The organism is Streptococcus sp. HMSC072D03 (assembly GCF_001812855.1).
Classification (GTDB): Bacteria; Bacillota; Bacilli; order Lactobacillales; family Streptococcaceae; genus Streptococcus; species Streptococcus salivarius_D.
On record NZ_KV810616.1, the window covers coordinates 1 to 57,671 of the forward strand.

The window sequence follows — 57,671 nt, forward strand, 5'->3', positions numbered from 1 at the left end:
TTTATTGTGCACTTATATTGTATATTCAAGAGTAAAAAAAACACCAATAGCTGTGTAATTGGCGTTTTCAGTAGTCTTCTAAATATTTTTAAAAGGGGTATCGAGTTATGTGGAACTTATTCAGAACTTCCTGATGATGGCTCGGTAGTAGCATGATAGTTATTTGCCTGGTCAATCATATCTTGCACATAAACACCCAAGAGTGTGTTATAACCATTTTCATCAATATTACTATGAAATTCAGGATTTACCCTTGTTTCTTTCGATGATTCGGGAACTCCAGCATCTTGTTGTTGTGCAGGTGTTGTAGGGGTACTTCCAGCTACCGTATTGCTGTTACTCTGAGCTGATTCACTAACAGTAGCTTGAGTAGAGCTTGAACTAGACGATGATGGTTTCGTAGAGGATGAGGTTTCTGTTTTTGAGGTGTTTTTGTTTGTGCTATCATCTTTAATCTCGATTAACTTCTCATATATTTTTTGCGTCAAAGCATTTTGTTGTGAGGCCGTTAATGATGCTGCGACACGAATAACAACTGTTCCGTATACATAGTGTGAACCAGGGTTGATGACAGTTGGCAGGCCATCGAAAGCACTTAAATAGTCATTTCGTTTTTTGGCATCTTCAGCCGTTTTATAGACCTCAACACATCCACCTGCATCTGTACCTTTTGCAACTAAATCAGCTCCAGCAACTGGATTAGTCACTTCATTGTCAGAGAAATAAACTGCTGCCGTATAACTTCCTTGCTTGTTTAAACCTTGGTTTGGATCATTATCTTCTGTGGCTGACTGAACTTCTGAAATCGTATCAATTTCCTTAAGACGACTTTCCACAAATGTATTGGAAGGATTGGTAATTTGTTTTAACTGCTTAACACTTGTTGAATACTTCTGGTTTTTATCATTAAGATGTTTTATTTCTGTCGAGTAGTTAATTGGTTTTTTTAGTGATTTAACTTGTTTATTGATGTCGCTTGTTTTCTTTTTGATTTTAGGAATTACTTGCTTCTTCTTTTCAGCGGTTGAGACTTCGTTTTTTAGTTCAACCGTCAGATTTTCGTCTAAGGGCTTATCTTTACTACTAAGTAGTTTCTTAGACACTTTAATTGTTTCCTCTAAGCTACTGTTTTCTTTTTGAATTTTAGCTGTCACTTCATTAAATGACTGTACCGCTCTTTGATGTGGTGAAATTGCAAGTACATAGTACCCTATACCAAAACATAATAGTACGATAAGAGAAATTATGACACTTTTCTTTGTATCAATTTTTTTCATAAAATCAAATTTCATTTTCAATCTCCAAAATCAAGTCTTCAGGATCCCAAATAGCTATCAGGGATTTACTATTAATTATTCTGTTTTATTATACTTAAATATTCTAACATTTTAAAGTAGTCTTTTGATTATTATTCAAGAAAATTACTGGAGTTTAGAAGTTTGGGATCCTGTTTATCAACGATACTAAATAAATATTTCCTTTTTTTGAAGTTAAGAGTATGAGGTAATTCAATGTGTTAAGAAATAATTCATTCTGACTGAGATGAAATAGGGGTTCACTACACGTCAATAGATGTGAGAAACCTTGATTTTAAGCGATTTTTGAAATTCTAAATTTCACTACATTGCAACATAAATCAACCGAATCACTACCTTTTTCACTACCTTTTTTGAAATAAGAATAATGATTCGGATATATAAAAGAAGAGGAACTTTAGTATGAAGCTCCTCTTTTTTATTTGTTCTTTTACTTACAAATTGTGAGACCTGGTTGGAAACACTTTTATTTGAATAAGTTTCAATATCCGCTTAAAATCAATGTTTTCCCACATTTACAGAAAACAGAATTTCATCTAATTTGAATCAATTTCAGTTGAATGGTATGAATTTTACCCTAAAAATACACAAATTGAGCTAGATTTTACCAAAAAGTTCCCACCATTTAAATTGTTATAACTTTATACATTTTATAATAGATACAAATTCATAATGAAATTAAACGATAAATTTCTATAACAATTGTTTCAAAGTAAAAATTTCAGTGAATAGTCATTCTAAATTATCACGTTTGAGTAATTCTTCAAAAATGATTTGAAACACATCTTTCTCAATAAAACTCTTTAATAATCTTATATTTTCAAAAGAACCCACATGTTTCATATACGTTTCTTTCAAACCATAATTATCTATAATTTCCTTATCTGCTTCTGATAATTGAGAGATCACATCATCAAAAATATTATCAACTACTCTAAGCAGTTCAATTTCTGTTAAATTTTGAAATTCTATCTTTAAATCAATCCTAGAAAAGATAGGAAGGCCAAGTTTTTCAGCAATTTCTTGATCATTACTAAAATTTGTTGTCAAAATAAATATACAATTAGAAACATCTACCAAGTAATTTATATCTTCCAACTCTCCCTCATCAAACATTTGATAAAAAACATTGTATAAAGCGCTATTTACCTTATCAAATTCATCAATTAATACAACATTGGTTTCTCTGGATAATAAATCTTTAGCTAATGAATTTTTACCGTGAGTATCTCCGAATATATATTTGTATGCTTCCTCAGTTTGCATCATCGAAAATTGTATTCGAGTCAATTTTCCGTTAAAATATTCGCTCATTGTTTTAGCTAATTCAGTTTTACCAACTCCTGAATTTCCGTAAAATAACATGACAAGAGGAGACTTATTTGTTAGGGTACTTTTCTTTAGTAGACCAATTGAAATATCTTTTTTAGCTTGCTGTTGGCCTACAACATTAGAAGAAATCATATGATTATAGAAATCAATAATTTCCTCATTATCTATTCCCCGATAGTTTGAATAGTATTCTTCTATAATATTATCAAACTGAACTCTCAAGGAAGTCTCTACTCTCTTGGGAGGATTTTGTATATAAAGATGTTGAATGTCATGTCCTAGAAGTACAATATTATTAAAATTTGATATCACGTGATCCGTTACAGAGGCATAATCATCAGCAAAAATAACAACATTTTCAATCTGTTTTTCGCCAAATCCATCTGGAGCATATTGTGAGGCATTTATATCATTGGCTCTCACAGTAATATTATATTGTCGAATAAGCTCCATAAATGGAGTGAAGTCTTCAACGGCTCTCTCTTTTAATAATTTATTAAAATCTCTCTTAGAACCTTTAAAAAGTATAATACTATCCATTTAGTTCACTCCTGCAAGTATTACATCATAAACTGGATATTTCTGTTCTGGGCAAATCCTATCATTTTCTAAAATTCCGGTAAAAGATAGATTTTTCTGTTGTAAATTAAACTGTGTCTCAAAATTTAAGTCACTAATAGTCGTTGCACCGACTTTTATTGAATAAAGTTTAAGAGTCATTTTTGTTAAATCATGAATTCGATAATTATTTTTAAAAGAATTGATATTAAAACGGAAAATTCTCTCAATTTCGTGTGCTTTATTATATCCTATAAGTTCAAAATAACCTTTAATCTCTCTAATCCCAGAATTAAGTTTAGAAAATGACATTGATACATTTTCCATCCCATCTATACTCTGGGAACCTTCCATCATTTCTGAAATTGGTGCAATCATAGCAAAATAAGACATCGAATCCTCACTTATTTCTAAAGTATAATTTTCTGTAATATCAACAAGAAAATTCTTCTTGCGTAACTCTACAGTATCTAAAAAATCATACAATAGAGAATTTTCAAGTATTGTCTTTGCTATTTTATTTCCTTGAATTCCACCTGAACTAGTAGCAGAAAGAGTAACTGAACCACTTAGTCCTGTCATTTTTTCAAAAATTGTTTTTAAAGCACTATTTTTACCAATTGTTCCTTCAGCATCAACTTCCACACCCGTTTCACCTTGTAATGTTGTCATAAGTTCAGTTGTTTTCGTTAATTTTCCCTTGGATTCAATCTGTAAAAAATCCATTGCTGATGATTCATCGAAATAAATTACTTTTTTTAATGTACTCATAAATTAACCCTTCGTCACTTATCAATTTCCTCCAGCTCTCTCAACCGTTCCTGTCCCAACTTCAACATCTCTTCCTCCACTTTACTCCATTTTCCGAAGAGGCATTCTTGTAGAACTTCTGCTGCTGAGGTTTGATCTACTTGCGAATCATAAACGCACGATTGATCTCTTTGATAAATTTGAATTTGTCTAAAAAGCTGATCCTTTTCCAACTCCCGTAAATTCTCAACCAAATGTTCTACAATTCTATCATGGTGTGCTTTAGGAGTTGCTCTAGCTTGACTAGGATTTATAGCATAGAGCTCTTCATAACGTATCAAGGTGCTGAGATAGGACAATTCCGGCTTGGTCGTAATCAGTGCAAGTGAGACTTGGTAACCTCTAATTGCCAATAATTGTGCCGTTTTTCTAGGAACTTCTGTTGTTCTCAAGGTGCCCTCGATTAACAAATGATAACCTTGTTTACTCAATTCATCTACGAGATATTCAACCATTTTTCCCGCAAACACTTTGGTATAATCCACACTATCTTTGCCATACTTTTCCTGTAGGCTAAGGTAGTTCGGATGAAAAGAGCGATAACTATCTCCATCAATGATAATGATATTACCTTGAAATTCCCTTTGTTTAATACGATGAATCGTTGTTTTCCCAGCACCACTCTGTCCACCTAGCAAGATAGCCTTGGGCTGAGACGAAGTTGTTTTACCACGAGTTAAAGAACGAACGAGTCGTCTGGATGCTCGTTCAAAATCATCTTGACTAAATTCTTCTAGTTTCATTAAGCCACCACCAGATGAGTTGCTTGTTCTAGCATCCGTTCAATGCCATCCAAATAGCCATTATATCGCTCTACTTCATCAACAGTCCCCACAAGATAAATCTTCGTGTTCAGCAAATCAGACAAATCATCGCTCATTAGAACCCAAGGATTAGAAGTATCATCAAATGCAATTCCTTGTACATCTTGAAAACGATAAAGTTGCGCTAAGATATTCACCCCTCGTTCTTTAATTACTTCAATTTTTAGAGTGAGCTGGTAATCTTCTACTGGCGTGAGCATCTTTTCCTCTCCTACAATATCTATATAGGAAACATTAAATTTCTGACAAATACGATCTATTAATTCTGTTGAAACTGAACTTGTCCCATTTTCATAACGACTCAGACTATTTCGAGAGATACCAATAATCTTTGCGAACTCAGGTTGCGTTAAATTCTGTGTTTTACGTAACGTTTTTATATTTTCTCCAATCATGTAACTCCTCCTTTTATTTATTTCTATTATAGCACAAAATTTAGAAACGCACCAAAAATGGTGCATTGTTATAGCTGAGAGATAAAATGTCACACATTCAATTATTGAAGAAAAAATCACTATAAGGCTGTTCAAAAGTCTTTGAGGGTATAAAAAATAAGAAAACTACAATTGAAAACATATTAGAGATAGGAATCTATGGTATACTAGTGATAATAAATAGTTATCGTAGGAGAAATCTAGCGTGAATAAAAAAAATAAGAGTTTTTTTGAGTAGACTTAATCCGTTTACTAAAGAACAACAGTACTTTATAGAAAAATTAAAAAGCACCTTAGATAAGTACAATATCGAAAGTATAACATTGCAAGCAAAAGATTATTCACCATATGAATCTCTAACAGTTTTGAATGAATTATATTAAATAATAACAAAACGTTGATATTACAGCGTTTATAGCATGCTAAAATAACAATACCAAACCTTTACTGAGGTGAATAGGAATTCACTACGAATCAATACAAAAGAAAAACGCTGATTTCAAGCGTTTTTCTTTTTGATAAATACAGTAAATTGCACTCACTGTATTTCAATTCAAACTCTACTTTTTTCGTAAGATCTGGTTGCATAGCTCATAGCCCTAGATAATTTCAAAACATTGTATTTATCACACTTTTCCAAATACTCAACAATTACATTAGTTTACTGAAATTGCTTCGGCTTACTCATTAACTCACTTTTGAAGTTTTCGTAAGAGTCCGGTCCGCCATACTTTTCTTTTATATCTTCGTATTTGGCGAAATATCTATCAAAATCTCTATCAAATGTTCTTTGTGACTCAATAATGTATAGAATTAACTTACTTATTTCGTCGAAAGATTTTCTCAATCGAATCACTTTCATTAAATCTAAAGTTCTAATTATCTCTGTGGTATCCTCATTGAAGTTTTGTCTAGTGTTATCAAATGCATATAAAACTTCCCCATGGGCAAATTTATTTCTCAACGAGTATAGTTCGTCTAAATCACTAGAAATATAGTTTTTTATTTCAGTGTATCTAAGATATGCAGTTTTATAGTTCCTTTCCAAATTTTCATAGGACACTTCATAAGTTTTTTCAATACAATAGTCTATCAATTTCTGCCATTTGTCAATAAATGTAGTTGCTGCAAATACTGAATTCCTTAAACTATCGTCTGCATGTTATGAATATATAATTTTATATAAGTAACATTCTGCTACTACTGTAGATGCAATCGTTAAAGGACGCAACAATAATTTTTCTTGAAGCTCTTTATTTGATCTAATACAATCCTTTATTAAACGAAAAATCAAATCATACTCTTTTTTGCATTCTCTTAAATTTTTAGTTTCATATATAAATTTAGTCACTTGATTCATAAGCACTCCTATTCAACTCGACATGCCTAAACATACAATACTTTTATATGCTTGGGCACGTCGGGAATCGAACCCGAATAAAGATTTATGAAATAATTCTTTATGTAAGACCACTTGACCACACCACATTAATATATGATAATTGAAAAGTACACTTGACTTTTGATGTACTTTTCTTAAATCAATAGTTTAAGTTTATTCTTCACTTTATTTTAGGTTCTTCAATTTTTGTAAGTTTTTCATAGAAGAACAGTAAGCCGACAATACGATAGTGGTCATCATCAATAGGTGTTCTTGCTTCATCTTTTTTGCTTGATACAGCATTCAAGAATACTGATTATGCTTGGGAGAAAGAAATGAATAATACTACAATAATTATAGATGGTACATTTGATTCTGAAAAAGTTATCAAAGTTTCTGGTAAGGATGCAGAGATACTTAGTGCATATTTAAATGTCATTGATAAACTGCACACTATCGAAAACTTTATAGGAATCCACGTTTTAAATTTCAATCAAATTTTTTACCATTTTGATTTAGATCGAGCTGGAACTGCCCGGAAGGTAAGAGGAATAGTTTCTGATGAATTTGTTTTAATAAATTCTTTAACCATAAACTTTATTACAAGTGGAAAAACCCTTATTGATGTAATTGAACAGTTTGATAAAAAATCAACCAAACAAATTAGTAAATTCATTAGTTCGATATACGATAATAACTTTTCATATAAATTAGCTACAACTTTACGTAATTTTGCTTTGCATGGGCATGTTCCTATATATTATAATCATGGAAAATATAGTTTTAACTTACAATATATTCTCCGTGAAGGGTCAAAATTCAAGTTTAGCAAGTCATTTATAAATTCATTAATTGATATTGCAACAAAAATACAAAAAGAACACGGAGATATTGCAAATATAGCTTATACTTCGACTATTGCTAACTACCAATATGGTGTTTTCCAAATAATTCAAGTTTTTTTACAGAACAATAAAAAGTTTTGCAATGACCTCTTTTACCAAGCAGAGAAGATAATTAGTGACCAACTAGAAGAAAATACTAATATACTATATTTTGAGGTCTTTGATGAAGTTCATTCTATTAATGTTTCCGATATGAGTGTATGGTACGACAAGTTAATTACCCATATTTCCAACGAACAAGACAACTTTGAAAAGATTTTTTCTGAATTAATTTTAAAAAAATAACTATATATACTTAGCAGGCTTTAATGTCTGCTTTTTTAGAAGGTAATTTCATTCAAGTTATTTTACTAGATGAACAAACACAAGAAATTCAAATCATGATTAGTAATTTTATCAAATCAGAAATTCAACACACCAGAGAATTGCTTGGAACTGACTCGCCCTTTCTTAACAAGAAGCAAACCTGCGAGTATTTGAAAATTTGCTACTTTCTTTACCCATTTATATTCTTAAATCTTCTTTTTAATTGACTTTCTCTTACTTAAAAATAAAGATAGTGTACCTGTCCATCCTTGGTATTTTCTTTATTGAGTTTAAAGATTTTTTTTGATTCCGGTGCTTAGTCATTCTAAATTTGCCTTTCTTTATGCTTCCGTTTCAGAAAGCCTTTCGCTATCCCACATATAGGCGAAGGGTTTTCCTTCTTGTAAACGAGCCACACTCTTAGATGTCTTATTATTCTGATTTCATCCCTTCTACTTTGATCGAGTAATTCTGATAATTTTTGACTAGTCACAAATCTGTTTGTTTCATTTCCTTTATTAATCTTGTTAACAGAAGTGGCTGATACTAATTGAATTCTGTAATCAAAGTTTCTTTTCGTTTAATAAAAAAGTTTTGGAATATCTACTTTGAAAATTACTAGAGAAAAGAAGTGAAGTGTTGCGCGTGGTATAAGAGTCAATACTAAAAGGATAGCATCATTACATGCTATCCTTAGGTCGTCCTATGATTATTGTGCAGGTCTCAAGGTTGCTGCTACTGTTCTAATAGAACTTTGTGTAAGTTCATCTTTTCTTTCTTCATCTGTGATTACACGAGGTTTTGGAAAGTTCTCGATAGGCTTTTCATGTTCTTTGGCTTGCTTTTTGGCTTGTTCAAGTCGTTGGTGTTGAGCTTCTGGACCCCAGTCTTTTTCTGCAGCAATCTCAGAGACCATAAAGGCACTATATCGATATGCCTCTGGAACAATCGTCTGGATTTGTTCTTTAGTGAAGTGGTCCCCCTCACTATAATCGACGACATCCCAAATTAGTCCGCCATTACTATCTTCTCGTGCTGCAAGGAAGTGTTCGCATCCAATAGGATTTGAGAGATTGATCATAAAGAGTTCTTCAGACCATTCTCCAGTCATTACAGCATCAATGAATGTTTTATATTCATCGTCCGAGGCAAAATTTAGATGCCCTTCTTTTTCAGCTTTTTGAGCTTCACATAATACCTCAAATCGTTCCTGGTATAGTGAGAAATTGTACTGCTTCAAAAAACTTGCTTGTTCTGTTGTTAAAATATTTTTCTTCATCGTGATTACCTCTTATTCTAAGTTAAATGTCAGTGTTACTTTAGTCAATGGGATGTGTTTAAGTCCCCAAAAGCCAGATTTTAGCAGCACTTTGAACATACCAGCTACATTTCCTTCTGTATCTTGTCTAAACTTTTCATCTCTGATTTCCGTAAGACCTTTAAATTCATGAGAAATACTACTAGCAATAGATAAACGCATCGACTCTTTGATATTGTCTACGGTGTCAAATCGTCCTCTGATATTTGCATTGTGTCTATCATCAAAAATGATTTTATTGATCTGACCTTTGCTGAAGTTTCTTAAGGCAATAGCTACAACATAAGGAAGTGCAATTCCCAATGTAACTAGTGGGTGTGTCAGAATATCAAAGACAATACCTTTTAAAGTGGTGATAAGTACGATATAAGCCAATGCACCTATCAATTTAAAGTAATTAACTGACATCGTAAATTTATTTTTTCGATTAGCTAATAACAAACCAATACATACATAAACTACTAGTAATACCAGGGCGACAATATGAATCGTCTTTGTTGAAACATTGAGAATATTGTTTGCTAATAACAGGACTGAAGTGGCTGTTATAAATATGATTTCAAGGAAATAAATACTTTCAGCAAACCATTTCATCAGTAACATGAACATTAATTTATTATTTTTCAAAAAGACACCTTCTTTCTACTTATATGGTCTTGATTTCATAAGTCCATAATTATATAAATTATCAGTCCTCATATAAGCAACAACTTCCTTCCTAGTTCGTTTTAAAGTACTTTCTAATTATAGAAAAACAAATATCTATTTGTAACCTAGTGACACCCCCAAGAAAAAAACACAACTCTTGTGAGCTGTGTTTTTAGGGAATTATGAATTTAGAATAGGGAAAAGGAATTTTAAGAAGTGGGTGCTATCTTAGTACTCTTTACTACGTTTAGAGAAACCAAGCATGCCAAGTGCAGTAGTCAAAATAACTGCACCTGCAGTAGCAATAGCTGAAGTTGATTTTTCACCAGTATTAGGAAGAACCTTAATAGCTTGTTGTTGGACAGGCACTTCTTCTACTGGAGTTACTGGGGTAGAAGTAGGTCCGCCAGACTCTCCTACTGGTGCTGCTGGTGGTGTATCGAATGAAACAAGATTTGATTTATAGGCATTACCAAAATCAATCTGATAGAAATCATTTTCTACAGTAGTACCTGCAGGGACTTGCAATGTAGCAGGGAGATTAACTGTTACATTATTATTTTTTAAAATGTAGTCTTGGTAATAATCTACTGGATTTTTGGCTACCCAGAGATAGAATTCACCAGTTGGGTTAAGACCAGATTCATTTAGGATCTTGTTGATGGCATCAGTACGTCCTTCATCCGAAAGTACGTGATACATATCAAAGAGGTCTCTGACATCTTTGTTTTGACTATCGATAATAGTAATAGCATCTTCATCTACAGTGAAAGCACCATCTTGGACATCATCGAGGAGTGCAAATTTAAGTGCTTGTTTAGATGTAGCCATATCTTTGTATGGGCTATAGTCAGTCGTCAAATGGAAGGTTACTTTATCATCGTCAGTAGTTTTGCCGTCGATGTCATTTCCACTTGAATCTGTAACAGACTTATGTGGCTTAGGTGCCGTTGGTGTCTTGTTAGTGACAGTATTAGAGAAGGTTTCATACCCATTGCGACCAGATTTATAAGTATTATCATAGAAGCCGTTGTCATCAGAGGCTACAAACTTGATAGTAGGTGCTTCAAGAGTTTTACCTTCATATTTAGCCGTAAATGTGTAGGTCTTAGAAGAATCATCATAGTCAACGTTCCAACCTTTAGCCTCATTTTCAGCTTTGTTGGCTTCGATGTTAGGAACTTCTCCAAATTCAAGAGGATCACGTGTGGTCACGGTATCGCCAACTTTTGCATTCGCAAAGATGTTTCCATTATTCAAAACGTAGGTATGTTCATCATTTTTAGGAATCATCTTACCATTAACATTTTCGCCGTCGCTGTTGAGGACAGTTTTAGTTACAGTTGGTTGGTAGTCCATCTTGTAATCATGATAGCTTACAGATGGAATTTCTGGTTTAACAGGCTCACTAACCTTTTTAACTGTAGCTGATGGAACCACGTTTGGATTAGTGAAATCAAGACTCAACTGACCATGAGTATTGATAATCCAGTTATCATCAATGTTAAGAATTGGGATAATACCAGTAGTTTCGCCTGGTTTCAAGACATAGGACTTGTTAAGTGCAATACTACGATTGATATCTTCCGCAAAGCTTGAGTTCCCGTCGTGGTTTACTGAGTAAATCTCTTCCCCGTCAGTGTAAACGTGGTAGTTAAGATTTTGGTTGACACCAGTATTCGGACGGTTACTTGTATAAGAGTAGTTCCACAAATCGAGACTATTAAGTGTTACAGTTGTCGAACCGTCTCCGTTAGCAGCAGACGTGAAATTAACCTTACCATTAAGGGTACCTGTACCCAAAACACCCAAGCTATCATTAGATGAGTCATTCATATCATGCGTGAATGAGAAGGTTCCGTCAGGATTAACACTACCATTTTGAACAGAGTTCCCGTAAGTCAATTGATCAACATTTTGTGTTGTCACACGTCCATCAACATTAACGTTAGCATTATCCTTCATAGCAGCATAATCTTTGTTAAATTTGTCGATGGTTTCTTTGTTCGAAGCAATCTGCTTGTTAACCTGTTCAGTATAGGTGTTGTAATCACCTACATTATTACCATCCCCACTTGAGATTTCAGTAGCTTCAGCTTTAATAAGTCCATTACTATCTTTAACCGCTTTGTCTACTTGGGTTTCAAGTGTATCGTGTGCTTTGTCAGCTGCATCATAGGCTGATTGGCGTCCAGATGCGTCCTGGGTAGCTTGTTTGATTGTAGCTACTTGTTCATTTTGGTCGGTCTTGATTTCAGCTTGCTTTGTTGCAAGATCTTCAGTTGTGGTTGGTGTCCCTTTGTCTTGCGTAGCATCTTGTGTCACTTTAACCCCACTATCTTTAGCGGTAGCAACTGCATCTGTGACAGCTGTGTTGTCGATAGTTACCTTTTCAGCTTCAGTAGATGTATTAGCCTTTTCAGCGTAAGCATTATTATCATTAGTACTTACTGGCTGTGTAGTAGCTACTTCTGCTACTGTTTCAGTAGGTTGTGAATCAGTAGTGTTTGTTGCAGTCGCTGTGTTTGTTGGAGTAGAGACATCTGAAGTCGCAGCAGCTGTAGCTTGTGACATAAGACTGTCTGCGTTTGCTTGAGAGGTCGCCACTGGTTCTGAATTTACAGGAGCTTCAGTTACTTCATCTGCGGATGCTTGAGAAGTTCCTCCAACGATTGCTGCAGCACCGAGTGCAAGTACACCTACTGCTCCATAGACCTTATTTTTACGAATAGAGCCATGTCCTTTCGTGTTATTTGAGTCTTTAAACATTTTAAATAATCACCTTTCTTAGTTTGAGTACCATTTATCTTGTTTCACAGCTGTTCGTTGAAGACCAAGTGCTGCCAAAATCAAGAATCCAAAGGTAACGAGTTTTGTTCCAGCTTCCCCTGTTTCAGGAAGTGTTACCATTTCTCCTGCCTCGGTCTTAACAGAGACAGTTCCATCCTCATTCACTGCTCCTCCTGCCTGTGAAGCTGGAACTGAGGCTACAGAACCATCGAAGTTTTGTACGACAAGATCACTATTGTTTGTTGAGACAACTTTATAACCAGTATTTGTAACGACTGGTTGACTAGGAGTCACATTAAGTACAACTTGTTTTGTTGAAGGAGAAACGTCCCCTGGTTTAGGTGCTTCTTGAACATTTGTGTCGCTAACTTTAGGAGTTTCTTCAGATTTAGGTGACTCAACCACTTTGTTTGAAGTAGTTGTTGAAGTTGAAGCTACTTCTGTACGACTATCTGATTTATGTTCAGTAGGCGTAGAAACTCCAGTTCCAATAGTCCCGTCAAGAATGTGAGGTGTACTTGTAGCTGTTTCAGACAGTTCTGGAGAAGTTGATGATTTCTCAGAAGATGTTGTTCCTTCGCTACTTGGCAAACTTACACCTGTTCCAGATGTTCCATCAGATACTTTTGGTGTTTCTGAACTTGTTGAAGAAGATTCAGCTGAAGTTGATGAGCCACTAGGTGCTTCAGAACTTGAAGCGTTATTCCCTTCAGTTGGTGATGGAGCTGGTGTGGCAACAGTTGACCCTTTATCATTAACAGTATTTGTTGAACTTTCACTGCTACTGCTAGTGTTATTTTCACTATTATGGTTAGTATTAGCAGTATCCGTAGCGTTAGGCTTAGTAGGAGTTTCAGTTACTGTGTGCTCTGAAGGGGTAGGTGTTTCTGATGCAGTTGAAGTTGTATCAGAAGTAGAGTTTCCTTCACCTCCTTCAGAGGTAGCTGTAGACGTTTCAGCAGTTGTACTTGCATTTTCAGAAGTCGTAGGTGTAGCCTCAGAAGTTTCTGATGTCTTCCCTTCGTCCTGACTTGGCGTAGTAACACTTGGTGTTGTAGGTGTGGCTACACCTGTACCAGTAGAACCGTCAGTTACTTTAGGTGCCTCAGTTGTTACACCTTCATTTTTAGGAGTGTCAACTTTAGGTGCTTCAGCAGTTGGGACATCTGTGGTATTGGTACCGGGTGTCGATGGTGTTGATGAAGCGGGAGGAAGAAGTGTATCGGAGTTTCCAGTCGCAACAGTAGCATTATCTGTTGGTCCAGTTGGTGCGGCAGTTTCGTCTGCTGATACCCCATTATTAACCAAACCTGTTGCTACAAGGGCTGTTAAAAAAGCTCCAGATTTTAGGATCATTGAACGTTTGTTTTTATCCATGAATAAGCAATTTCCTTTCTTAAAAAATTACAATTAGATGATAGCAAAAGTCATCCCTTACTCAAACCCAGTGACACCCTATGAATACACAAAAAAAGAGCAGTATGCTCTTTTGTAATCTATTCATGAAATTTATTGTTGTCTAATTAATTAAGACCTTTTTGTTTCTAGTACGAAACGCTCAAGCTCCCCCTCAAACTTATCGAGTAATACAGTATAGGACAGAATAGATACGACAATCCCAAAATCATTAGCGAGTAACTTATTGAAAGTCGCATTTAAATGTACCAGTTGTTCGTCCGTTAAAGAGGATGCCTCATCAATAACCAAATATATAGATGTATCTTTGACTTCTACGTTTAACAAAAAATCTATGAAGCTATCAAAGTCGCTAAACGATAGGTCACAATTTACTTCTTTTTTATTATTGCCATTAAAATAGACGATAAGATTATTGGTGTTTTCACTTAAATATTCAATATAATTTCTTGCGAGGTAGGTCTTTCCAGAACCAACCTTTCCAAAAATATTAGTTATCCTATTTCGTTTAGACATTATTTGGAAAATATCTAATAACGTTTCTGAGGGTTCGACTAACAATTTGCTATTATACCGCTTTATGCTAACTTTATTATTAATATCTTTCATGTTCTTTTACTCTCCTCCTCCCATTATAACACGTTTCTCAGTGACAAAATTGTAAAGCCAAGACCACCTATACTAGGTATTACTAATATTAGAGGAGCCTTCGTTATCATTAAGCAATAATTTGAAATAAAATGTTCAATGGATAAGTTGAATAAGTTAAGTGAGGAAAGATCAAAAAATAACCATGATAAAATAAGTGTCTGCATGAAGGTAAATGAAACAAAGCAAAAAATAATTGCTATAAACTTACTGAACGTTTTCATATTCTGTTCTCCTATCTATATAATACAAAGCCCTACCTTTTCAGCCAATTCATCATGGCTAAAATAATGGACAATGTATTTCAAATAACCTTTCATTACACCGCGTCCTTCATTACCGTAAATGTCAGTCCAAGTCCCCCAAAAATACACAGAACTAAAAGTGGAGGAATCTTTGTGATAATGTAGAAAACTCCTGAAAACATAAAATCAAAGGATAAGTTAAATGATGAATAATTTAAAAATAAGAAAGATAAGATAAGTAACTGAGCAAAGGTAAACCAAGCAAAGTAAAGAAAGAAAACTATACATCTACTAGAAGTTCTCATGTTATATTCTCCAATCTATATATCATAAAGGGAAGCTCTTGAAAAGCATATTAATTAAAAGCTCGTCTACGCATTGAGATCCCAATTTCTTGCCAAGATACCTCCATATCATCAGAGAGAGTGTCTCCTAATAGGAAAACGGACTTATTATGGAATAGAGCATCAAATCCAATGTCTTCATAAAAGAGTTCTTCGTCATCGTATTGAAAGCCAGAATCAATATCGAATTCATTATTAAATATAGCACGGCAAATAAAGTACGCACCTAGACCATAGTAAGTAATAGGTTCATTGGAACCTTTAGGTATGGTTTCAAAGCGATAGTACTTCTCTACTTCAATGGAGTCTTGAGCATTGACTTCAATAGGCTTAAGATAACAGTACCCACGACTAGCGAGAGCTTCATCTAATTGCTGATGTAGAGGGCTTTTTTTATGAGCAATGAGACCAGGGATGGCATCCGAATTACTATCGATAAAGTCACACGCATTCAGAAGAATTAAGCCTTCTTGAAAAAAGTTGGGACTAGTCTGTCTGTCTAGCCACTCACCTAAAAATCGGTTAATACGAGGTGTATTCATAATTTTCTCCTTTCATAGATTTTTAATCGTCTTTTCTTAAACTAAAATTAGTGTAGCACAGAGGAAATTACAAGAGCAAGCGCAGAGAGCCCTAAATTTTTAAAAGTCATATAAAATGAACTATTTTTTAGACGTTGCTTTATCAACTTCAAGGTTTACTTGATAAATTCCTTTTTCTTCGTTGAAGGAAAGATAAGCGTAAGCATCAAATGGGCCATATTTACCTTCGATGTTCTTGATAAGGTTTGTTCGTCCTTTATCAGATAAAAGGTCACTGATTTGTTTCTTGGTGAGTGTTTTTTTCTTGTCTTTAATAAAACCTACAGTGATCCAGAAGTTAAAGCTACAAACAGGTGTTGCACCTACTTCTCTTTCTTCTTTTGATAAGATATTATCTTCACACTGAGCCACTTTTGATTTTCCTAGGACTTTGACGGCCTTTCCACATAAAGGACAGTTACCTAGTTTACCATCAGCTTTTGCTACTGCTTGCTCGATAAAGTCTTGGAAAGGAGTGTAATCAGTTCTATCTACAGCATTAATCAGATTTTCGATGAGGTTGTTGTGAGGATTCTCAATACCTAGATACCTATAGATATTTTTCAGGAATTTCTCTTGTGTATTGGTCCCTTCAGCTATTTTACTGAGTGATTGCTCCCATATTGCTGTTGTTTCTGGTTGAGATAAGACACGTTCATCTTTAAGTGTCTCACAGATCAACCAACCAAGTTCAGATAAATAGATTTTTCCTTGCTTGACTATCACCCATTTATTAACGACGATTTCATCCAGTATTACTCCCCTAGTTGCTGCAGTACCTAAACCTTTGATTTGTTTCATGATAGCGATAAGCTCTTCATCATCTAGGTCCCGGCCAGCAGTTCTCATTGCTCGAAGCCAGGTACTATTCGTGTGGCGAGGCGGTTTTTTAACATGTCTTTCCGCTGGCACTAGGTGCGAAGTGACAGTATCGTTAGTTTGAACTTTAATAAGCTCCCTCGCCTCACTTTCTTCTATCACTCCATCAAGCAGGCTCGCACTATCTTGGAATAGAGCTTGCCAACCAGGGTTTTTAGGGACTTGTCCTACCGTTCTAAACCTTCCAGCTCCTACCTGAGTAATGATTGTCGTCTGTTCATACTGGTATTTCGGGAAAAACATGGTTAGTGTTCTTCTAATAACTGCTTTGTAGACAATCTTCAGTGTATCAGGAAGAGCTTCTACTTCTTCTTTAGTGGGAATTATTGTAGTTGGAACTACTGCTGAGTGGTTTGCAGCTTTCTTGTCATTTACAAAAAAGCCATCTGGACGCTCTGGAAATACTAAATCCTCTTCACTGAATCCAACCAATCGAGCTAATGCTGGTGCTTGTTGCTTCAATGTCTCATAACGTTCCCTAGAAATATAAAAAGACAAAGATCTTGGGTACGTGATTAGTTTCCTCACCTCATATAATTCTTGGCAAGGGCCTTCTAGAACTTCTTTTGCTGTCAATCCTAAGAGTTTACCTAATTCTTCTTGTATCGAGTCAAGGCAATAAAGCCTTGGTGGTCGTTTTTCTTTCAGTTCAACTTCATGTTCAACGATAACACCTTTGTTACTATCTCCAATAATTTTTGGATTCTGAATAAGCTTTTCCCAATCTTCTTTGGTAGGACAGTCTCCTTCCCAAGGTTCACCCTTCTTGTTACCTTTAGAGTACGGAATATCAATAGGAATATAATTACCCTTGTAGATGCCATTAGGATGTTCAAAGGTTGCTTCTAATTCCCAATAAGTTGTTGGGACGAAATCTCGGATGGCTAATTCTCTTAAATAGATCAAAAATAGAGCTACGGTTTTGATTCTACCAACTGCAATCTTACCGTCCTTACCTGACCTATCCAATTTCAATCCTATCTTATCTTCTAATAGGAGACTTAAAGCACGGGAAGCATTCATCCCAAGAAGCCAGTCAGCAATAGCTCGCGTTTGTGCTTCAATAGCTTGCAAGACTCGATAGTCTATTTCACGTAGTTTTTTCACTCCCTCTTGAATCTTTGTTGGTGTTAATTCATCTACCCAAAGGGACTTGATCATTTTCTTTGGACCTTCCTGGTCTAAAATACCAGTCATAAGGCTAATACTATAGGCAATATGACTACCTTCACGGTCTATATCGGTAGCCCAAACAATCATCCTAGATTTGTCAAAGAAATCCTTAACCTTCTTGAACTGCCATTCTTTCTGTGTCATAACCTTATATTCAAATTTTTCAGGAATAATAGGTAAGGTGTCCAAACGCCACTCTTTCCATTCGGCTTTATAGTCTTCTGGTTCTTTCAACTCTAGCATATGACCTTGAGCCCAGATAATCGTGATCAACTCTCCATTGTGGTAAGCAGCATTTTTAAATTGAATATAACCTTGTTTTTTATATTTTTCATCTAGTTGAGTTGCAGAAAGTGTATTATCTGCAGCAAGGGCCATATAGTAGGCTATTCCTTGGTCTCTTTTTTCTGCTAAATATGTAATCATAAGCGAATTCTAACATAAAGAAATTCCCTTTTATAACCCAGTGACATGGGATGATTTAGTGAAAAGACACCAAAAAAAACCGAAGCATAAGCTTCAGCTTTTATAGTCTCAAATCATCAGTCAATACGACATTGATAGGTTCTTCAGTATCTTTACGATACCTCTTCAAACATACTAGTGAAACAACTACCGAAAGTAAAATCAATAAGACACCACAGACAACCATTGCAAAGACCTGTTCAGGACGAGTGCCATAGTTCTCAGTATAGTTCAATAGTGATGCACTACTTTCCATTTTTTGAATAACATTGGGAACAAAGTTCCAGGAAACAATTGTAAAGACTGCTAAAAAGAGCAACATTCCAAACGCCCAACTTAGAACGTAACGTTGCTGACGAGTCATAAAGTCACGCTGATTGTACTCTTCAACACATAGTCCCTTATATTGTCCATCCTTAGTGAAGAAACGTGGTTCTTCTCCGTTTTTGATACGTCGAATATCACTTAGAATTTCAGCACTTAGATGTCTAGCCGGTAACTCTTGAGCTAGTTTACTTTGTTCTTCAATATTTAACCCAGAAACCTCATCTGTATATTTTAAAAGAAATTCCTTAGTCTGTCCGTCATATAATCTAACCAATTTTCTTAAAAGACGCTTTGTTTCTTTTTCCATATATCCTCATCTCCAATCATTCTTTAATCAAATTCTCTTACTATCACTAATTCTTTAATCCTTGTGCTATGGCACTATTATATCAAGGATTAAGCAGATATGCACTTACACAAGGACAAAAATTCCTATTAGAGTTAAATATATAAAGAAAAGCTCCATCTCATGATGAAGCTAAACAAGATATGTAAGACGTATTGACTACTTCTAGTCATGTCCATGTTCAGCATGGTCAGCTTCAGCTACTCCATGAACTGACGTTACTTCTATTTGAGTTGTTCCCATAACGTAATTCCCACAGAAATAGAGTTTCGCTCCGTCTGGGTTAGCAACCTCAAGGACAAACTGACGAACATTGTCTGCTTTGGCTTTAAATACTTGCGTTTTAGCATCAGAGTACTTATAACCTAGCATGAATTTCGCTACAAGCTCATACTGCATCTTAGTGCTAGTAATCGTTAAGTGATTTTGATAATTTGGCTTAACATCGGTTACGTTCTGAACAGTCTCAACATAAGAACACATTTCTTTCAGTGCATTCTTTACAGTTTGCGTATCAGCATCATCTGCAGGTGTTTGTGTTTCTAAGGTCGCAAGTGCCTCTTTACGCCATTGCTCATACTTATCTTCCTTTGGAATATCTTCCGAGGAGGAATCTTCAATCACCTGTTCGGTGCTAGGGGGTGTTGCTTTTTTCTTCGGTTCATTCTTCTTCATTAACGCAGAGACCAAAAACATGACTCCTAGTGCAAGGAAAATGACCACTAAAATAATAATGTATTTATAATCTTTTTTCATGGACTTAGTATAGCACCTTTCTATATATTAAAAAAGAGACTTAGGGGGTGTCACATCCCCCAAGTTATATCTAGTCACTTGACAGTTGGTTAATAGAGTTAAAACCCACTAAAATACAGTAGAAATATATGGTATAATGACACCGAGTCTATTTAGAAAGAATTAGTAGTAATGAACACTAGAGAACAGAAAAAGCAAGCCAAGGCTTTTATTAAGCGTTGGGAAAACCGTGGTAATGAAAGACAAGATAGCCAGTCTTTTTGGCTAGACCTACTGCAATCTGTTTATGGGATTGAAAACCCAACAGAATATATTACGTTTGAAGATAAAGTGATGTTGGATCACACCAGTTTTATTGACGGTTTTATCGATAAAACAAAGGTTTTGATTGAACAAAAAGGGTCAAACAAAGACCTCAATAAAGCTATTAGACAGTCTGATGGTACTTATCTTACGCCTTTCCAACAAGCGAAACGTTATTCAGCTAACGTCCCCTACTCTAGACGTCCTAGATGGATTATTACTTGTAATTTCAAAGAGTTCTATATCTATGATATGGAGCAACCTAATGGTGAACCCAAAGTTGTTCAATTAGCAGACCTTGATAAAGAAGCCTATCGACTAGAATTTCTCGTTGATAAAACCAACGAACACCTAGAACGTGAAATGAAAGTCTCAATGGAGGCTGGGGAAATCGTAGGTGAAATCTATGACGGATTGCTAAAACAATATGTCAATCCAGACAATCCAGATAGTCTACATGCGATTAACCAACTTGTCGTACGCCTTGTGTTTTGTTTGTATGCAGAGGATGCTGGTATCTTTGGACATAAAATGATGTTCCATGACTACCTAGCTCGTTTTGGAAGTCGTGACTTTCGCCGTGGGTTAATGGACCTCTTCTCTGTCTTAGATACACCGGTCGACACGCGCGATCCCTATCTTGATAGTGAATTAAACGCCTTCCCTTATGTAAACGGTGGAATGTTTGCAGAGAATAATCTAGAAATCCCTAATTTCACCGATGAACTTCGTGAGCTTATTCTTGAACACGCTTCTTCTGGCTTTGACTGGTCAGAAATTAGTCCGACAATCTTTGGTGCGGTATTTGAATCAACTCTTAACCCAGAAACACGTCGAAGTGGTGGGATGCATTATACTTCGATTGAAAACATCCATAAAGTTATTGATCCATTATTCTTGGATGAGCTAAAAGAAGAGTTGAACGAAATACGTCAATTTAAGCAGCCTAAGACGGTTGAACAAAAGGCAAAACAGTTTCAATCTAAGCTAGCAAGTCTTCTTTTCTTCGACCCAGCTTGTGGTTCTGGGAATTTCTTAACTGAAACATACGTCTCTCTTAGACGCTTAGAAAATGAAGCTATTAAGCTATATATGGGAGATACTGTTGCTTTGGATCTCGGTCAAGATTTAGTCAAAGTAAAGCTGAAGCAATTCTATGGTATTGAGATTAATGATTTTGCAGTTTCTGTAGCAAAAACAGCTCTCTGGATTGCAGAAAGTCAAATGCTGGAAGAAACTAAAGATATTGTATTTGCAAATATCGACTTCCTTCCACTTAAGTCATATACCAATATCGTTGAAGGAAATGCTCTAGAGATAGATTGGGAAAGTGTAGTTCCCAAAGATAAGCTAAACTATATCATTGGAAATCCACCGTTTGTCGGAGCTAATGGTGTCAGTAAATCCCAGAAACAAGAATTAATAAACTTGTTTGGCGAAAAAAGTAATGCAGGAATTTTAGATTACGTAGGAGGATGGTATGCTAAATCCGCAATATTAATTAACGATACAAATATTAGGTGTGCATTTGTATCAACTAATTCCATTTCTCAAGGTGAGCAAGTTTCTGTTTTATGGGACTTCCTATTAAAGAAAAATATTTCTATAGATTTTGCGTATAAAACTTTTGTATGGAATAGTGAGGCAAAAGAGAAAGCAAAAGTCCACTGTATTATTATTGGATTTAGCTCAGTGAAACAGAGTAAGTTAATCCTTTTTGATAAGGACAACAAAGAAATTGTCGAATCAATTAGTCCATATCTAATTGAAGGAAAAATGATCTATGTAAGGAGAAGAAACAAGCCTATATCCCAAAAGTTACAAATGTCTAGAGGTAATCAACCAACTGATGGCGGGCATTTAATAATTAAAGCAGAAGAGTATGATAGTTTTATCAAATCTGAACCAACAGCAAAAAAATATATAAAAAAATTAATAGGTTCTAGGGAGTTCATTAACAGTTTAGATAGATATTGTTTATGGCTTGTAGGAGTTTCTCCAAAAGAATTACGTTCCATGCCTAAAGTCTTAGAACGTGTAAATTTGGTTAAAGAAATGAGACTAAACAGTTCGGCTTTGGGTACTAGAAAATTAGCGGAGAGGTCTCATGAATTTAGAGAAACTAAAAATCCAAATACATATCTAATTATTCCAAGAGTTTCATCAGAGAGTAGACGGTACATTCCAATTGGTTTTTTAGACTCTGATACTATTCCTACAGATTCAGTAACAATTATTGAAGATGCTTCTCTTTACGACTTCGGTATTCTAACTTCAAATGTACATATGGCATGGATGCGTACAGTTGCTGGACGTCTTAAATCAGATTATCGCTACTCTGCCAAAATCGTATACAATAACTTTCCTTGGCCTGAAGTAACAGACGCCCAAAAAGAGAAAATATCTAGAACAGCTCAAGGTATTCTTGATGCACGTGCACTTTATCCAGATAGTTCATTAGCTGATTTATATGATGAACTTACTATGCCAGTCGAACTTCGACGAGCTCACCAAGCTAACGATAAAGCAGTTATGGAAGTCTATGGCTTAACTAAAATAGTTGATGGTAAAAAGACCTGGCTAACTGAGAGTGAGACAGTAGCACGACTATTTGAGTTGTACGAGCAACTTACAAACAGCAAACCATAGAACAAGAGACATTTCGTTATAAAATCCTCTCCTTACGAAAAAAACCATCCTAATAATAGGTTGGTCTTTTTGTTTCTTCTTATCTCCTTGCCTCTCTATACAAAATAGCAGCAAATGATTCTGTGACAATTTGTGGGAAATTTTTGTAAAATTCAAGATGCCCCAGGACAGCAAGGTCATAGGTTGTATTCTCATCAATAACATCTTGAGCCATGCCTCTAAAAATACTGGTCTTTCTGATCCACTCCTCGCCTCTCTTAGTCTTCACAATTAATATATACCGTTTCCCCTTCTTGGTTTCTCGCTCTTCAACTGATAACCTTACCTTACCATAAAAAAGGAACATATTGTCTTCATCTGCTTTATCAAACCACCCATTCATAGATTTTCTTCGGATTGCTCTTCGGTTAGACTGGTGGGGTCTTGCTCCTATATTTATTACTAATGGATTCTCTTTTTCATCATTAAATGCGTTTTTATTGTCCCTTATTGACCCAGGCAACAATTTATTTAACATTGCTTCAAGTCTATCATGTACTTGTTCGGGTGTTAATGTTGCTACAAATTGCTTAACTGCCCTATTTGAAGCTAGGTCATAATTATACGAACAACCTTCTTCATGGTTTGAGGTTGGAAAGGTTGATAAATACGCTCTTGTTCCAGATGTTTTATGTGTAAAACTTAATTTTGCTTTCTTGCATTCTGGACACAACATTTTATCTCGGTATTTTGAAATATCCCCTTTATTCTGTTCATATTCTTTTTGAACTTCATATAAACTATGGAACTGCTGGTCGTCAACATATAAAAAATATTCATAACTATGATTAGGCATATAAAAGGCCCTCCTTATTGAAAACAAATATGTGCTTTTTCAAATTCTATTATAACTTTTCTCATAGAAATTAACAAAGAGCCCTAGTTTTAGTTAAAATTTTTCTCGTGACCGAAATTTAAAACATCAAGCAAATAAAAAGGAGCCATCTTTTGACTCCTTTTTTGTATTTACATAATTATGTTTATGTATTATTTTGCCTTATTTTCACTAACAGTTAGGTCAATTAGGGATAGATAGCTTGGAGATAACCTACCATACTAAATTATTCTTTAGATGGTGCTCCACCTTTTTGAGTCTTAGGATCAATCACCATACCAACTTGAGGTTGGGTATCCCCCAAAATAATTGACGCTGGACTTAAGAAATCACCATACTGGAAGACTTTCGTTTTCCGACGTTCAAAGTGAATATGTGGTCCAGTAGCTGCACCCGTTTGTCCAACATATCCGATAAGTTGGCCTTTTTTGACCTTATCCCCTTTCTTAACAAGAGGAACATCACGCATATGACCATAATAAATTATAGTGCCATCTGGAAGAGTGTGCATCACGTGGTTACCGTCGATATTCATCGCCTCTTCATTGACCTCTACTACTTCACCGTCTGTTACGGCATAAATTGGAGAGCCTTCTGGTGCTGCAAGGTCTATTCCTGTGTGTCCTGAACCTGCATTTGGACCGCCAGCATTAGCTGATGCACCGAAAAGTTGGGTAATGGTATAAGGGACATCAAGGGGCTGGCCTGTATCTGTGCTAAGATTACTACTATCACTATCACCACACGTATCTGCATCTACTTCTTCCTTGTCATCATCCTTATCTTTCTTGTCTTTTGATTCTTTTGGACGATAGACATAGACTTTTCCGTAGTCCATAGTAATACGGTCTCGATATTGACCATAATTATTCTCAGCAATCCCGTCGGTTGATGGAGAACATTGGATAATATTCTCCCTATCCTCAACTAGCATGGTCTGTCCTTTATCTCCAGAACTACTACCTTTCGTACCCCAGATAATGACATCCCCTTTTTCACGGTTTTGAACATCATCTTTGGACGACCAGGCACCCTCATACACTAACTCATAACCATTGTCTTTCAACCAATCGTGTTCTGAATCGGTATCTACTGGAGAACCAGATTCTTTAGCACCACCGTCAACAAGGGCATAGTATAAAGCAGATGAATGGTCATAGCTATCTGGTCCAGTACGAGCATCACGAGAATACTTGACCTTCCCTAGCTTATCCTTATACCACTTGATAGCCTTATCAGTATCAATAGACTTTTTGTCTTTATCACTGTCTTTTTTGCTATCCTTGTTGCTAGAGTAACTTGATGAACTGCTTGAACTGCTATCGTTATCATTGTCTTCGTTGTCGCTATCTTCTTCATCGTCGTCACCGTCATCATCATCTGAACTTTGACTACTTGACGAGGAGTTATTGGAAGAAGTTCCACCACCACCAAACGCCTTTTGGAACTTGGCATCATCGTACTTATATTTACTTGCTTCGAAGGCTTCCGCAAACTTCCTTGCATCCGCCTTCTTTTGCTCTGGTCTGACATAAGCCATATTACCTCGTTCGTAGGCATTCCATGCCATAGCAGTTTCATCGATATTGGTTTGTTTAGCAAACTCCTGGAATGACCAGTTATGGCCAGATTCGTCATAGGCTGGGTTCCAGTCACCTTTCGAGATGGCATCAATAACAAAGGCAACCATCTTATCAGCATCTTCCCAGTCTGGACTATTTAAAGGTGCATATTTCGTGAAGGGGTCAAACTGGAAGATTCCACCACCACCAAGTGTGTTAGACGTACCACCTGTCGTTGGAACAGCTCCCTTAGAAATGGAGTCATTGATACCACCACCATAATGTCCTTGGGCACGTCCAATGATGTCATAGCCCCCTTCAGAGTTTGCCCAACCAACAGGACCTGCAGCAGATTCCCCAGACAGTCCGGCATTCACTAAGGCCATAAAGACTTTGTGGGCATTTTCATAGGCTTTTGTCCCCTTCGTAAAGGGATCAGAATCGCTTGCAGATGATGAGTCAGTTTTAGTAGAAGTCGATTGAGGCTTAGAGCCATCATCATCTTCTTCATCATCGTCTTCTTCATCGCCATCTTTTTGGTAGGTTACACATTGGGCGTTAGTCTTGCCACCTTTCCCACCGGAAGTACTAATCGTCCCCATTAAACCAGTGATAATTGCAATTAAGATAACCGCAAAAGTTAAAATAGTTCCTATAATAATGGTTGTCTTCACTCCAAAAATCGTCAGTAGAACTCGAGCAGCTTTATCACCTATTCGTTTCAAATATCTTAGTCACCCCCTTAATGAAGTAGTGCGGTTAGCCAGTACCAACCAAATACAAGTAATAGTCCTAGGGCAAGAAAGATACTTTGTTTAATGAATTTTCGATTTCGTTTTTGTTGTTGCTTACGCATCCAAAATGAATCTTCATCTGAGTAATAGTCTTTGTGACGTTCCACTTGCAAATTATAATAGTCTGTCACATCCTCCTTGACACTGGATAACCTTTCTTTCCCACGCGCAATGAGACCTTGTTTTTTCTCTTGTTCACGTGAGATACTGTCTTCACCAAAACCGTCATAGTAGGTATCGTAAAACGCTGAATAATCTACTTGCTCATCGAGGCTTTCCGGATAGACTTGATCTAGATAACCATTAAGAGAATCTAGTTCTAGTTCACGTTGAATATACTGACCATCTCGTTTAAAACGATAAGATACCATATATTAAAACCTCCTTAAGCCAATAATTGGCATTTTTTGTGGAGCAATATAGAGTTTATCTGTGACAGTTACCTTAGAAAAAGGTACACCTTTAATTCTGAAAGTACGGTGTAACTCTTTAACAACGAGACCAGCTTTATAATCTTTTTCTGTCACTTCTTCCTTAAAGAGTTCTTCGTAAGCTGACACCTGAATCAAGTCTAGAAGACGATAAGCAGATTGATAAGCATAATAGTTGCTTCGATTAGCCAATCTCTTTTCAAAAAGAGGTGAAAATTCCTTTGAGAAGAATGATACGATCTTAACAGCACGTTTTCTATGGTTATATTCTAGTTTGGCCATAACCCATGCAAGCCCCCAAGTCACTAGCGTGATAAAGCCCCAGGTGTTCATCAAACAGATTGGTAGAAGACTAAACATAAGGATACGCTTTGCTTTCTTGATACGTTCACGTCTCTTACCAGTAAGTAGCTGATAAATGGCTACAATCAAGGCACAAAACACATACGGTGTATAGGCAATAGCCATAAAATGAACACCGTAGGCAAATAAAAGTGTCTGATAGAGCATGAGATAGCTATAGAAACCAACCAAACCAAGAACTAAGCTAATAATGAAGGAAACTATCCTAAAGAAACGTAGTGTTTTAATGTCATAAGCAATATTGTTAACCCATAGTGACATTTGCATTAGTGTGGTCATTGATTAATTTTCCTCCTCTGGCTCTTCTTCTGTTTCAAATATTCTCGACTCAAATCGAGCTGGTTCTTGGTAGATAATCATGGCTGAGTACTCATCTACTTGCTGACTTCCAAATAAGCCACATAAACTACTTAAAAGATGTGTTTTTCGCATCTGATAAGTAATATCAACAACACGACAGGTCTTTTTGTAAGCCAAGATCTCTAGGTAATCATTTACAATTCTCTCCAAATCATGTGGATTATCCTCTGTCAAAATTTTAGTTTGCAGTTGGAATGCCTCACCAGAATATGGTTGCTGTAGGTTCATTGTATTTCCCCCTTTCACCATTTCTAAGGTAAGAATGCATAGCGAACATGTTCATCATACGGATACTTCCCATAGGACCTATTATCCGCTAGTTGATGGTTGAAGACTAAGTTCTTGACAGAAGCAATATTTAGGAAGAAATCACCATCTCTTAAATATTTAAGTGAGGAAAGCTCACTCTCGGTCATTTCCCCTTGTAAAGCATCCGCTAGACGAGGGATAGTCAAATCACCTAATTGAGAAAAGACACGATACGTCATCATAGAGAAAATCGCACGTGTCGCTAAAACGTAATCTACTGCGTCCGTAGAGTTTGCATTCAAGAGGATGTTATCTAACGAACTCATTTCCATAATAAATGCGGAATAGTTACTACTTACATTCTCAATCAAATCCTTTAGAAAGTTAAGAGACTCTGAATAACGATAATTGAAGAGCTTATGTGCTCCGTTAATGGTAATAATGCTATGAGGTCGCTGGCTCTTATCTCCCCCGATAATCCCTCTACGGAAATACTCAGATACCCTTCTTCCATTTGCTACAGCGTATGATGAAATGATAGATAACACTTGGTAAAGCTGAATATTAAGAAGTTCAGTATCTTGAATCCCAGAGAGGTCAAAGGTCACAACTTGTTCATTTGAGAAATCTTCAAACTGTGAGGTCGCATTTAAGAAGCGATAGTCCCCCAAGAGACCAGAGAAAGCATTATAGAGACGGTCATAACTTGCAGCATCAATTTCATTCCCCTCTGCGATTTTGTCCTCTTTAAGCTTGTTTAAGCGTTCTACCCAATGAGATAGAGTCGGATAATCTTCTGGAATAACATTCGTAATCGTTAAGTCTTCTTGGTCCATGACTTCTGCATTACGGTTCCACAGACTACGGTCTTCATAAAAGTCGTTTAAAGCAGATGACAAATTATTGAGGTCAGAATTCTTTAACCCTGGATCAAGAATTTGAGCCAAAGCACGTAGTTTATTACGGTGGGCATAGAAAGATTGGACCTGGTCCGTTGTTTCTCCATCTGCAGAGGAAGCCGTCGCAATAATTTGCATGAGGTTAATATGATTTCGATTATTAGTACCAGACATCTTAACATATCGACCACCTTGAAGTTCCGTAAGTTCTTTTAAGTTACCAGTAAGGTCAATGTTAAAAATGGTATGGCCTTTAGCAAAATAGGTATCAATCAAATTACCTAACAGTTTCATTTTCCCGTTTCCTGCTCCGGCAATCAGCATTGATGGAATTTTACGTTCCCTATCTTCATGCAAAAGGTCAAAGTTAACCACACCACCAGTACGTGTTTCTCCCAAGTAAACACCATAGGTATCCATTAAGTTCGTATGATTAAAAGGATAGCCAGCACCTAAATCCCAGACGGATGCTGCTTGCCCTTTTCGACGTAGTGGGGTGTCTTCCAAACGAGAAGCTGGGATAAAGGCTGTATGATATTCGACGTCTTGCATGCCATCTGAAGAAGAGATAGAATACTGATTCAACTGTTGCTTGAGGTCAGCTTCTCGTTCTACCAGTTGATCCAATGTGTTTGCAGCTAATAAAAAGCGAGTGTGAATTTTTTTAGAAGGAACATTATTACCAAGTTTTTCGCGATAGTCTAATAAAGAACTGATACGCATCTTATCATCGGCATCTTGTGCAGCCTTTGTATTTTGAGTGGCTAACATATTCGAAATAGCTTTTGAAGCTAGTTCGGACATTTCACTATTTGAAGCATGTTCTAAGGACATAAAACTGATTACATTATCAACGAGCATTAAATCACTCATCCAAAAGTCAGGTAAACCGTGTTCTGGGTATCGGTCATATGGAACATGAGCAATCTTATAATAACCGTTTGCTTGTCTCCAATATCTATCATCATATTTAAAATCTGGAATATCACTTTGAATCCTACTAATAAGATTGAGGTCATAACCCTCTCGAATATATTTCTTGATTTTTCGTGAACTTAAATCCATGTAAACTCCTTCTAATACTGGTTAGGCGAAACATTCAGTGAATCATTAAAGTTGTAATATTGAGTCAACAACTCTTCCTTCTTTTCGACAGATACAACTTTAGGGGCAAATCCGTGGCTCGAAGCAATAGTTAGTGTGGTACGTGTATTGGAATCAATTTCAGCCAAAGTATCTCCAAACACCCAAATAAAGAACTCGATATTTTGTTGATTGATCGCAATGACTTGTTGGACGAGATATTTTGTTTTCAAAATATCTTCTCTTTGTCTAAGTTGATAAACAAGTCTCTCTTTACGTGAAATTGTGTCAAGATCATCACCATCATTGATAATCAATTCTGGAGCGTTCTGTTCTTGTTTGACTTCATCTAGCAGACGTAGCAATTCGTTAGATTGACTTGAGACATCTGTTGGCAATTTTGTTGTCTGGATCATCATGTCAAAGGCAGTACCAGACAGAAAAAGAGTGAAGCCTACCTTAATGGCTGCTTGTTCTTCATTAGACATCGCTTGAATATCTTGCCCAAACACCTCAAAAATCTGCACATATCCTGAATAGCCATTAGCTAATCGTATCGGTTGATTAGGATAGCCATATAGGATAGACTTCACATCAGTTATCGCAACAGTGTCTAAGAAATCTCTACGTTTTTTCTTATTGAGTGGAACATACACAAATTCCTCTCCGGCACGTTCACCAAGGTCGATACTTTCATATTGTGTTTGTTTTTCCTTCTTCTTCGCTTGTTTTCTTTTCCGTGCCTCTTCTTTCTTTTGTTTTTTATGCTCTTTATTTCGTTTTCTATGTTCTTTTTTTGTCAATACTGGTTCTTCAATTAAACCTGGCATATGATTTCCTCCATAAACATTATTCTTCCCTATTCTACAAAACACTATAGGGTGTTCGTAACCCAGTGACACCTATTAGCTACTCATACTTCTCCATGATTTTGATTGATCACTTCTATTTAGTGCTCTCTGTCCTTGTCTAGCTACTTAAAAACTGTTACAATCAAATAAATACAATCGCAATAATCTTTTTTAGGAGGGTTTTAGGATGCTAGAGTTTTTACAAGATTTTTATTTTTCACTTTATATAAGCACTTGGACCTCGTTTAAATGGCTACTACTTTCGGTTCTTATTGCCATGGGCTGTTGCCTTGCCACTTTTTTGTTCGAATTCAAAGGCAAAACTGCACAACTGATTTGGTTGAAATTCTCGATGAGTTTAACCGCTATATTTGCCTTATTTTGTCTATTTATGACACTTCATGGCATCATTCGTTCTATAGGCCTCTTTTTAGGAGCTATCTCTAGTTTCTTTTATCCATTGTTTGGCTTATTGATTGTAGGTGGTATTATTCTATTCATCATCAGTCTTTTCAATCCATTGTTCTTATTCTTCATGGCAAAGAAATAATGAGAGGAAACCTATTCAGCCGATGCTATTATGTTAAGAAAATAAAAAAACAAACCACCTTTGAAAAAGTAGTTTGTCTATAATCTAAGAGAGGTAGTCCAAGGCTGCCTCTCTTTTTTATATTGGCCAGACTCCAAACGGCGAGGAAGAAAGTAGCTAGTCAAATAAAACTTTATATTAAATGTCCTATGTAACACATATATTTTTTTAAATCGTAACTGTCATTACTTTTTTTAAAAAGTTTATTGAAATTGATTCAAATTTTCATCATTAAAAGTAAATCTATGAAAATATATGTTAAAATTATACTATAAAATCCAAGGATATAAGATGTTATAGCCATTTCCTAATCAAACATAATTAGATTGTATTAATTATAGATAGAAAACTGAACATATTTAACCACTTATCAAGCGGTCTTGATTCCACTTTTGAAATAGTAAAAAATGAAAAAATACTATTATGATAGAAATAACAAATATAATCATAAGTGGAGTGTTATCTATTTTTTGTTGGTTGAATAGTGTATCTGATACTCTCAAAAACCATGCCCATGGGATTAGAAACCATACCTTATCACCGAGACTCGTTTCACAAAACGCAGCAATAATGACTCCCATCATTGAAATACCTAATGCCACACCTGTGCTAAATAAATAACTAATAATCTGATTAAGCATATATGCTATATAGCCCAAAATAATATAAAATAAACTAATCAAAATAAGTAATCTTAGAGATACAACTATACCAATAGTTTTCAACAAAAAGATAAATATAGTAATTGAAACTATTAAAACTATACAATAACATAACCACAAAAATACCAATTCAGCAAAAAATGGCTTATAATTCGATTGTGAATACCCTAACAAATATTTAAATTTCCCAGATGATTCCTCCAAATTTTTTAGTTGAATATTCACAATACTAGAAGCAAAAGGAAGAAGTACTCCTACTATTTGAAAGTAAGAAAATAATACCGTCCTGCTTTGTAACCCTCCACGTTGATTCCAATATAGGAACAAAAGTAGTGGAAATAATAATGCGGCTAAAATGTGTACTAGCAAATAAGAAGTGTTTTTTATTTTTAAAAAACTAGAGTATATATATGATTTCATGACTATTTAACCTGTCTTTTGAAAGAGATAGCAGATAGTTCGACCAATAAAATGAAAAAAGTAATCCCTAAGAAAAATGAAACGAAAATCATTGAATAATCAGGAATATATTCAGATCCAATAGGTATACCATTTATTCTCATTTTTGTCATTGGTTCAAGTAGCTTCAATGACCAATCATAAGGAAACAAATACCATGTATCTAAGAGAGAAAAACTTGTACCAATAATTAGTGGTGATATTGTATTAATAATCATAGCAAAATACAAATTAGTTTTTCTTGATAGCCATAAAATAAATGGAATTTGCCATAATGTTGTCAACCAAATCAATAAAATAGTTAATAGCATCCTACATATACTAATAAGACTTGGTGTGGGTAAAATTAAACCAATTAAGATAAGTATTAGGCTTAAAATCATACTAATTATTAAATTTAAAAAAGCTACCAATATGATTCTTGCGTATTCTACCTTTTTTAAATTAACATTCCTTGATAAATAAACAGAATACTTATTTGAATCTAATTCCAACTTATTTAACAAAGCGGAATTTACAGCTATAATTACATTAATCCAAATAACCCCCCACTGATTCACGGTGGTTTCTGCAGTTAGACTTAATACTTCCTTACCACCCAATGATGAAAACAATAAAGAAAGAGTGACACAAATGAAAGGGAAAATAAAAATTAACCTAAAAATACTCGTATTCTTTATTTTAATTAAATTTGATAAAAAAACTTGTTTCATAATCTCCTCCCTTTTTCATATATAATTTGATTATTAAATAACTCCTCAAGATTCTCAGAACCATCATATTCCTTCTCCAGTACAATCTTTCCTTCATAAATAAAACCAATAAAATCAGCTAGATGTTCGACCTCTGAAAGAATATGACTTGAAATCATGACTGTCATCCCATCTGATTTAAATGACTCTATAATTTCCCTTAATTCTTGAATTCCAATAGGATCCAACCCGTTGGTAGGCTCGTCCAATATAAGTAATTTAGGTGAATTTATTAAAGCGATAGCTATTCCTAACCTTTGCTTCATCCCTAGAGAAAATTGCTTTACTGGTCTCCTATCAATGTTTCCTAAACCTACTTTATTTAATAGCGGAAGTATTGTACTATTTGAAATACCAAGCATTGTTGTAACTACTTTCATATTATCGTATGCGCTCAAATTCTTGTAAAGTGGTGGTTCTTCAATAATACTTCCAATTTTCTGCAAATCTCGACGTGACCATTCTCTACCTTCAAAAGTGATAGAACCACTGGTTTTATTAATTAAACCAGTCAAAATTTTCATAATAGTTGATTTTCCAGCACCATTTGGACCTATTAAAGCATACACTTTTCCCTTAGGAATATTCATATTGACATTATCTAGTACCGTTCTCTTACCATAAGATTTTCTTAAGTTTTGTATTTTTAACATATTGATTACTCCTATTCTATATACTGTTGGGCATTTAGTGTGTAATAAGCAAAACAATATACCTTCTCTTCAAATTCTCTATTAATCCCATTTAATCGGTTCATTGATAAGTGTAAAAAACTTCCTACTAAATTAAATTTTGTATTATATAGATCATTTGTACTATCGAATCGATTGTATTCTTCCATATAAGAAGTAAGATATTTATCCATTTCCTGGAAATAATCATATCTATCTAGCGCCGATGCTACTCCCTTCAAACTCTTCATATACTCTATGGGTAAATCAATTGGTAAATTTTTAAATTCTTTCTTATATTTTCCAGTATAATTCTCAAGGAGAAAAGAACACTTTGTCACTTCATCTTTGAAGAAATAATTTAGATAGTATAAAACTAAATATGTAGCACAAACTAATCTTTCATTTTCTGACAAACTTATTATATGATTCATAAATAAAATAGATTCTTTGCAAAAAATTTCTTCAGCATAGTGTATTAAATTAGGTCCCCCATATCTGTTTACCTCTGGCTTATAACTACTCACCTCTATATCTGAGACAATACCTTTTTCTATCAACATAGGTAATAAGTCACGAACTACTGACAAATATAAAGAAAAATTATTCTCAAAAGAACGAGAATTTACTCGCATTCTTATATGATCATTTGTGTCATAATATCTCATATAAAACATTTTGGGTTGATTATAATTTCTTGGTAGTATATTCGCAAAATAATTGCTCCAGTAACCTAATAGTTCATTTTGTCGTTCTTTAGGACCATACAACTTTAAAAATAGCCAGTCACAAAATGGTAAATATGTTCTCTTAATTTCATTTTTAAAGATTAAATTAGTTTCATGGCTTTCATTTCTATCTATCTCTTTAATAATTGGAACAACTATTTCTGCGTTATAGTTACCTAAATATTCTTTAAAAATTGATTCTCCTTTTTCAATTTCTCTTAGCGAAACGTATACGTATTTTTTGATATTTTTAAATAAAATCTCTAAGTCATCATCCATAGATAAATCTAGCCTTAATTCATTATCTGCATATTTTAAAATGATGTCATTTGGAACCTTGTATGTTTTTCTAAAATTATCAAAAATAACTTTTTTATCAATAAATTTATTTTTAGTTAGTAACTGTTCTCTTATCATTGATAAGTTCCATTGTGCGGTAGCTATCGTAATTCCTTCAAACGAAATTTCAGGAATATAGACTTTTTCCTGAGCTAAAATATCCCATGGAAATAAAGACCAATGTGACAATCCATACTCAAACTCTGATATATCAACCAACAATCTCAGTACCTTACTTTGGCTGTCAGGATTCAACATATTATTCATAGTAAATTTCAATTCATTTTTCCCATCACTTGTTGTAAAATGAAACTTACCTTCACTATATCTTATATAGATGTCTTCTAATCTAATTTCATTTGTCGAATCCCATGATGTTGTAAAAAATGATGTATTGAAGGTTTCAGTGCTATAATTTTGCATTACATTCGCTATTCTTATCTGATTCGGAACGAATGATAGCTCTACATTCATACAATTTTTCTGATCTAATTTTTGAATAGTTGTTTTCAATTGTTCGCTTAATGTATAGAATCTACCGAAACTTCTTCCAGCTTGACCAGAACCAATATTGGCACCTAAATATAACTTGATATCATCATTTAGTTTTTTGATATTAAAATTTAATTCAAATGATTCTAAACTATTATTTTGATTTAATTTAAAATCATGTAAATCCTTTGACCGAAATTCAATACTTTTACCATCTAAAAGAGCCTCCTCGTATTTCTTTTCAAACATTTGCATTATTGGATCACTAAACTCTATTGCTTCTCCTGATTCGTCTTTGTAATAATCAGGGAAACCTATACCAACATCCTTATTTATTACTTCTACAAGAGGAATTGCACAGTTTTCCCCATATTTTCCAATAAATTTCAACTGATATTCTTTAAGTGAATTTTTCCTGCCACCTCTTCTTTTAACGTTATTATTTAACTTCACAAACATCTCTGCAAGCTGCTTTATAATCTCTAAAGACTTTTCCGATAAGACATCAAATCTACCATTAAAATTTGCTATGGAATCTACCTTTAGGTAATTTCCACCAATATCATATTTATGGATATTTTTCATGACATCAAATATTTGAAGAAGTAAATTACAGCCCTCACCTATTTTTAAATCATTATAATTCTCAATCATATTTTTTAAATGTTGTAAATCGTTTTTTAGTCTTCCCTTTTCCAATTTCGATAATAAATAATCTAGTGGATTAATATTACAAATAGGTGGTCTTAGATCTGAAATTAAAAAATCATTTTCAACCAAATTGTAAATAAATGATGTTAGCACTTCTAAAGCTATCTCCGGATAACTGGTTTTAAGTATTTTTATCAATTCTTCATAGTTCACATAGTTTTTCTGGCATTTTTCAATCAATATCTGAACTGGTTTTGAAAGACTTATATTTCTATCTTCCTCAAACTCACTCACTGTAAATGGTAATACATATCTATCCCCTTGGATAAATGCTGCTGTATTAATTTTGAAGGCAAGTTCTTCTATATTCTTTATTTCATAAGATTTCACCAAAGAATATATCCAAAGATAATCTGGTGTCGCTTTTTTAGTAAAACTAATTTTTTTTACATTGGAGTTTGTTTCATTTTTCAGGTCGACTACATTTATTGCGGTAAAAATTCCAAACGGAGTAGTACGTAATGCCGCCCTTTTTGCGTAACTTTTTATTGATATTTTTATTTTTTGTTTTTTCTTTTCGTTACATTTATCAATATTTTTTACACTATGATAGAGACTAGGACTAGCAACTAAAAGTTGCTCCATAAAAACTTTATCTTTTATCAGCTCATCATATCCTTTTTCATAAAATTCCTGTTTTTGCAAAGGAACACGAATCATGCCTCTTGGAAATACATTATACATCTTGTTCTCCTCTCTTAATTAAATAAACATTCTTTCCCACAAGAGTTTCTCATCGCTATAAGGATTTAATAAAAATAAGACAATTCCCGATACCCCCTGTAATATACCAACTGATTCAAATTCAATTTCTACTTCTCCTAATTTTTCTCTATCAGTATATCCAAATATTTTCTGACCTGAGAATTGTATTATTATTTCCTGGCGTAAACACTCTGCAAAATTCACTAATCTCACATTTGAATTGCTTCTACCAATCAAATCGTATATAAAGGAAACACCTGATAGTCCATGACACATTGTCAGTGAATAAATATTTTTTTCGGGACTAGTTATCTGAGCAATCAAACTCTCGATAATACTATCAGTATAGTTTAAATCCATCAATTGACATATTTTAAATAAGGCAAGTGATGTACCAGGAGTACCGTAGCACCAGGCCATCCTAGTAGGGAGATTTTTAAAATCACGATTCAAAATATTATCAGAATATATTTTACCAGGCCATAGTTTATCTTCTCTTCTATATAAAAATACTAGCTTGATAGCCTTGTTCAATATCTCATCATTATCTTCTAAGATTCTTTCTGATCTTAACTTCGCCAATATTAACATTGGACCAACTATTCCATGAGCAATACCTAAATCAAATTCAATTTTTGAATCTATAGAACAATTTTTCACTTTACTAAAAATTGTCTCAATATACTTCAAAAGATACATTCCTATTTGTTTCAACTCTTCAAAAAAATATTCTCTCTCAAGCATTAAATAATTAGCTATTCCACTAAAACCGTTAACCATATCATAGTCAAATGGATCAATAATCCCTTTATCTATATTTGATAAACTTATAATCAACTTTTCTTGAATTTGTTCTTTCAATAGGCGATGTAAAGAGTCCAATAGCTTGGTATAATATTTCCCTGATATACTAGCTTCCCTAATTGCCAATGAAATACCAGCAGTCCCCGCATAGAGAGAGGGAGATTCTATTCCGTCTTTGGAGATTATTTCAACTAATTTACTGATATAGCTGTTAGACAGATCCATATACTTATCTTGTCTAGTTACTTTATATAGCGAGCTATACATTAGAATTAATGATGGAATTCCGTGACTTAAAGATTTTTCAAAAAAAGTATTTTTGTATTTAGATTCTATGCTAATTAGCGTCTCATTTGTACTTTCTGCTACTATTTGCTCATAGTTCGTAAATCTATCAGCAACATAATCTAAAATTTGTTCAATTTGAGGTGTCATATACAATTCCAATCTCCTTATCTAACAAGTTTTTGAATTTCTTACCTTTAAAATTTAAATCATTGAAACTTCCTGTCTCGACTATATTACCATTCTCCAAGTATAGAATTTTATCTACAAATTGAGTAATACTTGGCTTATGTGTAATGAAAATGCCAATCTTATTTTGTGACAATTCAAAAAAAGTTTTAAAAATTTTTGCTTCAGATTTTGGATCTAAAGCTGAACTAGGCTCATCTAAAAAATAACAATCAGCTTCTTTAAGATAAACTCTTGACAATGCAATTTTTTGCCACTGCCCACCAGATAACTGTCTCCCGTCCTCGAACCAATTTCCTAGTTGCTGTTCTAAGTCTAACTGATTAGTTTTTCCTTCTTTCTCATAAAATATTGAATCAATTCCCGTACGCTTTAATGTGTTTATTAAAGCCTCATCATTATACAGTTTTGATAAATCACCTAAACCAATATTTTCTCGAAGTGTTAACTCGTATTTCAAGAAATCCTGGAATAAAGCTGATATCCTCTTATAATATGATTTTTTCTGTATTGAACGAATATTATTACCGTTTATATAAATGTTTCCTTCATAATTATCATAAAGTCCGCAGACTAATTTAAAAATAGTACTCTTCCCTGAACCATTTTCACCAACAATTGCTATTTTTTCTCCTGATTTAATTGAAAAACTTATGTTATTTATCACATTTTCCTTACCATCATATGAAAAAGAAACATTTTCAAACTCGATAGACTTAATATCGTTAACTACTTTTTCTTTTAGATTATTGTATTCAGTCTCACTATGAGTGAAATCATATAGTAACTCCATGTACAGTGATCCATTATAGAAGGAATAAATATTGTTCACTATATTTTTGGTACTCGTTTGCATTGTTGACAAAGATCTAATAAAGGTTGTTACATTTCCAATTAAAATTATTCCTAAAAACGCCTCTCTAACTGCAAGAAACATTATTATTGACTCTATCATAATCTCCAATATTCCCAATAAAATACCATTTCCCATTTTAGATTTATTTATGCTATTTTCCTGAGTAATAAATAGTTGATTATTTTTGTCAAATTTTTTTAAAAAATAGTTTTCTAATATGCCTAACCTTAATTCCTTAACAGCAAAATCATGTGTTAAAATATGGCTTATGTACCAATTTGCCCTTTCATCACTACTCCGCTTATATAACATTTCAAATTCGTTTTTACCTATTTTTAAGTATATATAAATTGAAATTACCGGAAGAATAATCAATAGTGGAAAAATTGATGTTTTCCAATTCAACAAAATGATAAAGGAAGAAATAAATGATACTAATGAAGAAAGTACAGAAATAATAGATTTATATATTTGAAATGGTTTATAGGATATTTGATTTTGTATACGTGTAATATCATCATATATTTCTGGAGTTTCAAATTCAGCTAATGTTAGCTTTACAGTTTTCTGCATGACCAAGTGATTCATCTTATAATGCAAAAGTATCTGTAATTTAGTATCAATATAACCATCAACTTCTCCAACTATGGTAGTCAATAATGTTAAAGCAACAAAAAGTATAAAAGTAATCATCAATGTTTGAAAACGTTCAATACTACTAGTAATAATATTTAACATATTTTGCACCAATAGCATACTAACAATTGGTAAGATTCCTTGAATTATACTAATACCAATCGAGAGCAACAACAATGAAAATCCTGCCTCTTTTACAAGATTGATTGTTTTCATTAAGTTCTTCAGTTGATTTTTAATCATATATAACTTCCTTATCTACCAATAAAGGAGCAAACTAAAAACAGTCTACTCCTCTAAATTTATAAACATATCGGATTATCTAAAACTACAGTAATTATATTAATTAAATTATTTAACAGTTGTTGTAAAACAAACTAATTTCCAACAAGAACCCGGTGTGCAAAGATAGCGACTACCCACAAGTGGTTCATCAGAGTTATTTTTAGTTGTCTTTAAATCTAGGTCGAAATCTTTGATTGTATTTTTCATCTTATATTTCCTCTCTTATTTATATGTCCGATATATTTACGATGTCATTATGTCATCTTAAGTTCAGAATCTGTTCAGAAAAAAAGCATTTGGACAGAAAATTTCTTACAATTTTCTGTCCAAATACTTTAAATTATATCTATTTCTTCTTAATGGATAAAATTGCACTTGCTCCCCCTCTTGCTGGGTTTACCAACTGAAGGTGCCCTCCATGCTTAATAGCAACACCATTAACAAAAGCTAATCCAATTCCGTAATGCTTATTTCCTCTACTATTATCTTCTGTGTAAAACAATTTAGTGCCATTTTTCAAAGTACTATCATTAAACTGGGGACCATTGTTCCATACTTCAAAATAAATGAGAGTTTCCGATTCAGATAATATGACCTCTATTTTCTTATTTGAAAAGGGTGTAAATCTAATTGCATTAACTAGAAGATTAGATATTGCCCGTATCAAATTTTCTTCTTCTCCATAAAAAGAACTGCTTACAAGGTGATTCCCAATAGAAAATTCAACATCGTTTATATTCAAAAGATCATCAACCTCAAAATGTAACTCACTTAGCAGTTCTTCAACAACTATCAACTTTGCTCCTCTATCTTCTGAAAGCATCCGAGTATAGGAAATCAATGAGTCGAAATAGCTCTCAAAAACAGAAATACTATTATCCATTGAAAGAACATAACTTTGTTGACTAGTTGTTAAGGACGTTAATTCTAATAACTCAAGGTTCCCTTTTAAAACAGTTAAAGGTGTCTTTATATCATGAGAGAGAGCAGATATTTGAAATGATAAATCTTGTTTCTCTAATTTTTCTCGATCAATCAAATTTTTCAAACCATCTCCCTTTGTATATAGGGTTGCCAGGATATCATCAAATTCCGTTATTTTAGAAAAGTTTTCTTGTTTAGATAATCTATCTATCCCCATTTTATTTGCTATTTTCTTTATTTCTTTAAAATTCGAAGAAATTTCTTTTACAAACCTTGTTGAAGCAACCACAATACTAGTTATTATTCCTAACCCTAGAAAATAAAAAGTCAACATATTATATGGAACATCCCTAAACTTAGGATTAGAAAATTCTGGCATCTCATTATATCTAATAACAATACTATAATCAACATTGTTATAGAAGTCATAATGCACTGTGTCCAAAATTAAGTTATCTTTTTCTTCTACAACTTTTCTGAATAAAGAAAATTCTTTAGGTATGTATTTCCCCTTAATGATTTTATTTACCTTATTATCTAAAATAACATAATCTAGTCCCAAAGATTCCGCATAGTTTGTCAGTTGTTTTATTGTTTTTTTATCTTCAAAATGATATTCCTCTCCAATATTATGGGACGTCACTATGTTTAGCCTTAAGAAAGAAAATGAAATTATATAGATTATTAGAATTGTAATAAAAAAACCAGCACAAACTTCAAAAACTACTAACCATACTCTTTTTTTTATTGAATATTTTTTAGACATCCCACTTATAACCAATCCCACGTACTGTTTTTATTGGATTAATTCCAAAGCTTGCAAATTTCATTCTAATTTGATAAATATACTCTGAAATGGAGTGAAATAATGCTGACGCATCCTCGTCATAGACCTGTTCATATATCTCTTCTTTTGTAAATACTTTATGGGGATAACGAGACAATAATTCCAAAATATCATATTCCCTAGAAGTTAAAGTTAAAGGGATCTTATCGATGTATAGCATACGTTCCTCTAGATAAATTTCTAGAGGAGGAAAGCTCCTTTTATCTCTTTCAATCTTTAACCTTGCTCTTTCTTCTCTCTTCAAATGAGAATTAACCTTAGCTATAAATTGTTTCAAACTAAACGGTTTAACAATAAAATCATCTCCTCCTACGGTTAAAGCTTGGATAATTTCATCGTCATGAGATAAGGCACTAACAAAAATAATTGGAGAGCATACCTCTTCACGAATTTTATAACAAAATTCTATTCCATTTATATTAGGCATCAGAATATCTAATAGAATTAAATCATACCCCTTAAATTTATCAAAAACTATTGGTACTTGTATTTCTTGTAAAGTTGTGACTTGATAATTCTCAATCTCTAAAGCTGTCTTTATAAGTTTTAGAATTTCTTCGTCATCATCAATGGCTAAAATCTTATTCATCATTACTCCTATAATACTATAAGTAACACACAAATTAGTGAGTAACAGCAAAAATTCGATATAAAAGATAAAAACGATTTTCTTTTATATTGTACCATAATTACTTTTTTAATACCTTATTTTTAGAATTTTCAATTAAATATTTCTCAATACAGTTATCAAATTTCTATCATAATATTGGTAAAGTTATAATGTCATGAATCTAATGGCTTTTTCTGATTGTCACATGAATCATCAATAATTTATGACCAACCACTTTATCATCATACTTTCAGATAACTATCCAAGAAGGCACATATCTTGTATATAAGAGGACTCTACTATTTAATTAGTGAGCGTTTTTACGATACCAAATTTCTCTCAGCTCCAATTAAACAAGTAAAATGTTATAGAATATAACTACTGACTGGAATTAATGAAGGTGCTGTCAAATATTCCCAAGGTTATGCAAGCCTTGTTTTGATGCTATCAATAATTATGTGTAAAAACTCAAGCAGATTGAACTGTACCCCAAAAGTTAGACAGAAAAAATTAATTTTTGAGGGTGTTTTTTATGAAGAAAATATCCTATCAACAGTTCAATCAATCATAACTATCTCCATCTTTCATGTAAATATAAAGGGTTTATGGTACAATGATATTGATATACAAGGAGGTATGCCATGACTTTTGATGTAAATGAAGAAGAATTAACAATTTTAGGAATTTCTTTTGATAATTATTCAGATTTTGATACCGTTTGGTATGCTATCGGATCTTCAATGATTGAAAATTATGAGCCTACTGTTCAAGATGTAATTGATTTAAAAACTTATGTCACCAACAAACGAAAGGAATTAAACATTGGCTAAGAATCAATAGGAAAGTTAAAAGAATTATTTATCAGAATACTGATTAAATTGTGAGTTACTGTACTACCTTTCAGTACTGTCTTACCTATTAAACTAATTCTATACGAACATACGTAATATGTCCCTGTTGGTGTTTATAAGTCAAAACCATCCTTTCTCATACAGGATTAAAGTAAAGACAAACATTCTTTTGATGTTTGTCTTTTTATTTTTTGGCTGTTCTGAATAGGCGTTCTATCATTTCTTTACAGTGTAGTCGTCTGATACTCCGAACAAAGATAGCAATTACAATACTCAACATAGACTAAGAATCTTAACTTACAAGACTGTAGCGAAACTTTGTAAACTAGTTATCACAATTCTCCATCTTCTCCAGCATCAAACTTCTGGAATCGACTGTCACTATCTAAGCTATTCTTCTTTGATAATCTCTGAGTAGGGGAAATAATACTTGACGTACTCCCTTTAGGCGTTACCCTTCCGGCACCATTATTCTCTGCTCTATTATAATTCAAGATACTATCATTGACATTATCTCTAGTACTAGTATAACGTTCTCCGAAACTACTTGAGAAGTCCTTCTTAATTGCTTGACCTACATTCCTGAATTCTGTCCCAACAACCCCCTTACCGGAAGTCATTACTTCTTTTGCGCCACTTATAGCACTATTAAACGTATTTTTAGTGCTAGTTGATAGTTTCCTTCCGGTTACCCCTACCGCTCTTCTTGCTACTTGAAAAGCAGTAAGGTCCTGATCTGTCGTATCAGAAAATGCATTCCAAGTTCCAGCTACAGCACCTGCAGTAGCACCTGCAGCCGACATAGCACCTCGTCTGATATCATTTGTGGTCGACCCTACCACGCTTCCGGCACTCTTAAGTCCTTTTACACCAACTCTGGTTCCACTACTAACACTATTTCTGAGACGGTTAAACCCACTTTGATTTCGTCTGCCAGTAGTTGGATTATACCTACCAACAGCGAAGTTTCTAGCACCGCCACCCATTTTATTAGCAGCCATCGCACCAACAGCCATTGTAGCAACTCCAGCCTTAGTTCCACTTGAAAGGTTAGTATCAATACCTATCCAGCGTTCCAAAACTTTTGAACCTTGAGAAACTGCAAGATAAACACCAAGGTAAACAGCAATCGTCGCAATGGCATGTTGGAATGGATCTAGTCCATCATAGAAACTTCCACCTAGAGTTTTCTTAGCAGCAGACGCTCCTGAACCTAGATTGAGTTTCACTTCGCTATAAGTAATTAAGAACCATTGAGCTACTTTGACGAATAATAGTTGGAACCAGATGGCAGCAATTCCTGTCATAACTTCCTGCCAAACCTCCAAGATTCTCATACTATTTCCGACTGCTGCGTAAGAAACTAGGGGTGAAATAATCACTGTTATAAGCGTTTTGAAAATTACTCGTACCGTAGTCACTAGCAATCCAATAAGTAGAAGTAAAAGAATGATTTGCTGAGTTATCAGTGCAATCCAGTCAACTTTATAGCGAGCATAAGTTGGTAAGAAAGCAGTATTATCAAAACCAAGGAAATAACCTGATTTTGACGTAGTGACTCGTGCATAAGCAATCTTGCCATCTGCATAACGAATGGTGTTGAGCGTAGATCTCATTACATCAGAAAATCCATTGTAAGGTGATTTTGCCTGATTATCTTTCCACTCAGATTCCTCTTTCCAACCAGTAAAAAATATTTTACTAGTTTGAAGAAGAGCAGTTATTGGGTTAGATAAGGCTATACCATTTTTTACTTGTTGCCCCCAATCAACCGAACCGTCTTCTCGCACTCCTACGAACTTAGTTATTGAGGATACTCGTCCTTCACGTCCAGAATAATACTGCAACATGGCTTTATTGGTTGGGCCATAAGTTTCAGTAAAATTGGTGAACCAAATATTACCATCTGAAATGGTATTCCAGTTTTTATCCCCCGCTATAAAATGAGTATCTTCATTATAGCCTAACTTATCTGTATCAAAATCCATTGCATACAGCATTTCGAGGTCAACCGTATTGCCCCTAAATGGCGTTACAGAAAGCGAAACACTCTGACCACTACCCGTTATGTCATAATAGGCTAGTCCTACGGTATCCTTCGCTATAGCACTACCAAATTTTGAAGCGAACACCGGAAGTGCAGTTACAGAAAAAGTTACCAGAATAATATGATTGAAGAATTCTCGGTACCTGAAAGGTGCTCCTGCCATAGCCATTATAAGACGAATGAGAGTTACCAGAACAAACAATGAAATCCCAACGATTTGAAGCCACTTATAAACTTGACCAACAAAGCTATCGGATTGACTAATATAATCAAACATCCCGAACAACTTAAACATGTTGAGGTATGCTTTCTCAATCGCATAACTAAAGCTATAGATACCTTTTGAAAGCATCTCGGGAATAAAGCCAAAAGCTATAAATACCCCAGTTGTTGGATGTAGGTATTGGTCCCACTGTGCATAAAAGGATGCCAATAATAGCTCTTTGTCTTTGTCACCTCCCCAACCTTTAGGACCAACTTCATTAGGCCAATCTTTCGATTGAGAGATCATATCTGATAGGGATGGCCAGACCTTCCCTTGTTCAATCTCAATTGTTGCTTCTGCACCCATAGGTTATCCCTCCTTGTTTTCAGCTGAAGTTTCAGTAGAAGGAGATGTTGGAGTTGCAAATGCTGTTGTTGTCGGTTCAGATGTAACCACCCAACCCTGAGTAGCTGATGGTTTTTTCTTAACATTGAAAGTAACACGACGAACTGTCGTTTTTTGAGCCTCATCCGTTGTACCTATAACGTATGTAACCTCATAGGTATCTTTCTCATTCTTAACGAGTTCAACTTTCTCCAACATTGTGCTAGAAACAGTCGCTACCTCTGGGTTAGTAAATTTAGCGTCGTTATTATCCAAGTAAGCCTTAAGCTTATCCTTGTCTCCTGAATAATAGTATGACAAAAAATAACGAGCCATGACATCAATCTCATGTTCATGATCTTGTATCATTGTAAGACGCTCAACTTTATCTGTTGTGGATACAAGTTCTTTCTTCACGCGCGTGAAATTACTATTATAGACCATTAGCATCAACAATAAGAACACCGACAAGGTACAAGAGCCAATAGCCAAAATCAATGGCAACTTACTTGGTGGTCCTACTTCTTCATCTTCATACACTCTGCCTGTCTTCTCCTTCCGTTTCTTGGCTCCAGCAACTGATTGTTTATGCTTATCCTTATTCGACATAAGACGATTTGGAAGTTCTCCTTCAATCGTTCCAGGTTTTGGATAAGGTGGCATATCAACAAGAGACAAGCCTAGACTTTCAGCATAACATGGAAGTAAGCCCATAGGCCCACTGAAAAAGTTCGAGATGCCTTCATATGTTGTTTTCTCAAACCGTTTATCACGGTGTGCTTCTTCTATAAGTGGGGTAACGAGTTCCTTATAATCTTTCGTAATAACAAAAGGGGTAATCTGAGGTTGTCCTTCAATACTAGGGACTCCCGTAGTTGGTCGTGTCACACGACCATTTTGTTCCATCGGTTGACTAGCAAGAGCAATTCCTTTTAAGGTAAATTCAGAATAACGCTTTTTGATTTCTCGAAAAAGTAATTCTGCTTGTTTAAAAGTTAGGAATGGTAGACTTTGAGCAATACTTTCCTTTTTATTACTAGGGAAATATTCAGTATCTAAGTCATCAATGATATCTGCTAACTCTTCATCCTTTTTAGGATTTGCATTTCCTTTCCACTCAATATAAAGAAACAAGGCATCGGGAAACAATACCTTGCGATTCCCCTTTATGGTAAGTAATTCTTTTTCCATAAAGTATACCTCTTAAAGACTTATTTTGGTTGCCAAAGATAAGTAACGATTGTACTTATCGCAGAACCAACACATAGTGCAATTGCAATCCACATTAGCCAATCAAGTGCTACTGTTCGTTTCTTATCTCCCATCATTAACAAAGCTGAAGCAACTAAACCGAATACTACTGCAGCTCCTGGGAATATAATACGCAACATACCTGCAACGTCATTAAGCGTATTTGTTGCTTCATTAGCTGGGTTAGCAGCATTTCCTCCAGTTTGCTCCGCAAAAGCAAGGGATACAGAGTTTAACGTCAACAAAGCAGTCATTCCTAGTGTTGATGCCTTTGTCTTCACGTTGTTCAAAAATGTGTTTTCTTTCAAAACAGCCTCCTTAAAAATTTAATATCTGTAGTCTACAATATTCCATCTACGAGTCACAACCTAGTGACACCCCTTAAGAAGTAAGCAAATAGTTACCATACTCCTCTGGAGGTATCCGTTTGACACTAATATGCGTCTGACGCCTATCTTGAACTGTCTTTCTACCTGAGTTACCATACGCAAACGTTCCTGGTGCATGTCCAGATAAAGACACATCAACCATAAAGTAATCTTGTGGCTTTCGCCCAAGGAAATACAATTGCTCAAAGATTTCATCAGTTAATACTTCATCAATAGTTCTCTCTAAAGGCCTTGCTCCATCTTCTGGGCTAACACCGACACTACTGAGATATTCATAGAAGTATTTTTTGCCATCGATAGTTTGGTCACCATCCATAACATCCTCATAATTAATAAGGATATGATGCTCTTTAAACCAACTGCTCTCATGTACAGCCATTTTTGAATAGACAATCTTATCAATGGTTTGTTTCGTCAAGATATTAGTCACTTCAATTTTCCAACGGTTGATAAATTCAGGACGTTTAAAGATCTTGATTAACTCGTCTCTCATGTCCTTCATGAACTCTTTATAGTCAGTCTTGTTCATTTCTGTAAAGGTCTGACCAGAGGTGATATATTTATCTTTGATTCGCTTATGCCCCACGTTTGATGTTGCAATGATAAACGTATTCTTAAAATTGATTTTTCGTCCACGTCCGTCAGTTAAATGCCCGTCATCAAGCATTTGCAAATATAAAGCCCATACATCTGGATGAGCCTTTTCTAACTCGTCCAATAGTACTAACGAGTAGGGATTCTTCTTAATTTTTTCCGTTAAGTCACCTTTTCGCTCGTCATTTCCTATAAGACGAACAACAGCATTATCAGTCATGTATTCTGACATATCCAGCCGAATCATCGCTTCTTCACTACCAAACAGTTGTTTTGCTGCTTGTTTCGCCAATTCAGTTTTACCTGTACCTGTTGTTCCAAGTAGAAGAAGAGTTCCTAGAGGTCTTCGCTTGTTCTGCCCACCCTGGATACCTTTATACATAAGGCGTGCTATAGTTCGAATCACATGGTCTTGCCCCTTAACAACAGCACGCATCCCTTCCGCAAAATCCACTGGAGTTGAGGACGTGCGTAGTAGACTTTCCATAGGAATACCTTTTTTACGGTGAATGACACTCGCAATATCTTTTAAGGTAATCTCTGATTTCCCATCGATATTTGCAGTCGCTGAAGCTTCATCAATAATATCAATAGCTTTATCCGGAAGCATTTTATCCGTGACATAACGAATAGATAATTCTACTGCTGCCTTAATGGCATCAGTAGGAATCTCAATATCAAGTTCTCGTTTATACTTGGGACGACGTTTTTTCAAGACCAAAATAGATGCCTCTTTGTCCAGTTCATCAACGTAAACTGGTTGCAGACGTCGTTCCATCGCTGGATCTCGTTCGATAATCATAAACTCATCAGCTGTAGTGGCTGAAATAAGATAGATTTCCCCACGAGATAAGGCTGGTTTCAAGCTATTAGCGACGTCAAGAGCACTTCCCTCAACCCCAGTACCCATAATGGTATGCACTTCATCAATAAAGAGGATAAACTCATCTTTATGAGCCATAAACTCTTTAATCAATCCGTCCATTTTGGCAATGATGTTCACCTCTTTACCTGTATGGTCAAATTCTTTCCCTTGGATAGCAGATAATTCTAGTTGCTTAACCTGCTTACCTTGGAAACGTGTTGGGACGTGGGCTTTCTTGTTAAGAATATCCGCACAAATTCCTTCTACAATAGCTGTTTTACCTACACCAGCTTCACCAATTAGTACAGGAGAGTTTTTTTCTAATCGATTCAGTGAGATAAAGACTTGTCTGATTTCATCTTGTCTACCCCAAGCCACAAAATCTTGACGCTTGGGTCTGATTTTCTCAGTAAGGTCTGTTGTGTATTTGTCAATATAAGGAGTCTTACTAAGATTATGGTTAATCCTCTCCTTCATCTATTTATACTTCCTTCCTAAACGTTCTGCAGCCTTATCCATTAAGTAGCGACGGTTTTTCGAGCCATCATCTCTCAACTCTGGGTAACAGTTCTTATCAATTGGATAATAACGTTTCTTTGTCCGACGGTGTGCATGAATAAATTCCCAGAACTTATTTCCACCAGACGAAGAAGGGATCATCCAATAAATCGTTAAAGTCATTGTACAGAGTAAATTGATTAGGAACTTCAGCTCCTGCCCTCTAGGGAAAAATATATCCCTGAATTGTAGCGGAAAAACAAAACTCCCTACTATAATGAAGGCTTTCATTACCGGAACACCGTAGTACTTTACCTGCGTGTAAAGACCACGAGGCAGTCCCCAGCTCCCCTCTTGTTGTTGATTTTCTTCTTGATTCATCCAGTACCTCCTAGAAGTCAATATCCATCATTGGTTGAATATTACTTTCAAAATAAAGGAAATAACGGAATTTCTCAGTCAAAAGCTCCACTTGATCCCTCTGAATACAAATAGAACCTTTCTCTCCAAAATCAATATCCAAAAGGTCCGTACATTCAATACGGCATTGGTTTAAGTGTGTCTTAACTACCTCAATGGATGTTTCAGAGTCATGATTTACGTTACTTGAGACAAAACTACGAAAGTTCTTCCAACCAACTTCTTTATCAATGATTTGATGTAGGCGTTCTAAACCGTCTGCCCATTTCCCTCTAAAAATTTGAAGGGGTTCATTCATCGCGTTACCTCGCTGATATTTCATCAATAGGCAGTCCTGGTTAAGTAAATAGCGTTGTTCGTCAATTGTCATAATCGTTAATAAAGTCCTTTCTTTCCTTTTTATATTTATTCCCCAATATCTTGTTTTACTGAACGTACTGGTGAATTAAACTTGTAAGTACCATTCTTAACTGCTTTGATATTTTTTTCAATCTGTTCAATGATTGTCTGAACATAAGCAGCATTTTCACGCGCTTTCGCTCCGTCCTTCTCTTTAGAGTCCATACTTTTCTCGATAGCTTCCATATCACTCTGCTTATCGGTTAACTCGTTACCGACCAAGTATTCTGACTCACGCTTCAACTGCTCCAATGTCTTAGTATCTTCCTTGACACTGTCATCAAGTGTTTTTGCAGAAGCCAAGAGTTCTTTTCGTTGACCTTTTTGATATTTCAACTCCTCTTCAAAAATATTGAGGGCAAACTTCTCACGAGACAAATTCTTGACATATTTGTTTTTGAGAAGTTCATTTTGAGGAGTTACAAAGAAATCAACGTAGTTCTTATTACCTTCCTTATCTTTTTGTTTATTCTGCTTAGAAACTGATGCGTCATTAGAACTTGATGATAAGTAGTCATTGTATTCTTGAACGTCAATCTTGAGACTGTTTGAGTTCGGTGTCTTATTTGTCGCACGAATAACCATGAGCGTATAATCTGAAGGCACATTACGCATGACCAGATACACCTTATCTCCGGTTAACGGAATGACTTCTAAGGTCACTGCTTCAGGATTCTTAACACTACTTGGCAAGAAAACCTGCCAATCAAGATTTTCAGTATTAATCCCTTTTTTGATAGCACTAGTAGCATCTGATGTTGTCAACTCCATAACGACCAATCCATTTGAAGAGGAGTAAGTCATAGAGGTTGCTGTGATACTTCCAAGGCCATTACCAAATGATTGTGTTGCCTGCAGTTGTGACTCTAAGTAAGTAACTCGGGTTGGAGAGAAATAAGCAGATGTAGCCGTCCATACCATAGTTCCCAGTAATGCATAACTAATGATCATCGTTCGTTTTAACCGATGTCGCCTCAAGTAAGAGAGAACGCTGTTGCTCTCCCAGAAGGACTTAATCCTATTTGCTGCTCTAATCGGAAAATACCGCCAACCTTCTAGCTCTTCGAGCCCTTGTGTATTTTCATAATCTTTAAATTCTACCATGAAGCCATGATAGGCTATTTTATATAGGTGTCGCAACCTAGTGACATAGGTTGACTTTTGAGATAAAATTCCCCTTATTCTGGTTTCCTTGCCTTGAAATAACCCCATCAATAAGCTATACTAAAAATGTGTTTAGGAGTACTACTAAACACAGTCATTGTTTTTCCCTTCGGGGAATTTTATGGAGAGGTTGCTTTTCTCCTTCTTCTCCATATCTTCTTTTTCTTAAAACGTCATTGTTTTTTGAAAATATTGTTGTTGTAACCATTGGGACTCCCTGTTGTTCCAATGGTTTTTTTATTTAAAATAAGTTTCGTTGACAACAAAAAAAGAGGCAGGCCTCAATGGACTACCTCTCTTCCCAAGAGAAATTTCTCTGGAGAAGAAAAACAATGACTATTTTTAGTTTAACAGCGAGGGGAGAAACCTCATAACACTAAAAACAGAAAGGATAGTTATGCTTTGGGGGAGGTCCCTAATTCATAACTAATAGAAGTTAATAGATTATGTTAGATGCGAGAGGAGAAATCTCGTCTAACCTTACAACAACAATGGTCGGGTTAAGGAGAGGGGAGAAACCTCATTCCTTAACCTTGATATAAGTATATCATAACAGGTCTTGTATTCGAAGCTCAGAGGACCTTTTATTTAACTTTTTTTAAATTTTTTTCACCCCAATATCGTAAATGCTACCAACCAGATTTAACAGAAAGCAAACTGCCTTATCAGAATGGTCTATCTCAATAAAAAAACACCATCATGAGATGGTGTCTAAACTACTATTACTGCTTACCAAATAATCTTTCTGCTTTAATGCGAGACATCTCAATAAGTGTTTGCGACAAGCACAAGCTGACAACAATTATAAATCCTGAGCTCTGTCTTAACAACCCAGTTAATACCAAGAGTGCTAGAACTAAACCTACTAATTTCAATTGTTTCTCAAAAACAATCACTCTCTGTTGACGTTCCTCAAAAGATATCTCCAACTTGCCTATCTTTCGCATATTCAAGTAGACAATAACAAAGGTTACCACCATACAAATAATAGTTCCTAAAAGTGTATCGCCTAAAAAATGCCCTATTGTGCTTAGTGAAAAATCCATTTGTCTACTTTAGTCTCCTCTTAATCTATTCAATAGGGATATTATATCACTCTTGTAACTCTTTTGCGAGACCAGAGGAGCTAGTTCACTTAAAAGTTGCATCATTTCTAGAACTCCTTCAATTCTTCAAGTACAGATTCTAAGTCTACTTCTGTCACTATTTCTCCAGGTTCTACTTTCTCTCCTGGTAAGACATAATCATGAATTTTCCCATTTCTTCGGACAATACTGATCTTATCGCCCTTGATAAACCCTCTTTCTATCGCTTCCATTACTTCATCATATGTCATCATTTTATATACCTCCTATTTTCTACAATATATCTATTCGTAAAAGAAATCAAAAAGTAACAAAAAAAGCACTTAAAGTTTTTGATATGCCCCCTGTCAAGTAGACAGGTTAAATATCTAAAAAAGTGTCTGTTTTTGAAGGTCAGTCGTACAAAATAAATGTACGGCTGTTTTTTTATGCAGACCACTTTGACTTGTACTTTTCAATTTTGTTATTCTTAGCGATTGGGTATGACAAAGGATGTTCTGATGTTAAGGCAGCGTTTCTGACTTCCAAAGGCGTTCTACAGTCATATCTGCTTTGTGGACGCTCTTGACAGTAAAATCGGATATAGTCTTTGATGGCATATCGGAGGGAGGCCTCATCTGAAATCTCATACATCTGATACATTTCCGATTTTATAATTCCCCAAAAACCTTCTATTGGTCCGTTATCAATACAATGGCCTACTCTTGACATGGATTGAATCATATCAGTATCTTTCAGCTTTTTTTGAAAGTTTTTATTGGTATATTGAAACCCTCTATCGCTGTGAAATATAGGCTTAGCTGTGGGATTTTTTTCAATAGCTTTGTCAAATGTTTTGAAGACTAGCCGATTGTCATTTCGACCACTTATGACAAAAGCAATAGGATAGCGGTCATATAAATCAAGTATGGCACTCAGATAAAGTTTCTTATGAGAGTTAGGAATCTTAAACTCTGTAACATCTGTTACCCATTTTTTGTTCGGAGCAGTCGTATAGAAGTTTCTTGATAACTTATTTTCTGCAGTTTCTTCAGACTTGGCAGTCTTGTATTTTTTCCTTTTCTTACGGATAAAAGCGTGAATATCGAGTATTTTCATAATTCGGTGAATTCTCTTTCTTGAGTAATTCGTATGATTGAAATGATTGATCCAATCGGTCATTCTTCGGTATCCCAAGATGTGTGAAAAACGTTCGTCATATTCTTTAATTAATTCCGCAATTTCGCTGTTTAATTGTTCTTGTTCTGGAACTATTCTATGTTTCCATTTATAAAATGCAGACCTCGTAATGCCGAGCTGATGACACATCCAGCTAATGCTCCACCCTTTATTTGTGTTGAAGTCTTCAATCGCTAAGTATTTTGATTCGTGGCGCTGTTTCCCTAGCCTCACATCCTTCCGAATTCTTTCACTTTTTTTAAGAGTTCAACAGCCATATCCTTTTCTTCTAACTGACGTTTTAAGCGCACATTTTCTCTTCGTAAACGTTCTAATTCATCAACCTCATCATCTAGTTTGTGATGACCCCTTTTGTCAACTAAACCTTCTTCACCATCACTATCATACTTTTTCACCCACGAATACACTTGGCTATAAGAAACATCATAAAGTGACGCCGTTTCCTTATAATTGCGATTGTGTTCAATACAATAATTGACAATCTCTTTACGCTCATCAATAGTAGTTTTACGTCTTGCTTTTGCCATATAGACCCCCTGTTTTGGATTGTAATCCTTAAGTTCTATATTGGCATTATACATCCTAATCCACTTTCTTAAAAGTCCTGAAGAAATATCATACTGATGACCTAAATCAATAGATGAAGCCTCACCACTAATACATTTTTCTACAAGTTCCATTTTAAATTCTTTTGAATAGGAACTGTTTTTTGTTTTCTTTGTGAATCCTAAAATCCCATATTTTTTATAGATGGCGGCCCAATCTTGAATCGTCCTTGTGGAAATATGGAGACAGTTACATATTTCAGATCTGGAACGATTTCCATTAATATAATCGAGACAAGCTTGTTCTTTCTCGTATGGGGTGAATCTTTCTCTTCTAGACATAAAAATACCTCTTAAGTAGATTTTAGGTATTTACCTTGTCTACTTAAGAGGTATCATATCATTTTAAACTTTAAGTGCTTTTTTATTTTCTCCTACCAGTAAGCATTAGCTTAGTTTTGTAAAGATTCCCAATGTAATGCTATATCATCTGGGAAAGCATAGGCAACTAAATCTGCTACTGACTATCCATTCGTAATAGTTGGTACTTGTATTTTCAAGTTATTTAAAAAATAAATCAATAAAATCTTTAATTAGAACAATATTTATTAAAAAAATAATGATACAAAGTATAATACCGAAGATTAGATATTTTTTCTTATAAATTTTTGTATTCATAACTTTACCTCATTTTTTGAATTTTCTATTCTTCCGCAGGCCCTAAGTCGAGATAGAGAATATCTCGCTTAGTCGCATACTGTAGTGCATGTTCATCAGCTTCAAACAAATCTGAAGCTAGAAAGGTCTTCGTAAAGACGGTTTCATCCTTACGCTTAAATGTTGCCGTATATCTATGTTTGGCCATTGTTTTTCTCCTTTAATATTCGTACTGACCTTTGACTCCACTATAGAGCCAATACACTGCTTGACTATAGCCTTGCTGAAGGGTACTGTTAGCATCCTCCATCAAGTCCCTCAAGGAATAAAATCCTCGATAACTATCTAATGCAGATTCTAACATACAGAAAAGATAGGTTGGCATATCTTTTGTTCCCCAAGCTAGAAGGTCCAAAGGACTTAGATCCTCTCTTATTTCCTCTGGAAATCTGTTACAGAAATTGCTTGTGGAAAAGTTACCACAAGCGTTGGCCCGTTGTAACATGGTTAAGCGAGCTTCCAACATGCGAATATCCGATTCTTGAAAGGCAGCGGCATGTTCTACTGTAACAACTAGCTTGGATAACCCAGGATTGATTTCTTCAACATCATAATAAAGTGAAGATTCAAACGGGATTTCAATCGGAGGAAGATTAGATACTCTCTCTCGATTCAAAACCACGTTTTTAACTGGTCGGTATCGCAAGCTGTGTTTCATTTCCATCTTATTGCTATCAATAATCGCTGAAATTCGTTCATTGATTAAGTCTGACGGAAAGCCAGCAAGATTACGATTATTTTGATGAACTTTCTCAATATAATACAATCCTTGATGCATTATTGTCATTGTTTTTCTCCTTCTTTATTCAAATCACGCCATTACAACATCCTCAAGACCAAGCTCTTTGAGCCCTTTTTGAGTCTCGCTATTGCTTTCAGTTGTCTTCAATTTGATGACAACATTAAGTCCCATAGCACGTGCTTGCAACAAAGCTGAAGCAAGTGCTGGTTCGGGTTTTCCCTCAACGAATAGGGTTTGAACCCTACGTTGCTTCATTTCCAGAATTCTCTTGAGATAAAGACAAGAGAGTTCCAAGAATGAATAGGATTGAGCGTTATCAATCCGAGGGAAAGTTGTAACGCCTTCAAGAAGGTCCTTAGCAAAAAGATCTGCAAAGACCTCTTGTGTTTTTTTATTTTTATAAACGAAAATTTGTTTTGTCATTGTTTTTCTCCTTTTTTATTTTAGAAACTAGGTTGCCATACTTTCACTACTTAACAGAAGGAAGCTCCTCGACACGACGTAAGAAAGAAAGCAACTCCTTGCGCGTGTTGATGTCTTCAACATCTTCTGTTACTGGCGTATCATAAGTAATATGATACTCACCATTATCCCAGCTCTTAAAGACAGAAGACTGGCAGAACTCAATCTGATCATCTTCTACCTGATAGACCAGGTTAGCCATATAGCCATTACCAAAGTAATAGCGATGGAATACAACCTTACGATTGTTTCCCAAACGCACCAAAACTTCTGGATTTTGGCGTTTATATTGGGTTGGTTTAATGAAAAACCCAAATTGTGACCTTAAACTAGTCATCTTTAAGTCTTCCATTGCCACCAATGCCTCATCACAAGAAATAGGCATTAACCCACTTTGTTCTAACAAGGTATTGATAGCAACCATTCCATCCTTATTGATAAAAAGATGGCTATTCCCAGTTTCGTTCAAAAACTGATGCAAGGTCATTCCTGAGAATGAACCATTAACATCTAACAGTTTTTTTCCTAGTAAATTTGTTGATAAAGTTGTCATTGTTTTTCTCCTCCATAGAAAAAGAGGAAGGTGTAGCCTAGGGCTACTACCTTCCTCTTTCTCTTCTATGTACGATATACGATGTATAACGTACTATGTAATTTGTTTTGTGGCTCACCACTGCATCTCATCGAGTTCACTTGGGGTTAACTTACGCCCCAAATTTTGCTCAACACGCGCAGCCCAGACAAGATTACCATTCTTGATCATTTCAATCTCCTCTGGTGTCTTGTATGGTTTTTCCGGTAAGCCTAACGACCTCCAATCGTTTTTGAACTGCTGTACAATTCTCATGGTTAGTCTACTCCTCCCTTCAAAAAACGGTCAATGAGTCCCTGAGATGCTGCTGTATTAAAAATCACTCGGTTAGTGTTTCCAATACGACTGCCTCCGTACCGACTAACATAAAAGTCTCGAAGAGCTGTCTTTGAAATCAGCATCATAAACCCCTCAAAGCCACGATTGAAAGCGTCTTGTGCTACATAAGCAAGCAAGACACCTGCAATCCCTTGGTTTCTCTTATCCATTCGCACCTCCAGCTTATGGATAAAATTGTAATAATCAGTAGGCTCAGGAGTGAACTCAATCATTCCAGAAACCTCACCTTGAATTACAAAACCACTGGTAATTGCATTGGGAGAACTTATGGCCGTCCAATCAAACTCAAAGCCCTCTGATGTCAAATCAGAAAGTGTCGAGATATCCTCTTGACTGAAGTCCCAAAAGAATGTCTCTTTCATGGCCATCATCCTCTCTAGTGTTTTCTTCATCTTATTATAACACCTTTCTTCAGACTGTGATACTTGTTGCTAGAGCTAGCTCTTGTTCATAGACTCCCTCTAACTCTTTCAGATAAGACTCGGAATAATCTCCAAGGTCTTCATCAGTTAAGAGTTCAGTGGTTACCCCTTTACCTGGGACATTGCGAGTCATAACGGTTGCTTTATAAATAAAGTTCACGCCAGACTCTGCATCCACATAATCAAAGGTAGCAGACACTGGGATATCACTAAGAGTGCTATCTTGCTTTAAGATGTTAGGCAAAAAGCTATCGATATTAACTCGAATATTCCAGTTCCCACAAGCTGTAAAAGGAAGTGTCACTGAGACAAATCCTTCTTCAGTTGTGATACAATCCGCTTCACTTGGAGAACCTTCTATAGTCGTTGGGTTCCAAGCTTTTTCATTGATTACTCTATGAGTAGCCACAAGCACCTCAATATCTGAATATGTTGGTGCGGAAATAGTAACATTGCCAAAGGCAACAGAAATATTTCCCATTCTTTTTCTCCTTTCCTAGAAACAACGCATTCTTCCGTTATCTCTAAAAGAATAGTAATTATCCTTCGTTACGATAACATGGTCTAAGACCTCCATCTCAAAGAGCTTTGCAGCATCTTCAAGGGCCTCAGTAACATTAATATCGTTACTTGAAGGATATACACTTCCAGAGGGATGGTTGTGAGCTACCAGCACGTAGCGAGCTAAATTCTTCACTGCATAGTGAAAAATCTCTCTTGGACACGCCATACTACGATGAACGCTACCAATGAAAAC

54 protein-coding genes and 1 pseudogene (1 of these 55 running past the window's edge) are annotated in these 57,671 nt (G+C 35.1%); 5 read left to right on the forward strand and 50 right to left on the reverse strand.

Annotated features, from left to right (window positions below; translation table 11 throughout):
* Positions 1–116: 116 nt before the first annotated feature.
* The 7 genes from HMPREF2877_RS01045 to HMPREF2877_RS01075 form a co-directional block, all read right to left on the reverse strand.
* The gene (locus HMPREF2877_RS01045; RefSeq protein ID WP_207185677.1) at positions 117–1,292 is read right to left on the reverse strand and encodes a hypothetical protein; all 1,176 of its coding nucleotides are present in this window, start codon (positions 1,290–1,292) and stop codon (positions 117–119) included.
* Between the two features lie 756 nt (positions 1,293–2,048).
* Positions 2,049–3,188 carry an AAA family ATPase gene (locus HMPREF2877_RS01050; RefSeq protein WP_070578089.1) on the reverse strand — a complete coding sequence of 380 codons (1,140 nt, stop codon included), beginning with the start codon at positions 3,186–3,188 and terminating at the stop codon, positions 2,049–2,051.
* Complete coding sequence (locus HMPREF2877_RS01055) at positions 3,189–3,977, reverse strand: DUF6414 family protein (protein ID WP_070578092.1); 789 nt, start codon at positions 3,975–3,977, stop codon at positions 3,189–3,191. It abuts the gene before it with no gap.
* A 14-nt stretch (positions 3,978–3,991) separates the two neighbouring features.
* Entirely contained in the window at positions 3,992–4,759 is a 768-nt protein-coding gene (pezT, locus tag HMPREF2877_RS01060) for a type II toxin-antitoxin system toxin PezT (protein ID WP_070578095.1), read from the reverse strand.
* The gene (gene pezA / locus HMPREF2877_RS01065; protein WP_070578098.1) at positions 4,759–5,235 is read right to left on the reverse strand and encodes a type II toxin-antitoxin system antitoxin PezA; all 477 of its coding nucleotides are present in this window, start codon (positions 5,233–5,235) and stop codon (positions 4,759–4,761) included. The genes pezT and pezA overlap by 1 nt, the downstream gene beginning before the upstream one ends.
* A gap of 700 nt (positions 5,236–5,935) precedes the next feature.
* Positions 5,936–6,337 carry a hypothetical protein gene (locus tag HMPREF2877_RS11040; RefSeq protein WP_218108088.1) on the reverse strand — a complete coding sequence of 134 codons (402 nt, stop codon included), beginning with the start codon at positions 6,335–6,337 and terminating at the stop codon, positions 5,936–5,938.
* Between the two features lie 99 nt (positions 6,338–6,436).
* Positions 6,437–6,634: a hypothetical protein gene (locus tag HMPREF2877_RS01075; RefSeq protein ID WP_070578103.1), complete on the reverse strand. Its 198-nt coding sequence runs from the start codon at positions 6,632–6,634 to the stop codon at positions 6,437–6,439.
* Between the two features lie 356 nt (positions 6,635–6,990).
* Here HMPREF2877_RS01075 and HMPREF2877_RS01080 point away from each other — a divergent pair, with 356 nt between their 5' ends.
* Both HMPREF2877_RS01080 and HMPREF2877_RS11115 read left to right on the forward strand, forming a co-directional pair.
* Positions 6,991–7,845, forward strand: coding sequence for a hypothetical protein (locus HMPREF2877_RS01080; RefSeq protein WP_070578106.1), 855 nt, complete (start codon positions 6,991–6,993; stop codon positions 7,843–7,845).
* Positions 7,846–7,895: 50 nt separating this feature from the next.
* Positions 7,896–8,045 (forward strand): annotated as a pseudogene (locus HMPREF2877_RS11115) (DNA-binding protein); the annotation flags it as partial.
* Between the two features lie 530 nt (positions 8,046–8,575).
* Here HMPREF2877_RS11115 and HMPREF2877_RS01090 read toward each other — a convergent pair.
* The 9 genes from HMPREF2877_RS01090 to HMPREF2877_RS01130 all read right to left on the reverse strand — a co-directional run bounded on the left by HMPREF2877_RS01090 (position 8,576) and on the right by HMPREF2877_RS01130 (position 19,802).
* On the reverse strand, positions 8,576–9,145 hold the full coding sequence (locus tag HMPREF2877_RS01090) for a hypothetical protein (RefSeq protein ID WP_070578112.1): 570 nt from the start codon (positions 9,143–9,145) through the stop codon (positions 8,576–8,578).
* A gap of 12 nt (positions 9,146–9,157) precedes the next feature.
* Positions 9,158–9,811, reverse strand: coding sequence for a hypothetical protein (locus HMPREF2877_RS01095; protein ID WP_070578115.1), 654 nt, complete (start codon positions 9,809–9,811; stop codon positions 9,158–9,160).
* Positions 9,812–10,060: 249 nt separating this feature from the next.
* A complete protein-coding gene (locus HMPREF2877_RS01100; protein ID WP_070578118.1) occupies positions 10,061–12,601 on the reverse strand; it encodes an SspB-related isopeptide-forming adhesin in 2,541 nt (846 codons plus the stop codon).
* 18 nt (positions 12,602–12,619) lie between these two features.
* The gene (locus tag HMPREF2877_RS01105; RefSeq protein ID WP_070578122.1) at positions 12,620–13,999 is read right to left on the reverse strand and encodes a hypothetical protein; all 1,380 of its coding nucleotides are present in this window, start codon (positions 13,997–13,999) and stop codon (positions 12,620–12,622) included.
* 150 nt (positions 14,000–14,149) lie between these two features.
* On the reverse strand, positions 14,150–14,647 hold the full coding sequence (locus tag HMPREF2877_RS01110; protein ID WP_070578125.1) for an AAA family ATPase: 498 nt from the start codon (positions 14,645–14,647) through the stop codon (positions 14,150–14,152).
* 639 nt (positions 14,648–15,286) lie between these two features.
* Positions 15,287–15,817, reverse strand: coding sequence for a hypothetical protein (locus tag HMPREF2877_RS01115; protein ID WP_070578129.1), 531 nt, complete (start codon positions 15,815–15,817; stop codon positions 15,287–15,289).
* A gap of 120 nt (positions 15,818–15,937) precedes the next feature.
* On the reverse strand, positions 15,938–18,334 hold the full coding sequence (locus HMPREF2877_RS01120) for a DNA topoisomerase (protein ID WP_256262902.1): 2,397 nt from the start codon (positions 18,332–18,334) through the stop codon (positions 15,938–15,940).
* Positions 18,335–18,434: 100 nt separating this feature from the next.
* A complete protein-coding gene (locus HMPREF2877_RS01125; protein ID WP_070578135.1) occupies positions 18,435–19,007 on the reverse strand; it encodes a hypothetical protein in 573 nt (190 codons plus the stop codon).
* Positions 19,008–19,211: 204 nt separating this feature from the next.
* A complete protein-coding gene (locus HMPREF2877_RS01130; RefSeq protein WP_070578138.1) occupies positions 19,212–19,802 on the reverse strand; it encodes a hypothetical protein in 591 nt (196 codons plus the stop codon).
* A gap of 171 nt (positions 19,803–19,973) precedes the next feature.
* On the opposite strand from HMPREF2877_RS01130, the gene HMPREF2877_RS01135 reads away from it, so the two are divergent.
* A complete protein-coding gene (locus tag HMPREF2877_RS01135; RefSeq protein WP_070578141.1) occupies positions 19,974–22,754 on the forward strand; it encodes a DNA methyltransferase in 2,781 nt (926 codons plus the stop codon).
* A 79-nt stretch (positions 22,755–22,833) separates the two neighbouring features.
* Here HMPREF2877_RS01135 and HMPREF2877_RS01140 read toward each other — a convergent pair whose 3' ends face one another.
* From HMPREF2877_RS01140 to HMPREF2877_RS01170, 7 genes are all read right to left on the reverse strand, one after another.
* Positions 22,834–23,589 carry a hypothetical protein gene (locus HMPREF2877_RS01140; protein ID WP_070578144.1) on the reverse strand — a complete coding sequence of 252 codons (756 nt, stop codon included), beginning with the start codon at positions 23,587–23,589 and terminating at the stop codon, positions 22,834–22,836.
* Between the two features lie 265 nt (positions 23,590–23,854).
* Positions 23,855–25,915, reverse strand: a complete 2,061-nt coding sequence (locus HMPREF2877_RS01145) for a phage tail tip lysozyme (protein WP_176745175.1) — start codon at positions 25,913–25,915, stop codon at positions 23,855–23,857.
* Between the two features lie 17 nt (positions 25,916–25,932).
* The gene (locus HMPREF2877_RS01150; protein WP_070578147.1) at positions 25,933–26,355 is read right to left on the reverse strand and encodes a hypothetical protein; all 423 of its coding nucleotides are present in this window, start codon (positions 26,353–26,355) and stop codon (positions 25,933–25,935) included.
* 3 nt (positions 26,356–26,358) lie between these two features.
* Positions 26,359–27,057, reverse strand: a complete 699-nt coding sequence (locus HMPREF2877_RS01155; protein ID WP_070578150.1) for a hypothetical protein — start codon at positions 27,055–27,057, stop codon at positions 26,359–26,361.
* A gap of 3 nt (positions 27,058–27,060) precedes the next feature.
* On the reverse strand, positions 27,061–27,366 hold the full coding sequence (locus tag HMPREF2877_RS01160) for a hypothetical protein (RefSeq protein ID WP_230310572.1): 306 nt from the start codon (positions 27,364–27,366) through the stop codon (positions 27,061–27,063).
* A gap of 23 nt (positions 27,367–27,389) precedes the next feature.
* Positions 27,390–29,351, reverse strand: a complete 1,962-nt coding sequence (locus tag HMPREF2877_RS01165; protein ID WP_070578153.1) for a TraG/VirB4 family ATPase — start codon at positions 29,349–29,351, stop codon at positions 27,390–27,392.
* Positions 29,352–29,362: 11 nt separating this feature from the next.
* Positions 29,363–30,199: a hypothetical protein gene (locus HMPREF2877_RS01170; protein ID WP_256262903.1), complete on the reverse strand. Its 837-nt coding sequence runs from the start codon at positions 30,197–30,199 to the stop codon at positions 29,363–29,365.
* 208 nt (positions 30,200–30,407) lie between these two features.
* Between HMPREF2877_RS01170 and HMPREF2877_RS01175 the strand changes: the two genes are divergently transcribed.
* Entirely contained in the window at positions 30,408–30,770 is a 363-nt protein-coding gene (locus HMPREF2877_RS01175) for a hypothetical protein (RefSeq protein ID WP_070578158.1), read from the forward strand.
* Positions 30,771–31,168: 398 nt separating this feature from the next.
* Here HMPREF2877_RS01175 and HMPREF2877_RS01180 read toward each other — a convergent pair whose 3' ends face one another.
* The 9 genes from HMPREF2877_RS01180 to HMPREF2877_RS01215 form a co-directional block, all read right to left on the reverse strand.
* Entirely contained in the window at positions 31,169–31,891 is a 723-nt protein-coding gene (locus tag HMPREF2877_RS01180; RefSeq protein ID WP_070578162.1) for a lantibiotic immunity ABC transporter MutG family permease subunit, read from the reverse strand.
* 2 nt (positions 31,892–31,893) lie between these two features.
* On the reverse strand, positions 31,894–32,643 hold the full coding sequence (locus HMPREF2877_RS01185; protein WP_070578165.1) for a lantibiotic immunity ABC transporter MutE/EpiE family permease subunit: 750 nt from the start codon (positions 32,641–32,643) through the stop codon (positions 31,894–31,896).
* The gene (locus HMPREF2877_RS01190; protein ID WP_070578169.1) at positions 32,640–33,335 is read right to left on the reverse strand and encodes a lantibiotic protection ABC transporter ATP-binding protein; all 696 of its coding nucleotides are present in this window, start codon (positions 33,333–33,335) and stop codon (positions 32,640–32,642) included. Before HMPREF2877_RS01190 ends, HMPREF2877_RS01185 begins: the two co-directional genes overlap by 4 nt.
* Positions 33,336–33,346: 11 nt before the next feature.
* A complete protein-coding gene (locus HMPREF2877_RS01195; protein WP_070578173.1) occupies positions 33,347–36,307 on the reverse strand; it encodes a lantibiotic dehydratase in 2,961 nt (986 codons plus the stop codon).
* 18 nt (positions 36,308–36,325) lie between these two features.
* Complete coding sequence (locus tag HMPREF2877_RS01200; RefSeq protein ID WP_037601598.1) at positions 36,326–37,567, reverse strand: lanthionine synthetase C family protein; 1,242 nt, start codon at positions 37,565–37,567, stop codon at positions 36,326–36,328.
* Positions 37,551–39,341 (reverse strand): ABC transporter ATP-binding protein, encoded by a 1,791-nt coding sequence (locus HMPREF2877_RS01205; RefSeq protein WP_037601595.1) that lies wholly within the window; start codon positions 39,339–39,341, stop codon positions 37,551–37,553. Before HMPREF2877_RS01205 ends, HMPREF2877_RS01200 begins: the two co-directional genes overlap by 17 nt.
* Before the next feature lie 108 nt (positions 39,342–39,449).
* Positions 39,450–39,590 carry a lantibiotic streptin gene (locus HMPREF2877_RS10480; RefSeq protein WP_037601592.1) on the reverse strand — a complete coding sequence of 47 codons (141 nt, stop codon included), beginning with the start codon at positions 39,588–39,590 and terminating at the stop codon, positions 39,450–39,452.
* Positions 39,591–39,729: 139 nt separating this feature from the next.
* A complete protein-coding gene (locus HMPREF2877_RS01210) occupies positions 39,730–41,073 on the reverse strand; it encodes a sensor histidine kinase (RefSeq protein ID WP_070578178.1) in 1,344 nt (447 codons plus the stop codon).
* The gene (locus tag HMPREF2877_RS01215) at positions 41,066–41,743 is read right to left on the reverse strand and encodes a response regulator transcription factor (protein ID WP_070578183.1); all 678 of its coding nucleotides are present in this window, start codon (positions 41,741–41,743) and stop codon (positions 41,066–41,068) included. Before HMPREF2877_RS01215 ends, HMPREF2877_RS01210 begins: the two co-directional genes overlap by 8 nt.
* Positions 41,744–42,405: 662 nt before the next feature.
* On the opposite strand from HMPREF2877_RS01215, the gene HMPREF2877_RS01220 reads away from it, so the two are divergent.
* Positions 42,406–42,594 (forward strand): hypothetical protein, encoded by a 189-nt coding sequence (locus HMPREF2877_RS01220; protein WP_070578186.1) that lies wholly within the window; start codon positions 42,406–42,408, stop codon positions 42,592–42,594.
* Positions 42,595–42,947: 353 nt separating this feature from the next.
* Here the strand turns inward: HMPREF2877_RS01220 and HMPREF2877_RS01225 are convergent, their stop codons facing one another.
* From HMPREF2877_RS01225 to HMPREF2877_RS01310, 18 genes are all read right to left on the reverse strand, one after another.
* A complete protein-coding gene (locus HMPREF2877_RS01225; RefSeq protein WP_070578190.1) occupies positions 42,948–45,233 on the reverse strand; it encodes a DUF8208 domain-containing protein in 2,286 nt (761 codons plus the stop codon).
* A gap of 3 nt (positions 45,234–45,236) precedes the next feature.
* On the reverse strand, positions 45,237–46,442 hold the full coding sequence (locus tag HMPREF2877_RS01230; protein ID WP_070578193.1) for a hypothetical protein: 1,206 nt from the start codon (positions 46,440–46,442) through the stop codon (positions 45,237–45,239).
* A gap of 20 nt (positions 46,443–46,462) precedes the next feature.
* Entirely contained in the window at positions 46,463–46,783 is a 321-nt protein-coding gene (locus HMPREF2877_RS01235) for a hypothetical protein (RefSeq protein WP_256262912.1), read from the reverse strand.
* A gap of 100 nt (positions 46,784–46,883) precedes the next feature.
* The gene (locus tag HMPREF2877_RS01240; RefSeq protein WP_070578198.1) at positions 46,884–48,827 is read right to left on the reverse strand and encodes an AAA family ATPase; all 1,944 of its coding nucleotides are present in this window, start codon (positions 48,825–48,827) and stop codon (positions 46,884–46,886) included.
* Entirely contained in the window at positions 48,828–49,229 is a 402-nt protein-coding gene (locus HMPREF2877_RS01245) for a hypothetical protein (protein ID WP_002892432.1), read from the reverse strand.
* 10 nt (positions 49,230–49,239) lie between these two features.
* A complete protein-coding gene (locus HMPREF2877_RS01250; RefSeq protein ID WP_070578201.1) occupies positions 49,240–49,638 on the reverse strand; it encodes a hypothetical protein in 399 nt (132 codons plus the stop codon).
* Positions 49,639–49,673: 35 nt separating this feature from the next.
* Positions 49,674–50,771: a hypothetical protein gene (locus HMPREF2877_RS01255; protein WP_256262904.1), complete on the reverse strand. Its 1,098-nt coding sequence runs from the start codon at positions 50,769–50,771 to the stop codon at positions 49,674–49,676.
* A 782-nt stretch (positions 50,772–51,553) separates the two neighbouring features.
* Complete coding sequence (locus HMPREF2877_RS01260; protein ID WP_070578203.1) at positions 51,554–51,877, reverse strand: hypothetical protein; 324 nt, start codon at positions 51,875–51,877, stop codon at positions 51,554–51,556.
* A 107-nt stretch (positions 51,878–51,984) separates the two neighbouring features.
* The gene (locus HMPREF2877_RS01265) at positions 51,985–52,170 is read right to left on the reverse strand and encodes a competence regulator inhibitor paratox (protein ID WP_070578205.1); all 186 of its coding nucleotides are present in this window, start codon (positions 52,168–52,170) and stop codon (positions 51,985–51,987) included.
* A 172-nt stretch (positions 52,171–52,342) separates the two neighbouring features.
* Positions 52,343–53,308, reverse strand: coding sequence for an IS3 family transposase (locus HMPREF2877_RS01270; protein ID WP_045771628.1), 966 nt, complete (start codon positions 53,306–53,308; stop codon positions 52,343–52,345).
* Positions 53,305–53,982 (reverse strand): helix-turn-helix domain-containing protein, encoded by a 678-nt coding sequence (locus tag HMPREF2877_RS01275; RefSeq protein ID WP_045771627.1) that lies wholly within the window; start codon positions 53,980–53,982, stop codon positions 53,305–53,307. Before HMPREF2877_RS01275 ends, HMPREF2877_RS01270 begins: the two co-directional genes overlap by 4 nt.
* Before the next feature lie 361 nt (positions 53,983–54,343).
* Positions 54,344–54,505: a hypothetical protein gene (locus tag HMPREF2877_RS10890; RefSeq protein ID WP_176745176.1), complete on the reverse strand. Its 162-nt coding sequence runs from the start codon at positions 54,503–54,505 to the stop codon at positions 54,344–54,346.
* A gap of 12 nt (positions 54,506–54,517) precedes the next feature.
* A complete protein-coding gene (locus HMPREF2877_RS01280; RefSeq protein ID WP_070578208.1) occupies positions 54,518–55,144 on the reverse strand; it encodes a hypothetical protein in 627 nt (208 codons plus the stop codon).
* A gap of 24 nt (positions 55,145–55,168) precedes the next feature.
* Complete coding sequence (locus HMPREF2877_RS01285; protein WP_070578211.1) at positions 55,169–55,522, reverse strand: hypothetical protein; 354 nt, start codon at positions 55,520–55,522, stop codon at positions 55,169–55,171.
* Positions 55,523–55,568: 46 nt separating this feature from the next.
* Positions 55,569–56,114, reverse strand: a complete 546-nt coding sequence (locus tag HMPREF2877_RS01290; RefSeq protein ID WP_070578213.1) for a hypothetical protein — start codon at positions 56,112–56,114, stop codon at positions 55,569–55,571.
* Between the two features lie 296 nt (positions 56,115–56,410).
* Entirely contained in the window at positions 56,411–56,884 is a 474-nt protein-coding gene (locus HMPREF2877_RS01300) for a GNAT family N-acetyltransferase (protein WP_070578216.1), read from the reverse strand.
* A 19-nt stretch (positions 56,885–56,903) separates the two neighbouring features.
* Positions 56,904–57,395, reverse strand: a complete 492-nt coding sequence (locus HMPREF2877_RS01305) for a hypothetical protein (protein ID WP_070578218.1) — start codon at positions 57,393–57,395, stop codon at positions 56,904–56,906.
* A gap of 15 nt (positions 57,396–57,410) precedes the next feature.
* Positions 57,411–57,671: the 3' portion of a JAB domain-containing protein gene (locus HMPREF2877_RS01310; RefSeq protein ID WP_070578221.1), read on the reverse strand. It continues 387 nt past the right edge of the window; 261 of the gene's 648 nt are visible here — the last part of the coding sequence; its start codon lies off the right edge, out of view; it ends in the stop codon at positions 57,411–57,413.

Coding starts and splice junctions, on each gene's coding strand:
- HMPREF2877_RS01175 (WP_070578158.1), top strand. CDS start 30,408: ATGCTAGAGTTTTTACAAGATTTTTATTTTTCACTTTATATAAGCACT.
- HMPREF2877_RS01180 (WP_070578162.1), bottom strand. CDS start 31,891: ATGAAATCATATATATACTCTAGTTTTTTAAAAATAAAAAACACTTCT.
- HMPREF2877_RS01225 (WP_070578190.1), bottom strand. CDS start 45,233: ATGGGTGCAGAAGCAACAATTGAGATTGAACAAGGGAAGGTCTGGCCA.
- HMPREF2877_RS01200 (WP_037601598.1), bottom strand. CDS start 37,567: ATGACACCTCAAATTGAACAAATTTTAGATTATGTTGCTGATAGATTT.
- HMPREF2877_RS01155 (WP_070578150.1), bottom strand. CDS start 27,057: ATGACCACACTAATGCAAATGTCACTATGGGTTAACAATATTGCTTAT.
- pezT (WP_070578095.1), bottom strand. CDS start 4,759: ATGAAACTAGAAGAATTTAGTCAAGATGATTTTGAACGAGCATCCAGA.
- HMPREF2877_RS01130 (WP_070578138.1), bottom strand. CDS start 19,802: ATGAAAAAAGATTATAAATACATTATTATTTTAGTGGTCATTTTCCTT.
- HMPREF2877_RS01140 (WP_070578144.1), bottom strand. CDS start 23,589: ATGCCTAATCATAGTTATGAATATTTTTTATATGTTGACGACCAGCAG.
- HMPREF2877_RS01230 (WP_070578193.1), bottom strand. CDS start 46,442: ATGGAAAAAGAATTACTTACCATAAAGGGGAATCGCAAGGTATTGTTT.
- HMPREF2877_RS01165 (WP_070578153.1), bottom strand. CDS start 29,351: ATGGATTTAAGTTCACGAAAAATCAAGAAATATATTCGAGAGGGTTAT.
- HMPREF2877_RS01260 (WP_070578203.1), bottom strand. CDS start 51,877: ATGGATTTTTCACTAAGCACAATAGGGCATTTTTTAGGCGATACACTT.
- HMPREF2877_RS10890 (WP_176745176.1), bottom strand. CDS start 54,505: ATGGCCAAACATAGATATACGGCAACATTTAAGCGTAAGGATGAAACC.
- HMPREF2877_RS01135 (WP_070578141.1), top strand. CDS start 19,974: ATGAACACTAGAGAACAGAAAAAGCAAGCCAAGGCTTTTATTAAGCGT.
- HMPREF2877_RS01075 (WP_070578103.1), bottom strand. CDS start 6,634: ATGAATCAAGTGACTAAATTTATATATGAAACTAAAAATTTAAGAGAA.
- HMPREF2877_RS01215 (WP_070578183.1), bottom strand. CDS start 41,743: ATGAATAAGATTTTAGCCATTGATGATGACGAAGAAATTCTAAAACTT.
- HMPREF2877_RS01090 (WP_070578112.1), bottom strand. CDS start 9,145: ATGAAGAAAAATATTTTAACAACAGAACAAGCAAGTTTTTTGAAGCAG.
- HMPREF2877_RS01305 (WP_070578218.1), bottom strand. CDS start 57,395: ATGGGAAATATTTCTGTTGCCTTTGGCAATGTTACTATTTCCGCACCA.
- HMPREF2877_RS01245 (WP_002892432.1), bottom strand. CDS start 49,229: ATGAATCAAGAAGAAAATCAACAACAAGAGGGGAGCTGGGGACTGCCT.
- HMPREF2877_RS01050 (WP_070578089.1), bottom strand. CDS start 3,188: ATGGATAGTATTATACTTTTTAAAGGTTCTAAGAGAGATTTTAATAAA.
- HMPREF2877_RS01290 (WP_070578213.1), bottom strand. CDS start 56,114: ATGACAACTTTATCAACAAATTTACTAGGAAAAAAACTGTTAGATGTT.
- HMPREF2877_RS01120 (WP_256262902.1), bottom strand. CDS start 18,334: ATGATTACATATTTAGCAGAAAAAAGAGACCAAGGAATAGCCTACTAT.
- HMPREF2877_RS01190 (WP_070578169.1), bottom strand. CDS start 33,335: ATGTTAAAAATACAAAACTTAAGAAAATCTTATGGTAAGAGAACGGTA.
- HMPREF2877_RS01205 (WP_037601595.1), bottom strand. CDS start 39,341: ATGATTAAAAATCAACTGAAGAACTTAATGAAAACAATCAATCTTGTA.
- HMPREF2877_RS01280 (WP_070578208.1), bottom strand. CDS start 55,144: ATGACAATAATGCATCAAGGATTGTATTATATTGAGAAAGTTCATCAA.
- HMPREF2877_RS01160 (WP_230310572.1), bottom strand. CDS start 27,366: ATGAACCTACAGCAACCATATTCTGGTGAGGCATTCCAACTGCAAACT.
- HMPREF2877_RS01265 (WP_070578205.1), bottom strand. CDS start 52,170: ATGATGACATATGATGAAGTAATGGAAGCGATAGAAAGAGGGTTTATC.
- pezA (WP_070578098.1), bottom strand. CDS start 5,235: ATGATTGGAGAAAATATAAAAACGTTACGTAAAACACAGAATTTAACG.
- HMPREF2877_RS01210 (WP_070578178.1), bottom strand. CDS start 41,073: ATGTCTAAAAAATATTCAATAAAAAAAAGAGTATGGTTAGTAGTTTTT.
- HMPREF2877_RS01045 (WP_207185677.1), bottom strand. CDS start 1,292: ATGAAATTTGATTTTATGAAAAAAATTGATACAAAGAAAAGTGTCATA.
- HMPREF2877_RS01220 (WP_070578186.1), top strand. CDS start 42,406: ATGACTTTTGATGTAAATGAAGAAGAATTAACAATTTTAGGAATTTCT.
- HMPREF2877_RS01285 (WP_070578211.1), bottom strand. CDS start 55,522: ATGACAAAACAAATTTTCGTTTATAAAAATAAAAAAACACAAGAGGTC.
- HMPREF2877_RS01170 (WP_256262903.1), bottom strand. CDS start 30,199: ATGCCAGGTTTAATTGAAGAACCAGTATTGACAAAAAAAGAACATAGA.
- HMPREF2877_RS01115 (WP_070578129.1), bottom strand. CDS start 15,817: ATGAATACACCTCGTATTAACCGATTTTTAGGTGAGTGGCTAGACAGA.
- HMPREF2877_RS01185 (WP_070578165.1), bottom strand. CDS start 32,643: ATGAAACAAGTTTTTTTATCAAATTTAATTAAAATAAAGAATACGAGT.
- HMPREF2877_RS01250 (WP_070578201.1), bottom strand. CDS start 49,638: ATGACAATTGACGAACAACGCTATTTACTTAACCAGGACTGCCTATTG.
- HMPREF2877_RS01275 (WP_045771627.1), bottom strand. CDS start 53,982: ATGTCTAGAAGAGAAAGATTCACCCCATACGAGAAAGAACAAGCTTGT.
- HMPREF2877_RS01255 (WP_256262904.1), bottom strand. CDS start 50,771: ATGGTAGAATTTAAAGATTATGAAAATACACAAGGGCTCGAAGAGCTA.
- HMPREF2877_RS01080 (WP_070578106.1), top strand. CDS start 6,991: ATGAATAATACTACAATAATTATAGATGGTACATTTGATTCTGAAAAA.
- HMPREF2877_RS01300 (WP_070578216.1), bottom strand. CDS start 56,884: ATGAAGAAAACACTAGAGAGGATGATGGCCATGAAAGAGACATTCTTT.
- HMPREF2877_RS10480 (WP_037601592.1), bottom strand. CDS start 39,590: ATGAAAAATACAATCAAAGATTTCGACCTAGATTTAAAGACAACTAAA.
- HMPREF2877_RS01110 (WP_070578125.1), bottom strand. CDS start 14,647: ATGAAAGATATTAATAATAAAGTTAGCATAAAGCGGTATAATAGCAAA.
- HMPREF2877_RS01150 (WP_070578147.1), bottom strand. CDS start 26,355: ATGGTATCTTATCGTTTTAAACGAGATGGTCAGTATATTCAACGTGAA.
- HMPREF2877_RS01100 (WP_070578118.1), bottom strand. CDS start 12,601: ATGTTTAAAGACTCAAATAACACGAAAGGACATGGCTCTATTCGTAAA.
- HMPREF2877_RS01240 (WP_070578198.1), bottom strand. CDS start 48,827: ATGAAGGAGAGGATTAACCATAATCTTAGTAAGACTCCTTATATTGAC.
- HMPREF2877_RS01055 (WP_070578092.1), bottom strand. CDS start 3,977: ATGAGTACATTAAAAAAAGTAATTTATTTCGATGAATCATCAGCAATG.
- HMPREF2877_RS01125 (WP_070578135.1), bottom strand. CDS start 19,007: ATGGAAAAAGAAACAAAGCGTCTTTTAAGAAAATTGGTTAGATTATAT.
- HMPREF2877_RS01105 (WP_070578122.1), bottom strand. CDS start 13,999: ATGGATAAAAACAAACGTTCAATGATCCTAAAATCTGGAGCTTTTTTA.
- HMPREF2877_RS01195 (WP_070578173.1), bottom strand. CDS start 36,307: ATGTATAATGTATTTCCAAGAGGCATGATTCGTGTTCCTTTGCAAAAA.